The sequence below is a fragment of the Methylomonas sp. Kb3 genome, assembly GCF_002834115.1.
GTDB lineage: Bacteria > Pseudomonadota > Gammaproteobacteria > Methylococcales > Methylomonadaceae > Methylomonas > Methylomonas defluvii.
This window is the reverse complement of record NZ_PIZT01000001.1, coordinates 1-57,472: the sequence shown is the minus strand read 5'-3', so window position 1 is coordinate 57,472 and position 57,472 is coordinate 1. Positions and strand designations below refer to the sequence as shown.

Here is a 57,472-nt window from a genome sequence, read left to right as displayed (position 1 = left end):
CGAGGATTCGAAGACCAACGCCTTTCAATTGTCGATGTTCGTCTGATAACGGTCAGAAGAGCCCCTCGATTCCGCTAACGCTGCATCGAGGCTACGCAAGACCAGCTCAGGTCGTACAGACATAAACGCTATTAGGTGACTATCCATTCCACTGCGGTCACTGAAGCCGAAGTGCGATGTTGAGCTAATGGGCGATTCCGCCCAAACTCTCGGAAAAGTTCTCCCCTCGGACTGTTCCTAAACAACAAAGAGCGTTGTTGATTTCGCACTTCTGTCAGCCTCACATTTTGGTTAGCAACTTATTCTTAGACTGAGCCACCGGGTTCGGTAAAAGAAGGCCAACCTGCTCATTCACCTTAGGCTACACAGCTCTCCGACAATCGGGCTTGACGCAGTTCGGCCATCGCCTGAAACACATAAGCCAATAGCGGCTGGTCGATAAACGTACCAAAGAACAGGTAGGGTTCAGCCTGGTTCGCGGCACGAATTTTGGCGTGGGTTTCCGGATCGTCGCCGGCGTAGGCGCGGAACAATTCCAGCCACGTCCGCGCCAGTTGCTGCATGCGCGAATCGTTCGGCGGTGTGCTGTCTTCCCTGTGTTGGCGTATCGCGGCGATCAGTGGTGGCCACTCGTCGGCGCGCTTGCCGTAGTTTTCGCGCATAAAGCTGAATTCATCGGCTGCGAGGTATTTTTCGTAGATCGTCAATTTGGTCTCGATGAACGCGCGCTGGATGTAAGCGACGACTTCCGGCGTCACGCCGGTTTTGGCTTGCATCGTCGGTTCGCCGACCATCATGGCGTTGAGTTTAACGAGTAGCCGAGGATCGCCTTGGGTGTCGCGTTCCAGCATGCTGATCCATTGCCTTGCCAATTCCTGGGCCTCGGCACTCTCGGGCGCGACCCCGGCCTGCATCGCTTCGTGCACCGCTTGAACCAGTGCCGCCCATTCGCCGGCGGTGGAGGTCTCGTCTATATCCAGTAGCGGCAAGCGCTTTAAGTCGGTGGCGGAAAAATATTTATCGTACATGGTCATCATCTCCAATGTGGTTAGCCAATCGGCAAGCTCCGGTTCTTCTCCGCGCATCAATTGCAGTTGCAGGCCGGACAGGCGGTCACGCAAGGCCTTACTTTGCGCGATCTGCTGGTCCAAGGCTTCAATCTGCCGTTCGACGATAGTCGCTAAATTCAGTCCGGGGTTTGCCAAAATGTCTCCGATGTCGGCCAGCGACAGCCCAAACCGCCGTAAGGCTTGAATTTGATGCAATCTGGAAATGTCCGCCCGGTTATACAGCCGGTAGCCGCTATCGGAACGCGCGGAAGGCTTAAGCAAACCGATGCTATCATAGTGGTGCAAAGTACGGACCGTCAGTCCGCAGCGTTTGGCAAGATCGCCCACTTTAAGCAACATGGTTTGGCTCCTTCGTTATGCGTGCCGCCAGCATAGAGCGTGACGTTGCGTCAGGGTCAAGCACCATGGTTAAGATAAATAGATTGGAACTGGGTTATTAAACTGTTGATGGCAGCGTCCTGGGCCTCAAGCCATCACATCCAGTTTCGGCGGCAAGGCCATGCCGTCGAGACGTTTAACGTTGCTCAACACTTTTTCCAGAAAAGCGGTGTCTTCGTGACGGCTTTTCTGAAATTCGATCTGCGCTTCGATCTGGCCCAAATAATCCACCTTCACGTCGCCGGCATCCCCTGCGCCGGAGGAGTTGATGGTGGCGGTGGGAATATAAGGCACGACATCCAGCAAACCGTCCACGCCGGATTTGATCAAGGCGTTGATTTCATTGAGCGAGACCCGGCGCATATCGACGGTCCGCGGCGCTTGGCTTTGATCGGCTACCTCGGCGGCTTTAGCGATTGCCGGCGACGGCAAAGTTTTTCCGCTGACTGCGCGGCTAGCGGCAAGGTTGGGTCCTATGTTCGAAATATTCATCGCAAACTCCTGGTTTTAGGGTGTGTGTCCATCGCACCCAGCAAAATAAACGCCATTTGTTGAGGCTTGGGATTGTCGAATTGGCGTCTTTTACGAGTAGTTATTGTCGGCCGCCGGCAATAGCCGGCTCAGCAGGGCATGTAACGCCACAGGGTCCAAAGGCTTATGCAGCACCAAGTAACCTTCCTGCTCGGCTTGGGCCAAAGCCGGGGAATTGAATTCGCCGCTGACCATCGCCCCGGCGGCATCCGGGCAGCGTTCCAGCAAGGCTTGCAGCAACTCGAAACCGCTTTCGCCGGAGCGCAGGCGCTGGTCGCAAAAGATGGCCTGCGGTTCAAAGCCGGCATCGAGCAAGGCCAATGCATCGTTGGCGGAGGCGGCGCACGCCGTTTCAACGCCCCACGAATTCAATAAGGCTTGCCAGGCGTTGCGCACTTGCGGTTCGTCGTCGATCACCAGACAGCGGCCGCTCAGCGTTGCGGCTTGCTCGACCGGTGCGACGGGCTGGTCAGCCGCCATAGCCCACCGCTCGTGGCTGGGAGCGGCGGCCGGCAATCGCAACCAGAAGCGTGAACCGCGGCCTTCCCGCGAACTCAAGCCCTGGCTGGCGCCCATCAAATCCGCGCAACGCGCCACTACCGCCAAACCCAAACCGTGTCCGGCGTTGTCGATGCGCCAGGCATGTTCGGGGCGGAAGAACGGCGAATAGATACGCTGTTGATCATCTTCGGCGATGCCGACGCCGGTATCCCAGACCTCGAACTGCCAGCAAGCACTGCGCCACCGCGCCGCCATCAGCACCCCGCCTTGCTGGGTATAGCGCAAGGCATTTTGCATCAGGTTGATCATAGACTGGCGCAACAACATGGCATCCGCGGTGACTAAGGCCCGGCCGCCGCTCAACCGCACTCTAAGATCGATTTGCCGTGAGCGGGCCTCTTCACGAAACAACGTGGCGACATCGTTCATCAGCGGGTCCAGCGCCACGGTTTGCAGATTGACCGGCTGGGCGCCCAGCTCGATCCTGGACAAATCCAGCAACGAATTGAACATCTGTGTAATCGATTGCACGCTTTGTTGCAGATCTTGCAATGCAGGCTGCAAACTCGGTTCCTGATTGCGGCGAGAAATCGATTCTATTAAAAAACCCATGGCATGCACCGGCTGGCGCAAGTCGTGGCTGGCCGTGGTCAGGAATTGGTTTTTGGCGCGTAAGGCGGCTTCGGCTTCCTCCTTGGCGCGCCGATAATTCTCGGCCAACTTGGCGCTATCTTCTTCCAGTTTTATTTGCTGCAGGAAAAAGCCATGGGCAATCGACGAGTGCCGGTGTATCGATAAGACGTAACTGACGCACAGAGGCATGATTAAGTGCCAATGCTCGGGAAACGCCCATGGGGTCAACAGTGTGCAACCGCCCCAAGCGGCACCGAAAAACCGCTGAAACGCACTGAATACCGGTGATTGGTGGGTGGCGTTAGCCGCCATGATTGCCGCCAAACTCATGTAAAGCAGCAAGGTATATTCGAACGGGACCCGACCGGCGATGATAAGCACCAGCGCCGCCAAGCCGAGCCCATGCGCCAAGGCCATGCGCAAAATGATGGGTAGCCAATGGGCGACTGCCGCATGCGGATCAAGGCTGGCCCTGTCACGCAAGTATTGCCGCTGTTGCAGGCGCACGGCAAGCACGACCAGAAAATACGACACCGTCCACGCCAGCAATCCCAAGACGTCTTGATCGAGTTGATGCTTCCAGTACACGAAGGGCAAGCCTACAAACGGGATAATGGTGATCCCGTACACCAGCCGGTTATGCGTCATGTCCAGCAATCGAGCTTGGCCGGCCGGGCTGATGTCGGCAAAGCGCAGCGGCTTGCTGTCCGTTGAATCGGCCAGTGTGGCTTGCATCAGGAGCCTTCCAGTTTTTTGCCGCGCAGCATGGTGATAACCTCGATCCGGTTGCGGGCGCCCAGCCGTTCCAGAATACCGGTGACGTGCTCCTTGACGGTTTGCTCGGACAGCGACAGGTTCAAGGCGATGCGTTTGTTGGGCAAGCCTTTCAGCATCATCGCCAGCACCTGGCCTTGGCGGGCGGTCAAACCCAGCTCGGCAGCAGTGACCGGCAGTTCCTTGAGCGGCTGATTGCTGCCTGTCACGGCAAATGGACCGCTGTGAAACCAAGTGTCACCCCGTAGCAACGCGGCCACGGCACGGCCGAAAATCTCCGGCGCTTCCTGCTTGTGCAGAAAGCCGTCGGCGCCGGCCTCGCGTGCCTTGTCCGACACGGCCGAATTGTCGTCCGCGCTGATTGCCAGCAAACGTGTCGCTGGGTACTGCCGTTTCATTTGCACTAACAACGGCAGCGACGCACCTTCCGGCAGCCAAAAATCCACCACGGCCAACGACGGCGGCTGGGCGGCATCGAGAATCGCCCAAAACTCGGCGATGCTGGATACCGGCCGGGCCTGGCCAAAGCCGCAATGCGATAGCAAAAAATCGGCGATACCGCTCGCCGACAGCGGATGGTCGTCGATAACCAACGCGCTAGCCAAATTTGTCACGCTCAACTCTCCCTCATGGTCGATAGCCTGGTTCGGCATTTTGCGTCGAACCAGGCTATCGCTAAAACATGCAAAATAATTACATCTTAACAAACAGCCGATGCGCCCCAATACCCTACTACGGTAGGGTTACGCCGCCGCACCGCGCTTCCGATAATGCAGCCCAGGCTCGTCGCCGTTCATCAGGGTTCCGGGTATTTTCATCCCTGCAAAACGGCTGTTTGGAGAACGCTTTTTGATCTCACTGATTTATTAATCAATAAAAGCAGCCCATGACGAAGATACGGCAAATGGCGAATTTTATAAGACATTCGATGCCGTTACATCAACCTTAGGTTTATCAATTAAAAAGAGGCGACGCTATGAAAACGTACTTTCCATTGTTACCGGTTATGGTTGTTTTAACCCTTGGTGGGCGTGCTTTACGTTTGCGCGGCAATGACAAGGCGAATCCATGAAAAATGTGATGACCATGATTGCCACGTCCATGCTCTGTTCATGCGGTTTTATGACGCCAGCCAAACAATATGCGGGCGACACGCTTAGCGCTGACGAGATTGCGGTAATCCAAAGTGTTGTGGGCACCCCTTTTGCCGATGCCTATCACGCGACCATCATCGGCTATACGAAGATCGAAGCCAACGGCGCGGGCGAACAAAAGGAATTTGGCTGGCCGGGTTTTACGGACTACCCCAGCGAGATTCATGTCTTGCCTGGAGAGTACGACATTCAAGTCTATTGCTTTAAAGGATTTTCGAGTCATAGACCCAAGAAAACCCTGGTTTTACAAGCAGGCCAAACCTATTTGCTCAAATGCGATGTCCGAAGCGATCAGGCGTTTATCGGGGTGAGCTCGCGAGCCAACTAGCCAGTTAGGGCGGTTGGATTTTACCCGCCATGGTTAACTCGATCTATTGTTTTTGTCCAGTCGAAACCCATCCTCCGAGACCAACACGCCGCTTAGCAACACATTACAAGAATGGCAATAGCTGATGCCAATGATCAAATCGGCGCCACGCAGGTTTGCCTTATGCCTGATCGTCTCTCTGTCGATACATCTTGGGATAGTGTTGACGTTGACCGATATAGACCGGCCGAGAAAATCGGCGGACCGTTTGACAGCGCTATCGGTGGAATTCAAGATCCTACGCTTAGCGGAACAAGGCAGGCAAAATCAGTTGCCGCTAAGCCCGCCGCCCAAGGTGGCTGGAGGCAGATCAAGGACGCCACCAAAGCCGGCACCGATTTTGCCTGATCATGGCGACTCTTCGCCGCGACAAACGAACAACGCCGCGCCGCGGACCGACGGGTCTGCGAATCCCGCAAACCCCGAGCCTGCCAAACTCGACCTATCCAAGGTACTGGACGATATGCGCCAAGTCGCCCGAGAATCGGCCGAACTTGCAGGGGGGAATAAGTTCGATCGCCGCAAATTGGCGGTTGCCCCGGAAAATCTTAAGGCGCCGGATAGCAGGCCCGTACAAGAATCGGAAACCTATACGCTTCCCAACGGTTACCAGCGCCGATGCGTCGTCAACGCGGATGGCAAAAAGCAATGTATGAGTAAAGAGGCGGATGATGGCAGTATTTGGAACGCTAAGATTTATTTACCGGACTCGCTGCCGGCCGACGGTAAATCCATCGAATTCGCTCGACGTCTACAGCAGGCTGTCGGCAAACATTAGCGCAGCCGGTAATCGGCTTTGAAAATATTTTCGTGGTTCAATTGAGAGCCGCTTGATTCCGCTAGGCCAAATGTCGGTTGCATCGCTTGCTTTATCGACCGCCTGACGCGGGACTTTTTTCCGCTTGGTAGCTTTACGAAAAAAGCCTGGCTAGAATCAAGGTCGTGTAACGTTTAATACCACTTGCGCCTTTTATTCGGTTACCTTGCGATTGCAATGGGGTCAATCTAGAGGCGGGCCAATTGCACAGCACTCGCTAACGTCAACCAGCCGAACAACACGCTTTCGGCAATGCGTTGAATCAGGCCCCTGTAGTCCGCCAGAAAAGGGATGGCCAGCAACACCAGAACCGTCAGTACCAGCACGCCGGAAATTTTCAAAGGGATGGCGATGCGGGAGCCGGGAATACGCCCAGACAGCAGCAAGCCATAACCGCCTCCCAGATATTCAAGCGCACCGAACAGGTTATGAATTTGCTGACGCCAGGAACCCATCAGCGGAGAGCCGGGATCGCACGGGAATAGCGCGCAAAAGACATAAGCCGTTCCCACCCAGGAAAACGCCAGTAAGCCCCGGCGTAGCGTGCGGTTCTGCTTGAGCATGCGGTACTGGCAAGCCAGTGCCAGCCATTGCATCAAGCCCACCGGCAGGAAAAGGCCGTAATTGATTGGGTCCGCCAATGGCGTTCCGAAAGCAGCCAATTCGCTAATGGTCTGGCGCATGGCGTCGTAGTTGGGGAGCGTTTGGGCGTAGTGCCAGTTACCCCAAGCCAACAGACCCGAGGAAGCCAGCCCCAGCCATCCGGCAAGACTACTACTAGGCAATTGCATTTTTCTTGGTTATCCCTGTTAGCGGATTGGATGGCAATAGCCGGCTCAGCACGGCGTACAAGGCCTCCGGGTCCAAGGGCTTATGCAGTATCAGGTAACCTTCCTGCTCGGCTTGCGCCAGGGCCGGCGAATTGAATTCGCCGCTGATCATTGCCCCGGCGGCGTCCGGGCAGCGTTCCAGCAAGGCTTGCAACAACTCGAAGCCGCTTTCGCCGGCGCGCAGGCGCTGGTCGCAAAAAATGGCCTGCGGTTCGAAGCCGGCATCGAGCAGGGCCAAGGCGTCGTTGGCGGACGCGGCGCAAGCCGTTTCCACGCCCCACGAGTTCAACAAGGCTTGCCAGGCGTTACGCACTTGCGGCTCGTCGTCGATCACCAGGCAACGGCCGCTCAGCATTTCGCCACGGCCGGCCGGCGCAAAATCCCGGTCGCGCGCCACCGCGCGCCGCTCCTCGATCCGCGCGGACGGCAGCCGCAGCCAAAACCGCGAGCCCCTGCCTTCCTGCGAACTCAAACCCTGGCTGGCGCCCATCAAATCGGCGCAACGCGCCACCACCGCCAAGCCCAAGCCGTGACCGGCGTTGTCGATGCGCCAGGCATGCTCGGGACGAAAGAATGGCGAGTAAATCCGCTGTTGGTCATCTTCCGCGATGCCGACGCCGGTATCCCATACCTCAAACTGCCAGCTGTCGTTCCGCCGCCTCGCAGCCATCAACACGCCGCCGCTTTGGGTATAGCGCAAGGCATTTTGCATCAGGTTGATCATCGACTGGCGCAGCAATAGCGGGTCGGCGCGCACCAAGGCTTTACCGGCGCTGGCGCGCACGCGCAGCTCGATTTGGCGGACGCGGGCTTCTTCCCTGAACAGCGTCGCGACGTCGTTCATCAACGGGTCCAAGGCCACGGTTTGTAGATTGACCGGCTGGGCGCCCAGCTCGATCCTGGACAAATCCAACAGCGAGTTGAACATCTGCGTCACCGACTGCACGCTTTGCCGCAAATCCTGCAAGGCGGGACCCAACAGTAAATCCCGGTTGCGGCGGGAAATGGATTCGATCAAAAAGCCCATGGCATGCACCGGCTGGCGCAAGTCGTGGCTGGCCGTGGTCAGGAACTGGTTCTTGGCGCGCAATGCGGCTTCGGCTAGATCCTTGGCGGCGCGGTAGCCTTCTTCCAGGAATATCTGTTGTAAAAAAAACCGGTGCACGAGCACCGCGTGTTTGTAAATCGACAGAATGTAGAGCGCGGACAACAGCATTACGTAGGGCCATTGTGCGGGGAATACCCACGGCAATAGCAGTGTCGAGGCGCCCCAACTGGCAGCGAAGAAACGTTGGAAAGCACTCAGGATAGGCGACTGGTGGGTTGCGTTGCCCGCCACTATCGACGCGCAGGTGACCAGAAACAGTAGCGCAAATTCGAAGGGATAGTCGCCGCTGCACATGATCATCACCGGTACCGACAGGCTGAATCCGTAAAGCAGCGCCAGCGCATGCACCTTGGGCAGCCAATGGTGCATGGCCCGTTCGGCGCCCAGTTGTGCGCAGTCGCGCCGATAGCGGCGGAACAACAGACGGACGGCCAGCGCCACCAATGTAAAAATACTGGCCCAAGCCCAAAAGGCGCGAGCGTCCCTGTCGATTTGATGCAGCCAGACAGTAAACGGTGCGGCGACCACGGGGATCAAGCCAAAACCGAAGGCGATACGCCCGAAACTCAAGTCCAGTAGGCGTAGTTGACCGTCTGGACTGATGTCCGAGAAGCAAGCCGTCCCGTCTTGGCGGGGATTAGAAAAAGGTTTTTCCATTTTGCTATTCCGATTATGTTGCCGCCCAGACTTGGCGCGGTTAGTCAGGTTTTCGTGTCCGGATACTCCTTCGTTAACATGCGGTTTTATAACCTTCCACTAGCCATCGGTGCTGCGGCAGAGGAGCACGGAGCGTCGCCTTGAGCTCCGTGTCGAGTATTACTTCAGCATTTGCCCGCCGCCTGCAGCAAAGCGTTGCAACTTGCCTTGTTGGTTTTGCCTACGTCGCTCGATCCTTTGGTGAAATCGGTGCACATGGCGTCCGCTCCGCTTGCCATGCCCCAGGTCGCGAATTTACCAAACCCCGACGGCTCTAAAATCTCACATTTAAAGGTCGCGCCATCGTCAGTTTTAACGGTGTACTGCATGCCGTTATAACCGGCGGGGGCTTCGGTTGCCTGTGAATGGGTGATTTTGAAGTTGCCCATTTCACGGCCAATGGCCATTGATATTTTGCCTTCCGCTTTGTTGCTTCCCTGGGCGGGAGGGTTGCTTGCCGTTGTGGCACAGCCGGAAAGGATCAAGAAGAAAGTTACCGTTACAAATTTTTGCAGCATTTTGATTCTCCAGCGCTCCGATTGATAGAAGCGCTGGGCACAGGAGCGAAAAATATGCCTAACGCAGGTAAGCAAAGGCGCTTTGGTGGCTTCCAGAGGCCAAAGCGCTCAAGATTAACGCGGTGTTATGGGTTGTTTTTTGCAGGCGCAGCCAATTGTCGCGTCTTCAGAATCCCGGCAACCTTGCTACATCCGGGTAACGAGCTGCTTGTCCAAGTGGCAGCTAAGCGTTAGCTCCACAACCGCCATGCGCTTTCAGATTCGAGCCCGCAGGCGCAGCGGAACGAAACCGAGTAAAGCAGAACCAAACAACCAGATGGCGGCGGGTATGGGCACAGCAGCAATCGGATTTAATAGAAAGGCCCGTTGCACGCCATTCGCGGCAATCCCCACCCCAACGATTTGTCCACTATTGTTGACATCGTAAGCAGTCATCAGCGTCCAACCGATATTGGCTGCAATCAGTGTGTTCAAGTCTGTCATGACGCCATTGAGTGTAACGAACGCACGTTTGGATCCACCAAAATTGTCGCCGAAATATCCCACGGCTTGTCCGGCATTATTGATACCGAATGCCTCACTGCTATAGCCGGACAAACCTATATCAACCATGTGGTCATCAAGCGTTGTAATGAAAGCGTGCTTTTCATTGTTGGTGACATAGGATGTGCCGGCCACCTGACCGAGGTCGTTGATGGCATAACCTCTGCTGACACCCCAGGCAAAAGCGCCCAGATCCACCATTTGACCATTACGGGTAATAAAAGCGTGACCTCCATTAGGCGTTTGACTCTCGCCAGTGACCTGACCACTATTGTTGATCGCATTCCCCGCACTCCATTGGCCACCATTCAAGGTTCCCAGATCAGTCAAGCTGCCGTTACCGGCAATAGTGGCTCGTTGATTGCCCTCGGCATTCCACGCACTGCCGACTATTTGCCCGGCGTCATTGATGCCGTAGGCCACACTGGAATAAGGGCTGCCGCTGAAACCCCCGATTATTTGCGTGACACCATTACTGTACACAATCCCGCGCCCGGCAGAATTGCCCACCACCACACCGCTTGAATTAATCCCGGTAGGGTTTGCATATCTGGGTACGGACAGCCAACTCACACTATTGTTTTTGTAAACAAAGCTTTCACCATCCCCCGTAAAACCCAGAACATGCCCGGCATCGCTGATAGCGCGCGCCCCCGAATTGACTAACGGGCTCTCCGGCATGAGATCCACCAACGTATACAAAACACTGGCGTGTGCCGGCAATACCGGCAGCATTAAGCCCAGGGCAAGGCATTTCAGACTGCGTTTCATTGTAAATTCCTCTTGAAATTATCGCTCTAATAGTTGAATTAAAAATACATGTTAACAAAACTTCCTAACGCGCCAACACCCTACTCCGGTAGGGTTCCCTGACTACACGCACCTTCCGATAATGCCCCTTAAGCTCGGTGCCGCTAGGCAGGTTTACGAGTATTTACATGCCTTCGATAACTAACTTTTTGGAAAAAAATGATGAAACATAAAGCTATATGCGCCGGGTTATCCGCGCTTTGCACGCTAGCGACCGGTAGCGCCGAAGCCCAGTTGTTCGACCGCGGCGGCGGCCTGATCTACGATAGCGCGCAAAACGTCACCTGGCTGGCGGACGCCAATTACGCCAAAACCAGCGGCTTCGACGCCGAAGGCAAGATGAGCTGGCAAAACGCCGTGGTCTGGGTGGACGGTCTCAGCTACTCGGACAGTGTGCGCGGCACCACCTACAGCGATTGGCGCTTGCCGACCTTCAACGACCTGGGAGTGCCCGGTTGCGACTATGGATACAGCGGTAGCGATTGCGGATTCAACGTCTCCACGGCCAGTTCGGAGCTCGCGCATCTCTATTACGGCGACTTCGGTAACAAAGGCTCCCTCAATTCGCGTGGCGGGCCGCAGTCCGGCTACGGCATCGTCGACGATCCGGCAACTGCCGACGACGAAAGTCTGTTTAGTCATATTCAATCCTTTGGTTATTGGCTAGGCACCAGTTACGGTGGCGACGCCAGCAAAGCCTGGTACCTGAGCACCGCAACCGGCATGCAAAACTACATCAGCAAAGGCACCAATTATTACGTCTGGGCGGTGCGCGACGGCGATGTCGCGGCGGTACCGCTGCCCGGCGCCGCTTGGCTGTTCGGCGCGGGGCTGGCCGGTTTGCTGGCTCGCGGCAAGCGCCGGCAAAATCATTGCTTCCGGCAATTGACGCAGTAACCATCGAGAAACACACCCAGCGCTAATTCAACTGACAGAGGACGCGGCCGATGAAATTTAGACCATCCATAACGGTCAGTTTTCTGCTATGGCTAAGCGGCTGCTCCGCCACCATCCCCGCCATAACAACGGCAGAAGTCGCCGGCCGCCAGGTGGAATTTGCGCTTAGCAAACACCAGACTGTACCGGTCATCTTCGAAAACGGACTGGGCGGGACTTTAGAAGGGTGGGCAGAAATTTATCCCAAGATAGCGCGCGATAACACGGCCTTGGTTTACAACCGCGCCGGCTACGGGAATAGCGAAGAGGCTGCCACTGCGAGGGACGGCCGGCATATCGTCGAAGAGTTGCGCGGATTGCTTGTCAACCAAGGCCTAACGCCGCCTTATGTGCTGGTGGGGCATTCGCTGGGCGGGTTGTATATGCAATGGTATGCCCGGCATCATCCAGATGAAGTGGCGGCCTTGATTCTGGTTGATTCCACTCATCCTGCTCAACTCAAAGGCGCCGGGGCAATCGAAAACTGGCCGCTCTGGGTGCGCTGGCTGTTCGATTTGATGACATCGGCAACTGCCGAGCAAGAGCTGGCCGCCCTGGACCTGACCGGTGACGAAGTATTGGCCGCCCCGCCCTATAGCGGCGGACCGATCATAGTGCTGAGCGCTGCGCAACCTCTGGAGGATACCTCTGCGCTGGCGCTCGACGCCAATCAAAAACGCAAGGATATTGCGCGGCTATACCCGGGGTCAATTCAACGCTGGGTAGATAGCGGTCACGTCATTCCGCTGGAGAAGCCGGAGTCCGTCATTTCCGTAATCCACGAAGTCTTGTTGAGCACACAGCCGAATGACACCAAGCCCAATGCGATACCCTAAGCGGGATTATGCTCAGTAGTCACTCAGCATAGCTTTTGTTTTTTGAATCAATTTGTGCGCCTGTGAGGGGCGCGAACCGGAAGGTTAACCAGACAAAGCATGCTTGAATGGGTTAAGACACCTGAAGGCTGCGAAAATATGCTGCAACCTTCAGGTTTAGAAAACGGCTTGCCTACCAAACACAGAATGCTCGTTTTCTAAAACAGCCTATTGTCTAAGCTTATTTACGCAGGCGCTTATAAGCGTTGATCAAGCCGTTGGTGGAGCTGTCGTGGTCTGTGACCATCTCGTCGTTTTTCAGCTGCGGCAGAATCGCCCGCGCTAACACTTTTCCCAATTCCACACCCATTTGATCAAAGGAATTGATATTCCAGATCACGCCTTGTACGAAGATTTTGTGTTCGTAAAACGCGATTAAGGTACCCAAGGTTCTGGGGGTCAGCTTTTTGAATAAAAACGAGTTGGACGGTTTGTTGCCTTCGAAGATTTTGGAGGCAATCAGGGCGTCATCCAGATTGGGTTCATGGCTTAAATCCTCCCTAACCTCCGCCTCGGTTTTACCGCGCATCAGCGCTTCGGCTTGGGCCAGAAAGTTGGAAATCAGAATATCGTGGTGGTCGGGTAAGTCGTATTGGCTTTGCGCGGCCGCCAAGAAATCGCCGGGAATCAGCTTGGTGCCCTGATGGATCAATTGGAAAAAGGCATGCTGACCATTTGTACCGGGTTGGCCCCAGATAATCGGACCGGTGTTGTAATCGACTTTTTCACCGTTGATGGTAGCGCTTTTGCCGTTACTTTCCATGTCGCCCTGCTGGAAATAATCGGCAAAATATTTCAAGGACTGCGCGTACGGCAGAATCGCGTAGGTTTCCGCTTCGAAGAAGTTGTTGTACCAGATGCCCAGCAAGCCCATGATGACCGGGATGTTTTTTTCGAATGGCGCACTGCGGAAATGTTCGTCGGCGATATGCGCGCCCATCAGCAATTCTTCGAAATTGTCCATGCCTATGTATAGGGCAATGGACATGCCGATCACGGACCACAGGGAATAACGGCCACCGACCCAATCCCAAAACTCGAACATGTTCTCCGGGTCTATGCCGAACTCCTTAACCTTTTCGACATTAGTCGAGATCGCCACGAAATGTTTGGAAATATTGGCCGGGTCAACCGCCGCTTTTAAAAACCAGTTACGCGCCGACCGGGCGTTGGTCATCGTTTCCTGAGTCGTAAATGTTTTTGACGAGATCAAAAATAAGGTAGTCTCGGGGTTGAGCGGTTTCAGAGTTTCCACGATGTCGGTTTGATCAACATTCGAAACGAAGTGGGCTTTCAAACCGTCTTTACCGTAAGGCGCCAATGCAGTATCGACCATTTTGGGCCCCAAATCGGAACCGCCGATGCCGATGTTGACGATGTCGGTAATAGTCTTGCCGGTGTAGCCGGTCCAGGCGCCGGAACGGACTTGTTCCGTAAATACCCGCATTTTCGCCAACACTTTATTAATTTCCGGCATCACGTCCTTACCGCGAAACAATACCGGCTTGTTGCTGCGATTACGCAAAGCGGTATGCAAGACAGCGCGTTTTTCCGTGGTATTAATAATGGAACCGGAAAACATGGCTTCGGTCTTGGAGGAAAGCTCCGCGCGGCTTGCCAATTCAATCAACAAAGGCAAAGTTTCTTCGGTAATTAGATTTTTAGAGAAATCGAACAGCAAATCGCCAAATGTCACGGAAAACTTGTCGAAGCGTTGCGGATCTTTATCGAACGCATCCTTCATGCAAAATTTGCCGGCAATCTCGCGGTGATGTTGCTTAACGGCATTCCATTCGGCAGAGTTTATTAATTTGGACATATTGTTGTTATTTAATTAACCGGATAGGGGGATATTTCAGTAGACCTGAACAGGCAGAGGCAATTTAAAGGGATGATTCATAACCCCATTATAAGGATTGTCTTTGATTGCTGACAAAAAAAATTACAGCTTGAATCGATCATCTCAACTACGGCACGATAGCCTTTCTTTGGCTAGGGCGATGTGCTAGAGTTAAGCGCTGTTTTGATCGAAATCAGGCAGTTACGTTCGCCAATGATTTAAACATGTTCATGTATAACCACATGAAAAATAATAAAAACTACAGCATTTATTAACACGGGAAGGGTATTTATGAGAAGCTCTCGCATATTAAGAAACGGTTTACTGGGCTTGTTGGGCCTGATTTTTTCATCAACAGTATTGGCACACGGTGGCGCCGCGGGTACTGATACTGACCAATGTAAGTTCGAACTGGAAAAAGATCACTGGATCCATTACACCGCCTACCAGCCAAACGCATACCCGGCTGAAGAGTTCTGCGGCAATATTCCCGATATCAACACATTGACTCAATTGGTCTTCGACTATCAAGACCAACGCTATCGCGGCATGGCTATCGAATTTGAAGTGACCAAAGAGCCTGAAGGCAAACGGGTTTTCTTCCAAGCAGCCGAAAAACATAAATCAGGCACCGTCATTCTGAACCTGCCACAAGGCGTGCCAGAAGCCGGCAAACATTTGATTCACATCACGCTACTGCAAGATAATGGCGAAAGATTGGATGCACACATGAGCTTTAAAGCCGGTGCGGGTCAACCGACCAGCAAAGGTAGTTATGCCTTGTATGCATTGGTGTTGTTCGCTGGCTTGTACGTCCTTTATCTGTCTAACGCCGGTTTCAAACGCAAAGTTGACGGCATAATTGGTAAAGCGAAAGAAATCTAAGAATTACGCCGCAAGAACCGTTATTCCGCCGATGCTGCGCGGCGGAATAACGTCATTTCCGGCAGCCTTGTCAATCAGAACTATCGCGGCATAATCCACGCTATACACAAAGCCCCTTTGAGGTAATGCAATAATGTTCAAATTCGTATCACTTGCCACACTGGTCTGCGCCTTATCTGTGACTGCTGCGTCCGCAAAAGAAATGCAGGATCACAATCAGATGATGAACCACGGCGACGGTCATTTGATGGATATGGATGGCGGCATGGTTATGGGCCAGAACACCGACACCTTGCCCGGCGGCTGCGACAAAATTGCCGCAACCAAGGAAATTACCGTGCATGCCGGGCACAAATATTCCGAGAAATTCCCCGGCACCATGTTTGCGTTCGATCAGCAGGAGTTTCAATTCGAACCTTGCACCAAACTGACTGTACATTTCGTCAATGAAGATGAAATCCGTCATCAATGGATGATGCACGGATTACCCAAATATTTGTACCCCAAAGGTATGTTCCATTTGGAAGTCAGCGGTCCCGGCAAAGTATCCGGCACGCTAATCCTACCGCCGGGCGACAAAACCTACTTAGTGCATTGCGACATCGCGCAGCACATGGAAAAAGGTATGAAAGCCCAATTGAAGGTCGGCAAAGGCAGCGAGGACTTGCCCAGCATTCCTGGGGTAACCGCGGCGATTTTCCCAGATGATTACAGCGGCAGACCCTACGATCCTAAACTCGACGCGCCAGCCCCCAGCACACCCGTGGCAGCCCCAGTAGTGGCAGCGGCACCTGTGCCTGTTGCCGCAGTCGATGATTCGATTGTTTCCGGCACCACCGTAGTCGGTTTGGCTATCGGTTTTATTGCCGCACCTTGGCTGGCAAAACGCTTTAAAGGCATGAGCGCCGGCGAAATTGTTGCTACCGTACTGGAGCAAGTCGCTCACGCTGTTGGCTATGTCATGCAACTGATCGGCAAGCTGATCAAAATGGTATCCGGCAAAAACGTCATCGCCTTACCGGACAAATAAAGACTAAGTAAAAAGCCCCTGAAACAGCTGTTTCAGGGGCTTTTTTATGGGCTAAACAAATGCAGTTAGAATCGCTCGGCCCTCTGGGATTATTTATCAGTGCTTTCATTTCGTCCACCGTCGCACCCGGCGGTTCGGAAGCGGTACTGGCCTACCTGGTTAACAGCCAACAACATTCCGTCAGCCAGTTGGTGGCTATCGCCAGCATCGGCAACACCTTGGGCGCCATGACCACCTGGTGGTTGGGCCTGTGGGCCGCCAAAAAATATCCCGCCGAAGCTTTAGCCAAGCAACATCAAAAATCGCTAAATACCGTGCGCCGCTGGGGCAGTTGGGCCTTGCTGTTTTCCTGGCTACCGCTGGTCGGGGACGGCCTGTGTTTTGCCGGCGGCTGGCTACGCCTTTCCATCCTATCCTCGCTGTTGGCGATTTTTTTAGGTAAAGTGTTGCGTTATATCGCCGTTGCCTACGCCTTTGTCTAAGCCATGAGTTTCTTTTCCTTACCGCACTTCCCCGCCGTCAATACAGTCGCTGAGCACAATAAACGCGATTATCAGATTGCCGCGTTTACCTTTGTCACCACCACCATCTGTTTGACGATGGACGGCTTCGCGCCGCAATTCATGCAATACGTTCTGGCGTTTTTCGGCTGGCTGTTTTTGATAGCCTGGCTGCGCGGCGAATGCAAGTATGTGCGCACCCAGGTGGCGGTGGCGGTAACCTTTGCGGTGATCGGCGAATACTTCGCATCCGTGTACATGAAAGGCTATATCTACCGCTTCGGCAATGTTCCGGCTTACGTACCCGCCGGTCACGGACTAGTGTATCTCACCGCCGTCGCACTGGGTCGCTCCGGACTATTTCAGCAACACGCACGCCGCATTGCCGTTTTGGTTGTGACGGCTTGCGGCACCTGGGTGGCGTGGGGGCTGAGCGGCCTCGGACGATTGGACATCATCGGCGCGGTGCTGTTTGTGGTGTTCTTGGGCTACTTGTTCAAAGGCCGCTCGCCGATGGTTTATCTGGGTGCGTTCTTCATCACCTCCTGGCTGGAAATCGTCGGCACCAGCGCCGGGACTTGGGCTTGGGCCGAGATTGATCCCGCCTCGCACCTGCCGCAAGGCAACCCGCCTAGCGGTGTAGCGGCTTGGTATTGCTTAGTCGATGCGGTGGCTATTGCCGGGGCGGGGCCGGTATTGCAAGCCTTCACCAAAACAGCTTTGGTGTTGCAGCGGCAAAGGGCGTGACCGTTGCCGGCTGAGTCGAGCGAAACAATACCCCGCAAAACGCCTTCAATGCTGGGTTTCGCGCTGCTCAACCCAGCCTACAGTATTCCACATGCCGGATCGCGTCCAAGCGCACCCGGTGACCTACTCGAATCGCGCCACCCGCCAAAATTCGCGCCGTCATCCCACCATGTCCGCGTAGCGCGTTATAACTCCCCATCCCCAATTCGGCAGCCATTTTCGAGCACGGATCGCAAGGCCCGGTGACTTGAATAATCACTTCATCCCCAATCGCCCATTCCAACACCAAATCTGGAAACGGCGAGCGCATACCGATAAGGTTGAGTCCCGAAACCACGAGATTGCGCCGTAACCGACTCGGTTCCAATTCCCCGAGTCCACACCAATTGGCGACAATAGGTAAATGCTCGGCCTGGAACAAAGTCAGTTCGCGTTTTGACGATTGTCTGCCGGAACGAGCGGCATTTGCCCGCCGGTCGCCCAGTAGTCCCCGACCCGGCTCCGCGCGGGCCTCATCAACAACAACCGCCGGCTCATTGCGCGCCGGACGCAAAATGATCGCTTCGATCCGGCCTTCCGAAGCGTATTGTTGAGTTAGGTCGTGGAGAGTCATGGTTAGGTGGCGATGTGGTAGGTGCGACTAGTGAAGCGTAATCGCACGAATTCGAAACATTTCATTCCCCCGATTTCGCTTCGCTTATCGGGGCTACGAGTTCTGAGTTAATCCGAGTTATGAATATTTGAGTGATTGGTTAATTGTTAAAGGCATTTCCCTTGCCGAGATTACATTGCTTACACTTGCTTTCAAGATTGTCATCGGTTGTCTCACCGCCTTTTGACCACGGCAAAATGTGATCAACATGCAATTCAACACCTGGCTGCGTAATGGGGCTTACACCACAAGCTTTGCAACGAAAACCATCCCTGACTAAGATTCGGAATCTTTGGCGATCAGATATTTCCCGGCGAGTACGGCGCTTTGCTTTGTGTGGCTGCATGGCTATGTCCGCTGTAATTTGCTCTTCTACAATCTTATGAGGCTGATCTATGGCGTCTGAGTTGACCCATTCAACAAACCTCCCAAGAGCCTTCAACCATGAACCGAATCGTTTTTCATAGGTTCCAGCTGAGAACGTAGAGCTAGGCGCTTTTACCTCGCCATATCTTGGTTGACGTCCAAGGTTTATCCATAACGTCTTAATGTTTTCGAAAAGTTCATCATCGGAAATTCCTATTTTTGATCTGCTAGGTTCGAGCCCAGCCAACTTCAATGCTTTAGGCCATGAGCCGAACCTCCTTTGAATTGTGCTTGGGTGAGCTTTTCCGACTTCTGCGTATTCGGCCATTGTGATAGTTTCTCGGCAGAGAGCTTTTGCGCTGCGACGTAAATCGTCCAACAATTCTTCGTCGGCAGAGCCTCTAAGACTTACTTCTAATTCAAACTTCATGCCGCCTCATCTTGCCCAACATACAATTACATGGTTCCGTATATTTCGCCAGCCTATGTGAAATAGGCTTCCCTTCTTTTAGCTTTCCACCCAAACCCCTACCCCCCAACCGTTTTACGGTTAAAATATCATATTAGTTTTCACCACAAGCTCATCCAACAAAAACATGGAAAAAACCTATTCCCCGCACGCAATCGAACAACGCTGGTATCAACTTTGGGAAGATAGCGGCTACTTCGCCGCCAAACAAGAGGGCGAGTCGTATTGCATTATGATTCCGCCGCCCAACGTTACCGGCAGCTTGCACATGGGGCATGCGTTTCAAGACACCATCATGGATGCGCTTACCCGTTATCACCGGATGAAAGGTTACAACACGCTGTGGCAACCGGGCACCGATCATGCCGGTATCGCCACGCAAATGGTGGTGGAACGCATCATCAACGCCGACGGTAAAACCCGCCACGATTTGGGCCGCGAGGCGTTTATCGAGAAAGTCTGGGAATGGAAAGAAGAATCCGGCGGCACCATCACCCGCCAGCTACGCCGTATGGGTTCGTCGCTGGATTGGGAAAAAGAACGCTTCACCATGGACGACGGCATGTCCGATGCGGTGCAGGAAGTGTTCATCAAATTGTACGAAGAAGGCCTGATTTATCGCGGCAAACGTCTGGTGAACTGGGATCCGGTGCTGCACACCGCTGTTTCCGACCTGGAAGTGCTGTCGGAAGAAGAAAACGGCTCGATGTGGTATATGCGCTACCCCTTGACCAACGGCACCGGTTATTTGCTGGTAGCGACAACCCGTCCGGAAACCCTGCTCGGCGACGCGGCCGTGGCGATTCATCCCGACGACGAGCGTTACAAACATCTGCTCGGCGAATTCGTCGAATTGCCGTTAACCGGCCGCCGCATTCCCATTATTGCCGACGAGTATGTCGATCCGGAATTCGGTACCGGCTGCGTGAAAATCACGCCGGCCCACGATTTCAACGACTACGAAGTCTGGTCGCGACACAAACAAATATCCGCCATCGCCGACCTACCGCATGGCGGCTTGATCAACATCTTTACCGTCGATGCGGCGATACGCGGCAACGATGATGGCTTTACCATTATTCCTGACGCCTATATTGGCCTGGACCGCTTCGAAGCGCGCAAGAAAATCGTTGCCGATTTGGACGCACAAGGCCTACTGGAAAAAATCGCCGACCATAAATTGATGGTGCCGCGCGGCGACCGTACCGGCGCGGTGATCGAACCGTTATTGACCAATCAGTGGTACGTAAAAATCGCCCCGCTGGCCAAGCCAGCCATCGAAGCCGTCGAAACCGGGGCGATTAAATTCGTGCCGGACAATTGGAAAAACACTTATTTTGAATGGATGCGCAACATCCAGGACTGGTGTATCTCCCGGCAAATCTGGTGGGGTCACCGTATCCCGGCCTGGTACGACGACCAGGGCAACACCTACGTCGGCCATAATGAAGCCGAAATCCGCGCCACGCATGGCTTGGCCGCCGATTATCCGCTCAAGCAAGACGAAGACGTGCTGGATACCTGGTTTTCGTCGGCGCTGTGGCCGTTCTCTACGCTCGGCTGGCCGGAACAAACCCCGGAACTGGCGAAACATTATCCCACCAGCGTACTGGTCACTGGCTTCGACATCATCTTCTTCTGGGTCGCCCGAATGATCATGATGGGCCTGAAATTTCAGGGTGAAGTGCCGTTCAAGGAAGTGTATATCCACGGCCTGGTGCGCGACGCCGAAGGCCAGAAAATGTCCAAATCCAAGGGCAACGTGTTGGACCCTATCGACATCATCGACGGCATTGATTTGGAAGCCTTGGTAGCCAAACGGGTGTCCGGCATGATGCAGCCGCATCTGGCCAAAAAAATCGAGCAAGCCACCCGCAAGCAATTCCCGGACGGCATTCAATCGTTTGGTACAGACGCGCTGCGCTTTACCTTTGCTTCGTTGGCATCCACCGGGCGCGACATCCGTTTTGATTTGCAACGCACCGAAGGCTACCGCAACTTCTGCAATAAATTGTGGAACGCGGCCCGTTACGTGTTGATGAATACCGAAGATCAAGATAACGGCATCGATTGCGCCGAGTGCACCTATAGCCATGCCGACTTGTGGATTCTGTCGCGTTTGAATCGCACTATCGGGACGACCACAGACGCCATCAACAGCTACCGCTTCGACTTGGCCGCGCAAGCCATTTACGAATTCACCTGGAACGAATACTGCGATTGGTATCTGGAACTGGCAAAAATCTCGCTGCAAAGCGACGACGAAACCTTGCAACGCGGCACGCGCCAAACTTTATTAAAAGTACTGGAAACCGTGTTGCGTTTGGCGCATCCCATCATGCCCTTCATCACCGAGGAAATCTGGCAGCAGGTTGGGCCTCTAGCTGGGGTGACTGCCGCAACCATCATGCTGCAGCCCTACCCAGAAAGTGATGGCGCCGCCATCAACACCGACGCGGAAACCAAAATCCAATGGACGATGGACTTCATCCTTGGCATCCGCCGCATTCGTGGCGAGATGAATATCGCCCCCGGTAAGCCGCTGAATGTGTTACTGCAAAACGGCAGCGACACCGATCAAGCTTATTTGAAAGACAGCGAAAGTTATCTGCTGAAACTGGGCCGCCTGGAAAGTATTACTTGGCTGGCGGCGAACGACGACGCGCCGGAATCGGCGATTGCGCTGGTCGGCGACATGAAAATCCTGATCCCGATGGCCGGCTTGATCGATAAAGACGCCGAATTGGCCCGGCTGGAAAAGGAAATTCAGCGCATCGAAAAAGAACTGCCGCGCATCGAAGGCAAATTGAGCAATGCCGCCTTCGTCGACAAAGCTCCGCCGGAAGTCATCGACAAAGAGCGCGAGAAACTGGCCGGTTTACAATCATCATTGACGAATCTGAAGGAACAGTACGCCAAGATCAAAGCCCTGTAGTGTAAGCCATGAATCCGGCTCCCCCACAAAAGCCACCGCAAACTCTGGACGAATGGACAGAGCTGCTGCGCGTGCAGGAAATGCCGATTTTCTCCAACACCGCGCATAATATCTACGCGGCGTTGGACGACAGGCACAAGGGGGCCATCGAGCTGGCGACGGTAATTCTGCAAGACCCCAACCTCACCGCCAAGCTGCTTAAGGTGGGCAGCAGCCCTTACTACAATCCATCGAAACAAAAGATGAGCACCGTATCGCGCGCCATCGTGGTATTGGGCGCGGAGGTGATCAGAGAGCTGACGCTGGCTTGCTCGTTTTTCGAAGCGATGCTGTCGTCCACCAACAAGGACAGGGCTAATCGAGAAATTGCGTTAGCCTTGCATGCCGCCGTGCAGGCCAAGGATTTGGCGCTCAGCATGGGAGATACCTCGCCCGAGGAAGTGTTTGTCGCGGCGCTACTGCACAATATCGGCCACATTGCCTTCTGGTGCTCCGGCAATCCGCAATCCAAAAAAGTCCATGAGCAAATCGAAAAAAGCGGGCTGAACAATCGCGAAGCCGAGAAAAAGGTGCTGGGCTTTACCTTGCAGGACTTAGGCAAAAAACTCAGCAAATCCTGGAGCCTGGGCGGCCTGATAGAAGACGCCATCGCCAAGCCGGATTCCGCGGAAAAACGGGTGCAAATGGTGCAACTAGGGCATCAGATTTGCTTGGCTCTAAAAGCCGGCCGCGACTCCGATGCCATGCGGACTTGTCTGCAGAAAGTCGCGGCATTCACCGGCCTGCCAACGGAAACCCTGAAAACAAAGATCGACAAAAACACCTCGGAAGCCGTACATATCGCCCGCCAGTTTGGCGCCAACGATGCCTCCAAATTCATCAGCACCGAAGCCATCATCGCCAAATTCGAAGACGCTGAAGAGGAAAAGGCCGACAAGAAACAGCTGCAATTTCAAATTTTGCAAGACATCAGTAGCCACATCAGCGGGCAAATCGATCTAAACGGCCTGTTTGAAATGGTACTGGAAGGCATACATCGCGGCGTGGAAATGGACAGAACTTTGTTCATGCTGCTCAGTCCGGATAAGCAGACGCTAAACGAAAAATTTTCCTTAGGCTGGCATAAAATCGGGCTTGACCAAAAAATTCGCATTTACAATTCCGAAGCCTCCGCGAACTTACTGTTTCACGCCTTGCAACAGCAAGAAGGCGTCTGGCTGTTTCCCCAGCAGCATCGCGAGCTTTACACGCCGCAAATCCGCCAGCATATCGGCGAATACGAGTGCTTTGTTTTCCCGGTTTATGCGGAGAAAAAGACCGTGGGCCTCATTTATTGCGACCATTCTATTCATGGACTACCCTTAACGCGCGAGGACTTCACCGCAGCCAAGCACTTTGCCAAACAAGCGCATATCGGCTTAACCCTATACTGCATGAAAAACCACTAATCCATGACAGACTATCAGCTTGCCAATCTTCAGGTTTTTCTCGTCGAACCGTCACATACTCAGCAGCAAATCATCTCCCATTTTTTACATGCTTGCGACATCAACGACATTACCTGCCTAAATACCGGCGCGGAGTTGTTCGAGCGTTTACAGCACTCCCGGCCCGATCTGATTATCAGCTCGATGTATTTGCCCGACATGACCGGCGTGGAGTTGGTAACCTCGCTTCGCAAACACGACGAATCCTACGAAATGGCCTTTTTGCTGATTTCCAGCGAGACCAATATCAAATATCTGGAACCGATCCGCCAGGCCGGCGCCATCGCCATATTACCCAAGCCGTTTACCCGTCAGGCCCTGGAAACCGCCCTGCATTCCACGCTGGAATATGTTCGTCCGGAAAAACTTAACCTCACCCATCTGGACATAGAGGACCTGAGCGTGCTGCTGGTAGACGACAGCGAATTCTCGTTGAAATACTTGACCCGGGTTTTCGAAAATATTGGCGTTGGGCAAATTGTGACCGCTCATGACGGCAAACAAGGGCTGCAAATGTTCAATCAGCAGTATTTCGATCTGGTAGTCACCGACTACAACATGCCGCAGATGGATGGCCTACAACTGGTCGATCACATTCGCAACCATTCCGAACGCGGCTCGGTACCTATTTTGATGGTCACCAGCGAGCAAAATGAAAGCCGCCTGGCGGCCATCGAAAAATCCGAAGTCTCCGCCATACTAGACAAGCCCTTCGAAGCCACTTCAATCAAGCGCCTTCTGATTAATTTGCTCAATTGAGCTAATCTTGTGTGGCGAGCGAATACCCCACAATATGCACGGCTATGAGAATCCCGGATCGAACCAATGTCCGATGCGGCCACGATCAAGCTCATCCGGTTTTCGCGCAAAATATGCCAGGACTGACCACCAATAGCCCCAAATTAAGGTACGGAATATGAAGCCGACTATCACGCCTAACAATAACGAAAAAAAACTCGCGGACGATGATTTTATCGTTTCCAAGACCGACACCTCTGGGCGGATCACTTACGCTAATCGCATTTTTATGGAAATCGCCGGCTATCCGGAACACCAATTGCTGGGCATACAACACAACATCATCAGACACCCGGATATGCCGCGCGGCGTGTTTAGATTTATGTGGAATACATTAAAAGCCGGTGATGAGTTTTTCGGGTTTGCCAAAAATCTATGCCGGGATGGCGGATATTATTGGGTATTTGCCAACATTACGCCGGATTATGACAAGGACGGTAAATTGCAGGGTTACTATTCGGTGCGCCGTAATCCGCCCCGTAACGCACTGGGGGTCATCATACCGATTTATCAGGAAATGTTGGCCATCGAGAAACGCCATTCAGTCAAAGATGCCCCGGATAAATCGCTGGAATACCTATTTGACGTGGTTCAGCAATCCGGCGCTAAAAATTACAACAGCCTGGTGCTAAGCCTTTACAAGCCCAACGGAGTGTAAGCCATGAATTCAAATGCCAATATTCCGTTTTTAAGAACCAAGCTGAATTATGCGGTGGCAGCCGTTATATTTTTTACTGTTGCGGCATTCGTCTACACGCTTATAACGCATGGCTTTTCCTGGCTCATGCTTGGCTTGCTGCTGCCGTTGCCGGTGATAGCTCTGGATGCCTGGCACGCCGGCAAACAATGCCTGCTGGTATTAGAGCGTATAGAAGAAGTGCTGAGACACACAAATCAAGGCCAACTCTATCATCGCGTCACCAAAACGCGAGGCATGGGCGAAGTCGGCAAAATAGCCTGGGAGCTCAATGAGACCTTGGACATCATGGAGTCTTACTTCAAAGAAATGAACTCCTGTTTCCAGCACGCAGCCGAAGGCAATTATGACCGTTATGCCTTGGTTGACGGCTTTCCGGGCATACTGAAAAAGTCGGCGAAGAATATGAACGACGCCATCAAATTAATGGATGAAAACGACAAATTGACGATCAAGCGGCGTTTATCGGCCGGTCTGCATGCGCTCAACACCAACAATCTGCTCAACAATCTGAAAGGTAATCAGAGCGACTTGCTCAATATCACCGAGCAAATGCAGAAAGTAGAAAATATTGCTGTGGAAACGGGTGAAAACGCCAACGCCAGCCTATCGGCAGTGGAAACCATCAGCAACTCCCTGTCCGACATCAATGCCAATGTACATTCGGTGTCGGATGTGATCGGTGCGCTGATTAACGACAGCAAAAAAATTACTGAATCCTTATCGATGATTACCGGAATTGCCGATCAAACCAACCTGCTGGCCTTAAACGCCTCCATAGAAGCGGCACGCGCCGGCGAGCATGGACGGGGCTTCGCGGTAGTCGCGGACGAAGTCAAAAATCTCTCCGAGCATACCAAGAACGCCGCTTTGGAAGTCTCCAGAACATTAAAATCGTTTAATAAACGGGTCGAACAAATGCAAATCGAGGCAGAAAGTTCGTCATCGCTGTCGCAAGAGATACTGGCTCAGGTCAACTCGTTCCGCCAGCAGTTTTCCAATCTCTCGCAGTCGGCAAAAATTTCGGTCGATTACATTTCTTATGCAAAAGACAAATCCTTCGGCGTCCTGGCCAAACTGGATCATGTGGTTTACAAACAAAACGGCTATGTGGCGATAGAAACCTTCAGCGAGTGTCCGCATCACCAAGCCATCATGGTAGACAACCATAATTGCCGGTTAGGAAAGTGGTATTACGAAGGACTGGGCTATGAAAAATTCCGCTCGACCAGCGCTTACGCCAAATTGAATCAGCCGCATGCCGAGGTGCATAGGACGACGCAAAAGGCTTATGAAGTCTCTCGATCCAAATGGGTGGATGATCCAGGCATGCTTGATGAGATCATTCGGCAAATGCAACTGGCCGAGGCCGCCAGCGCCGAGGTGATGCAGTATATCGACGCGATGGTGGAAGAAAGGCATAAAAACATATAGTCCACCGCTTTACAGAATCGCCATAGCGCAAGTCGCTTCGGTGCAAAGCGCAGCAACATGCACTGAGCTGCCTAACTTCCCAAATATTCCACCGTCACTTCCGCTAATCCGTGCATACCGATCTGTTCCGCCGCGCCCTGGGACAGATCGATAAGTCGATTAGCCTTGAATGGCCCCCTGTCGTTGATTACCACATCCACAAAACGGCCGTTACGCAGATTGGTAACCCGAACTTTAGAGGGAATCGGCAGCGTTTTATGCGCCGCCGTCATGCCGCGCGGATCGAAGCGGTCGCCGTTGGCAGTAAAGTTACCGGATTCTGCGCCATACCAGGAAGCCAATCCCTGTGCTTTGTACCCTAGCGCGCTCTGCAGCGGGGAATAAGTTTTACCTTTGACTTTATAAGATTTGGTGTAAGTGGTCTTAGTCGTACCGGTCAGCACGGCTTGATCGTCAGTGCGTTGCAACGTCGGCACACTGGAACAGGCACTAAGTAGACTAATAAACATCAGCGGCATAACTGTATGCCATCGCCGCACGTTGAGGCTAAATCGGCTTGAAAAACCCGATACCGTGTTTAAGAACATAACTGTTTCTCCGCGTGGAAGACTGCTTAAACAAGCAGTCTTCAATGGATAGAGTTGAAAAATTCAGACGAGATTGCCGAGCCGGTTTATCCTGACGGAATTGCTCAGTTAACTACTCGATGGCCGCGTTGGCGTAAGCAGTTGTTGTAGGCGTTTTTATAGCGGTCTTCGGATTGAATACCTTGTTTGGACGCACCACCGATACCGCCGGCAGCTGCACCGATAGCCGCGCCTTTTCCAGGGCTGCCGAGCACTGCGCCCAAAGCGGCGCCGCCGGCCGCGCCAATCAGGCCGCCAACGCCGGCGCCTATCGCGGCTTCCTTCGCAGTACCTCCGGACGCTTGCGATGCCAATTGCTGGCACTCATGCATATCCTGATTCAAGCGGTAAGAATTTGGGTTATTGTAAGCATCGACGGTTGGCGTCCAGCCGGTTTGCGAAGCGCAAGCCGATACCAAAAGACAAGCGACAGTAACTGAACAGACTGTTAGCTTCGTCATTATCTATTCATCCCATTGCCAATCCACGAACCGGCCGCAGCACCAATACCGGCCGCCAATGGGTCACCGCGACCCATTTCATAACCCATCGCACTACCGACCAAACCACCGACCAGACCTTGCGGAGAACGCTGGTCGTAACCGCCATATCTAACTGGCGGGGGTGGCGGCGGCGCGTAATAGCGCTGTTGCATGGGCACATATTCCACTACTCGCTCGGGCACATACACCCGCTCCACAGGGTAAGCAGGGTAATACTCGCGTCCATAACCGTGACCGTGATGGTGGTGCCGATGATGGCGATGCTCGCCCCAATCGTCATCGGCCAAAGCCGCTGAAGAAAACAACAAACCGATCAACATGATTTTTGTCACTCTGAACATATATGACTCCTTGTTGGGAAATTATTCAGTTGCGGCAAATTCTAGGGAGACTGGCTTAAAACAGAATTAAGGGCAGATTATGATCGGATTAAGAATCTCGCCGCGCCGATTAGCCCGTTAAGCAACGAAATCAGCAATTATCTGGGCATATCCTTGACCGACATTGACAGCCCTGATTCGTCATTAAACAGAACGGGCGATAACTGCATTCGCGGTGGGTTGTAAAATACTTCGCGTTGTTTTTGGACCGTTTCAACTTACGTTTGAAGTTGAAAGTCTACCGAACGTACCTTTGGGTTTCTCGTCAGAACAGCGAAGCCTACTCCTCCGACACCACCATCTTCCTGAACCCAAACCACTCATCCAAAACCTGGTGCACATCGTCAATGCCGACTTTGTTCAATGCGGAAAACAATTGCAAAGTCACCACAATATCAGCCTGACTCAAATCCCGTTGCACCTGCAATAACGTAGTCTTGGCCGCGCCGAATTTCAGCTTGTCGGATTTAGTCAACAGAATGTGCAAGGGCAGTTTGCGATGTTCGCACCATTCAACCATTTGCCAATCGAAATCGGTGAGCGGGTGACGAATGTCCATGACCTGGACGATGCCGCACAGGGCTTGGCGGTCGTGTAAGTAGCTTTCCATCATCTGCCGCCAATCTTTTTTGATGGCCTCCGGCACTTTGGCGTAGCCATAACCGGGCAGGTCGACCAGTTTGCGTTGGGCGTCTATTTCAAAAAAATTCAGCAATTGGGTACGGCCCGGGGTTTTACTGACGCGGGCCAAGGCATTTTGTTGCACCAGCGTATTGATTGCACTGGATTTACCGGCGTTGGAGCGGCCGGCGAAAGCGATTTCCATGCCTTGGTCGGGCGGCGCGTCCTTCAGTTTGGGAGCGCTGTTGATGAACTTGGCTTGGTGGTAGATGGGATTCATCACAGTCTCGCTTAGTGTTTATAAATCGGTTAGAATCCGGGCATTATAACGTCCGGCGGCTGCCATCAGCTTGCTTAATGTCGATCAACCTTCCTGAGCAGGGGCCCATAATGATAAAAAAATTGCTGACTGTTTCCATCTCTTTGTTGTTGGCAACTGCTGCCGGCCATGTAAACGCGCAAGGTAATGCCAGCGCCAGCGCCGGAAAAACCAAAGCCGCCAGTTGCGCGGGCTGCCACGGCGAAGACGGTAACAGCACGATGCCGGCGTTTCCAAAATTGGCAGGCCAGCACCAAACTTATTTGGTCAAACAGTTACAAGCCTTCAAGAGTGGCGCACGCTTGGCCCCGATGATGGCGCCATTGGCGGCGGGCCTTGACGAGCAAACAATTCAAGAGCTTGCCAGTTATTATGCCGGCAACAAAATTTCCACCAATCCGGCGCCCAAACTGCCGGCGAATGATGACGACGATGCGCCCGCAAAAACCCCTGAGCAAGAAAAAGCCGCACTGGATGCCTTAATTACGCAAGGTAGCGACTTATACCGTAACGGCAATATCAGTCGCGAAGTGTCGGCATGCGTGGCATGCCACGGCCCTTATGCTGAAGGCAATAAACCGGCCTCATTCCCGTCCCTGCATTCGCAGCACGCCGATTATCTGATTAAAAGTCTGACTGATTTCAAAACCGGTGCCCGCAGCAACAACCGGGAGAACATGATGCACATGATCGCCACCAAAATGACTGACGAGGATATTAAAGCGGTTGCTTATTACATCTCCACGATGAAATAAGCCTTCGTTATCCGGCGGAGTTGCTGCTCTGCCGGATTTGATCCAGTCCTTGATTCACAAGGATTAAATTCTCTTCCTCGTTCTTGTCGCAACCTGCCTTCCTCGTTCTGAAAGCTCTCTTCCTGAAGGCCGGCGCGGAAGCGTTGCCTTGAAAACTGGATAAGGTCAGCTCCACAACAGATTGAGTTAGATTACAGAACCGCGCTTGCTTGAATGTTACGGAGTGAGGGCTGACGAGGTGCGGACCAGTCATTGACTGGGCGAATACGTTCGATTTTTTGTCAAATTGTTTACGCATCTGCGTGTAAACATGGTTTTTTATCGGGAATACATTATTACGGAGAACGTTGATGTTAAAAATAATCGCATTGTTGGGACTGTTGGGCTTTTCTTCGCTGGTAAATGCAGAAGGCGGTTACGAAGCCATAACGCCGGCACAGCCGGTACAAAATCCGGACAAGATCGAAGTGATCGAGTTTTTTTGGTACGGCTGCCCGCATTGCTATAGCCTGGAGCCGTCTATGGTGGAATGGCTGAAAACCAAACCCGCCAATGTTGAGTTTATCCGTCAGCCGGCGGTATTCAGCGATCTGTGGGGCAAGCATGCCAAGGCCTATTTTACGGCCGAAGCTTTAGGCATTTTGGATAAAGTCCACGCCGATCTGTTCGATGCGATTCAGAACAAGAAGCAAAAATTAGTCAGCGAAGACGAACTGGCTAAGTTTTTTGCAGATCATGGCGTTAAGGACGAGGATTTTCGCAGTGCTTTTAACTCATTTTTGGTCGATGCCAAGCTGCGTCAAGCCGAATCTACCGGTCCTCGTTACGGTATCAGTGGCGTACCTGCGCTGATTGTCAACGGCAAATACAAAGTCACCGCTCAATCGGCCAAATCTCAAGCCAACATGTTGACCGTAGTCAACCAATTGATCGCACAAGAGAGCCAGAAAAAATAAACACCCCACTAATGAATTGCCGCACAAGGACGTGAGGGGCGAATGCTGATTGTAGGATATTCTTCACAAATTCAACGATAGTCTATAATCAAGCGACTAAGAATTTAAGAATTAGGGCACGTTTCATGGTTTTTTTTAAAAACAAGGATGAGGGGCCGGACAGATGGAAGGAAAAATACCTCAAGCTGTTGGACGACCAGGAACACACTGAAAAACAATACAAAGCCAACGAAGAGTTGTTATGCAAAACCATCGTCCGTTTTGCGCTGGCCGTAAAAGGCCTGAATCGGCAACTTGATCCTCACTTAAACCGTATTCGCAATTTATTAAAAAGCGGCCTGCAAAGTCAGCAATTGCAGAAAGAGCTATCGGCTTTTTCTAATGCGCTGATAATGCTGGAAGAATCGCCTGAGCCTTCGCTCATGGACGCTTCATTGCTGTTCGAGTTTCTTGGCAAACAATATCCCCAACACTCGGATCAGCTTGATGAGATTCGCGAAAAATACGAAAACCGCCTGTTCAGTAACAATCAGGCCTTTTATCTGGCATTGTTGGAGCTTATAGAGGGCAACAAGCCGCTTGCCAACATGGACTTGGCTTTGGAGCTAACCGGAGCGGATGCTAAAGCCATCAATATTCAACTGGTTCGTCTGTTGGACAATGCGGAAATTCCGTTGGTTTTTGCCGAAGACGCCGAAAAGATCAAAAACCGGCTGCATGCCGATCAAGCCTTAGGGCCTATTTTTGACGATACGGTTGCATTGCTGTTGGCAATAAAAAAACATTTGGAATCCGAACAGCAGGAGATGGCGGCATTTTTGTCGAAATTGACCGAGCAATTAACCGAGTTAGGTGTAAAAGCGACCGGCGTTAACGCCGCCAACGAAATAAGGGTTAAAAAGCGCAATCTGCTGGATCAAGCGGTATCCGAGCAAATTATGGAGCTACGCGAAAAGTCTGAGAACGCGACGCAGCTTGAGCCGCTGAAGCAAATTGTCAGCAGTCGATTAACCACTATCACGCAACAGATCCAAGCACACAATCTCCAGGAACAGCAGGAACGCGATAAAACCCAACGGGACATGCAGATCCTGTCGCAAAGGTTGCGGGAAATGGAGTCCGAGTCCTCTGAGTTGCGCTCGAAACTGGATCTGGCCCAACATCGCGCGACCCGCGATCCGTTGACTAATCTGCCCAATCGGTTGGCGTTCGAGGATCGATTGGCAGATGAGATGGCGCGTTGCCGACGGCATAAATCGCCGATGACACTAATGGTTTGGGACGTGGATCTGTTTAAGAGCATCAACGACACTTACGGCCATAAAAGCGGGGATAAGGCCCTGATTGTGATAGCCGAATTATTACTCAAACACTGCCGGGAAACCGATTTCGTGGCGCGTTTCGGCGGCGAGGAGTTTGTGATGATATTACCCGGCGCTGATGCCAAATCCGCCTTGGTGATCGCGGAAAAGCTTCGAAAAACCCTGGAAAACAGTAGCTTCAATGCCAATGGCAACAAAGTGTCGATCACCTTATCCTGCGGAATGAGCCAATTTATCGATGGCGACACTAACGAATCGATTTTCAATCGAGCCGACTCAGGTTTGTACCGCGCCAAACAAACCGGCCGTAACCGCTGCGTTGTCGTGTAACCAAGTCTGATTCATGGCAACTGCTAACCCTTATTCCGCGCCACTCGATAACGAAAAGTTTTTATACAAGCTCGTTATTCAGCTGCTGATTTTTTGCCAAGGCAGCCACAAGTTGTTGGAGCCCCATCTTCTGGCAATAGGTGCAAAATTGCGCAGCGGCGCGAATGCGCAGGAACTACTGCCTGAGTTGCAAGCGGTTTCTAAAACTTTGTTACACATTTCCAAGCAAGCCAAGCAGAATGTGAGCGTCGGGGAAGACGATGCTACTGAGTCACAACACAACTATTTGCTGGAGCGTTTGGATGAACTGCTTGGCGAAACTGAGGTGCCTTTACGTTTTCAGCAGCAGACGTCGCTATTAAAGCAACGGGTCAGAGCTAATCTCAGCGAGGATTCGTATAAGAAAGTCATCGACTCAGCGATTACATTGTTGCTGAACATCAAGGATTACAGCGCCTCCGAGCAGAAAGGTATCGATGTATTTCTCGGCGATTTAAGCGAGAGACTGGACGAGCTCGGCCAAGACGTAGAAACCGCCGGGCAAGCTAATCGCGCGTTGATTGATGATCGCGAGATTATGAACACCGAAATTCACAGGCAAGTCGGTAATCTAAAGGACTCGACACAGGCGGCTGAAGAACTCGATTTGCTGAAGAACCAGACAGCCGAGCATCTTGATCGTTTGCTGGAGCGGTTACTTGAGCATAAACAAATAGAGGATGAAAGGCAGCGGGATGCGCAAGAAAAAATTGACTCAATGACGCAAAAATTACAGGAGCTGGAAACTGAGACCGAGACCCTGCGCGTTAAACTTAAAATAGAGCACGACAAAGCCCTAAGCGATTCCTTGACCGGATTACCGAATCGTCTGGCATATAACAATCGTGCGGAAATGGAATTGAAACGTTGGAAGCGTTATAAAGCGCCGCTAGCGCTGATCATTTGGGATATTGATTTTTTCAAGCAAATCAATGACACCTACGGCCACAAGTCCGGCGATAAAACCCTGGCTTTGGTGGCTCAGCTATTGTTGAACAACTGCCGGGAAACGGACTTCGTTGCCCGTTACGGCGGCGAGGAATTTGTCATGCTGATGCCCAACACTAGTGCACTTCAGGCGCTGGAAATGGCGGAAAACACCCGCAAGATGATTAAAAGCTGCGGATTTAATTCTAACGGCGAAAATATCAATCTAACTCTGAGCTGCGGTATCAGTGAGTTTATAGACGGCGACATGCATGACGATGTGTTCGTGCGAGCCGATCAGGCGCTCTATCAGTCCAAACAAGGTGGGCGCAATCGCTGTACGGTGTTCGAACGATAATCTTTACGAGTCCCCACTTTTTTGGCGGCTCTTTTAGAACACTTACTATCTAGCGCAAAAAGTTAGTCTTTTAGCATCGCCTCTACAAACGCACTCCCCACAACGGAGCAATCTGTTCGCTTACTCTCAGCCAAATAAAAATGGATAGCTAACCGATCTGAACGGTGTATTGGCTGTCAGGCAACGGTCGAATATGCCTATTGCCTCATCGCAGGAGATGATTTCCTGCTGACTGTCCAGGATATAGTGGGCTAAATTAAGGATACATTTCCAGTGGCGGCGATTGTCGATAAAGCGAAAAGCCTGAAGCAACAATTCCTGCATTTTCTCTTCCCGCTGACTTTTTGACGCGATGAAGTGATCCAGGTAACTGAGCGCCTTTTCCAGATCGCTGCAGCCGCCGTAGTTATGTAAGGCATTGAAACTTATTAGATTGATATTAAAAACTTCGTCATCGCGAATGGACACGTATTTGGCTTCCGCCAAAGGCCCAACCAATAAGTTGACAACATCCGCTTCGTAAGCGCGTTGACAGGCGTGCTGCTGATTATCGTCGGATAAGTCGTTAAAGCTTTCCACGACAGCAATCGGCAAGTTTTGGATTAAGTTACCGTCTACGACTTTCGCAAAAAAATCGTCGTAAGCGTTAACGGGCCGTTTGACATGTATTTCAAAAAATACCGGAGGTAATTGTTTTTGGCGATTGCCAAGATGGATAGCCGCGGCATGACCGGCTTCATGAAAAGCTGTGCGCCAATTGAGTTCGTTAGGGTGCACGAAAGTTGACGTAGTTGAATAGTAGTTTCGTTCCATAGACAGCAACCTCATCCAGAAAAAAGATGCGGCCCAAGGGCCGCATTGAGGAAGGATATTAAAACTCTTTACCCTTTAGGAGAGGGAGCGCATACATAAGAGTTGCATACAGTTTAATGCTGGAAGCGCGTTTTGAAAATGTGACAAATTGACGCGCGGCAAACTGTCACTCAATATAACAACGACTTTTCGGGTTGAAAAACAGGTATTACGGCGTCATACCCGTTAACGTAAAACTTAAGCGTCCTGTTTACTGCGATGCTTAGTCCAGAACGGCAAGGACAGCATAAGCAAACAAGCCAGCCAGCCAAGCAATTGTTGGTTGTACAAGGTGTAGCTCAGCGCAAAGGGTAGGCCTTCTGAAAAGCCAGGGTGAGCTTGAATGAAATCCCGGCCATCCATAAAGGCTTTGGCTTCCCCGAATATCAGCGCGATAGCGCCAAAACTCAGTAAATAAGCCAAGAATCGATCACGGCGGCTTTGCAAGTTCCCACCAATTAGACTGTCAAACGCCAAAACTCGGCCATTGAATTTACGCTCCTTTAGCCATAGGCAAGCAATCAAACCGAACACCCCAAAAGCCGGAATGGCAAACTGCTCGATCGGAAAGCTCAAATAGCGCCCATTCATGGCTAGTCCGTAGGTTTTATAAAGCGCCAGCAATATAAAGATTAGATAACCGGCTCTCAAGCTATTGGCCAACTTAATGCTGCCTGGTTTATCGATCAAAATATCGCTACCACGTTCAAGCAGCAGCGCGCCGAGAATCGTATTCGCGATCACCAGGGCTACGGTATAAAGCCTTTGCCAAGTGCTGTAACTGGTGTACCAGAGAAAATCGGCCAATGTCACCAGGCAAACGCTGAAGACTTGCGCCAGGGTGAAAAACGCCAACATGCGGATCAGCGAGGCTTGCTCCAGCTTTTTGGAATACCTCGCGATTGCCAACAGCCAGATCAGCGTGGCGACGGCAAAGCGGATCGGCCAATTGGGTGCTTCGTTGACCGGGCCGGTCAACGGAAATACCGGTTCGCGGTCCGCAGAAAACAAGCCCCAGTTGGCCCCCACCACGCCTTCCAGTTCACTTTTCCAAGGTTGGTTAAAGGCTTCGACGATGTTGTAATCAAAGCCGTGGCGATTGGCGACCTGGATCATGCCGCGAATGAATTTGGCTTCGTTGACGACGCCGGGAATGGCCATGCCGCGCTGTCTGCCGGCGCTGGGCCAACCGGACTCTCCTATCAATATAGGTTTGCCGGGCGCGATGCCACGGGCTTCGTCTTCCACCTGTTTGACAATTTTTTCCAGATGCTGCGAGGCATTCTCCACCGAAATGGGTTCATCTTCCCAATACGGCAGGATGTGAATGGTGATGAAGTCCACTTCGTTGATCAGTTTGGGGTACTTCATATACATCGACCACACGTCGGCATAAGACACGGGTTGCTTGACCGCTTTCTTCACCTCGCGGATGTAGCCGATTAGCCTGTCGACATCCATATCGCCGCGCAATAGCACTTCGTTGCCGACGATCACTCGTTTCACCACGTCGGGGTTTTCATTGGCCGATTTGATCAACGCATTAACTTCATTACTGTTGTCTTTGTAACCGTAACCCAGCCAGGCGCCCTGGATCATCTTCAATCCGTGTTTGCGAGCTAACGCCGGAGTGGGTTGCTGGCCGCCAAGGCTGGAGTAAGTGCGGATGCATTCCGTTTTGTCTGCCAGCAGACGCAAGTCTTCATCGATATGTTCCGGCAACGGGAATTTTTCTTCCAGCGGACTAAAGCCCTCCCGAAACGGCGCAAAGGACAGGCTCATCAACTTGCCGGAGGGCACGTCCGTGCCAGCGTCTTGTGGCTGATTGTTCAACCAGGCGAAACTGCCGTGAACTAAAAAAATGAAAATCAAACAAAGCAATACTCTGATGCTGGGCATAATCTGACTGAGTGGTCTGTTGCAAAAATGAGGCTGATTGACTGGCAATAATCGCTCGTCATGGAATTATAAGGCATTAGCCGCCTTCCAGAATTACATCGTTTGGCAGCTAAGTAATAACGGTCAGGATTGTCGCGAGTTCATTAAATATTTACTGTACTTTACCCATGGGTTCTGGTTACAGTATCTGGCTTTTCTGATATTCGGAAACCTTATTAAGGCTTCCGTCAATTCGTCTGTTTTATGAGGTTTTGTATGCATAAAAAGGTTATCCCCATTCTGTGTGGCGCCATGCTGCTTCCGGCGTCGCAATGGGCTGTGGCGGCGGTAGACAAACTACCGGCGACCAATAGCGTCAAGATGGGTGCGGCAGAGGAAGTTTGTTCCGAATTTACCGATGCCAAGTGGCGTGATGCGCAAGTGATCGACGGAGTCGAAATACAAGAATCACGGATGTGTAACCCCGATAATCCTGCTGAAATCGCTGCTTTTGTTAAAGGCACCAATAATATTTCAATGTCTACCTTAATGGAGACACAACTCGCTGCCGATGCCATTACGCTCGGCGAAGATATGGACGGCGACGGCGACCCCGACCACTATATTATCAAGCTGGAAATTGCCGAATTGAACGGCCATTCTCCGGACATGAAAGACCCCACCACCACCTTTGACATTGCCCCCGGCATTCAACCGACTTTCTGGGTATACGCACCGAAAACTCGGGATATGTCTACCTTGAGCTTGTACGAGCCGGTGGCCAATCCTTTATTGCGCGCGCCATCGCCAACTATCCGGGTCGAACAAGGCGATATTGTGTGGTTGGTGCTGGAAAACAGCCATTACTTTCCACACTCAATCCACTTGCATGGAGTGGATCATCCTTACATGGATCATAGCGGCGAAGGCAACGATGGTGTCGGTCAAACCGGCCAGATGGATGTGTTGCCCGGCCAGAGCAAAACCTATGTGATCAAACCGCGCCAACCCGGCACCATGTATTACCACTGCCACGTACAGCCACACACTCATATTCCGATGGGTTTGCAAGGTATGTTTGTGGTCGAGGAAAATCGCCCCAACAACTGGGTACAGGTTTTCAACGTCGGCAACGGACAGGTTCGCCATCCATCGGTGGCGGTCAAAGAAAAATATGCGGCCGAGTACGATCTGCACTATCAATCGGTAGATAAGGAATTGCATGAAATGGTGCGATCCGCCAATGATCCGCGGATCGTTGCCAGGCGCATGAACCAGGAATACGACATTACCGACGCTAGTCCCGATTATTTCATGCTGAATGGTCGTTCATTCCCTTACACATTGCGGGAATCACTGATCCTGATGGAAGAAAATAAAAAGGTGAAGCTGCGGATATTGAACGGTCACGAGGAAGCCTTTGCGATGCATATTCATGGCCACAAGCCTATGGTGACGCATTACGATGGTGTCGATAACGGCCCGAACTCCTATATCAAACGCGACGTACATGGCATGGTACCCGCCCAGCGTATCGATCTGGAATTAAGCGGTGTTGACGATGGCTTGAACAGTTTTGGTCAAGGCGTCTGGATGTTTCACGACCACGTCGAAAAATCCTTCACTACTAACGGTATCGGCGAGGGTGGTGACATCAGCTTAGTGGTTTACAAAGGTTTTTCCGACGAGAAAGGCATCCCCAAAGTCCATGGCATGAGCCTGGCGCCTTACTTCACCAGAGAATTCTGGCAAGGTAAATACCCGGCCTGGCAAGATTACGATGCCTGGAAGAGCTTAGGTTTGCCGGATATCAGTAATAAAAAGCAAGTAGCTTTTGTGCCGCCACCGCCTCCCCCGCTGAATACGGGCGACGCCGCTGCGAAAGCGGAAGCAGCCGGAAATCAGCCGTCTTTTATTGGGCAATTGCTGTATGGCTTGATACTAGGCGGCTTGAGTTATGTCGGCTTTGCCAATCGCCAGCGGATCATGGCGATGTTCAAAAAGTAAGCGCTAACTGCTCTGCATCAGACCAACGCCGCTGTCGTGCTAAAGCCTCGACAGCGGCGTTTTGCTATAGGCTCGCGTGAAACTGCCGCATCGTGTCTTGAGTTATGACGGTGATGCAAAGCAATCTTATATTGTTATGACCAAAGCGAATTGCGCACAATCCTGCGCCATCTAAAATCCGGCAAAATTTGCGACCTACTGTCGTTGATCTCAGTTGGCACGTCTCCCCTTCCTGTCATTTGACCGGGACCATCAGCTATTTAGTATCGGATTGATCTTGCCATTTTCCCCACGGCAAACAACTCGGCAACCCAGCCAACAACCGGACAATCACAATCCGGATTTGGGTGTTAGAATGCTCAGCCATTGATGTTAAGGGGACATTGCCGACCATAGTTTGGCGGCGTGTTCCGCAAGTAGGCGCTCGGATATCTAAGTAAAGAGGAAATTATGCGTAACTGGAAACTGTTGCCGGCGATCACTTTAGCGACCCTCGCAACTGCTATTGTGCTATATGTCGCGTTCTACTTCGTGTTTCTCGATTTTTTCGTGGATTTATGGTGGTTCCGTTCGCTGGAATTCGAAGCTTACTTTTGGTTGAAATTACTCTACCGATTTATTTTCTCCGGTGCGGTTACTGCGTTTTTCTTTGCTGTTTTTTTATTTCACTTCTGGATTGCCTCTCGCTACCTGGGCCTGAACCCGCCCGATGAAATATTGATGGACGATTCCAAGCGTCGGCGTTTTCAACGCTTTGCCGATGTGTTTATGAGTGGTTCGGCTCGTATCTATACTCCCATTTCACTGCTACTCGCCGTAGTTATTGCTGTGCCGTTCTATTTGCAATGGGAGCAGGCGCTGCTGTTTTTCTTCGGCAGCGCATCGGGCATCGTCGATCCGGTATATGGTAACGACGTCAGCTTCTACATGTTTTCCTATCCGATTTACATGCTGATTCAGAAGGAGTTGTTAACCACAGCGGTTATTGTGTTTTTGGCGACCGGCGTGCTGTATTGGATGGAGCATGAATTTGTCCCCAATCAAAGCAAGGAATTTCCACTGGGTGCGAAGATCCATTTGACGGTGCTGTTTGCATTTGTGGTGTTGTTTGTGGTCTGGGGTTTTTTACTGGAACGCTTCGCCTTGTTATATTCAGGGGGTAACGAACCGGTGTTTTTTGGCCCCGGTTTTGTCGAATTGCGTTACAAGTTGCCAATGATTTGGCTTGAGGTCTTGTTCTTTTTGGCCATTGCCATATCGGTAGTTTTTTACGCGCTGTCGGAGAGGCATCGCAGTAAAACGCCGATTATCGTTGCCTCATTGGGGTTTTTAGCCGTTTGGGGCCTGCAAGGCTCTCACACCCTACCTGAGTTGATTGAAAAATTTATCGTCAAACCTAATTTTACCCGCACCGAAGGTGATTCGATTCGGCATAACATTGATGCCACCATGGCGGCATTCGATTTAAACAATATTAAAACCGTCGATTTCCAGGTCAATCTGGACGCCACCAAAGATATAGAAGCTTGGTCAACCAAAAAACATTTCGAAAATATTCCGGTATGGGATCGCGAATTTCTGATTGACAGCTATATGCAGTTACAAGGCATTCGGCCTTATTATGGCTTTCCGACTGTCGATGAAGACCGTTATTTTATTAACGGACATCATCAACAGGTCAATCTGGCAGCCCGTGAAGTCAATATCGATAAATTACCCAAGGAGGCGCAAAACTGGGAAAACACCCATTTGCGCTATACCCATGGCTACGGCGCGGTCATCTCGCCGGCCGCTCAGGATGCCGGCATTCCTATCGTTTGGTACTTGCGCGATTTGAACATGACTTCGGATGTTGGGTTTTCCGTGAAGTACCCCGACATTTATTACGGTCAGGAAAAATATCGCTACGCGATAGTACCGAACAACTTGGCTGTGACCGACATTTCCGGCTCTGCGCCAGGCGAATCGCTGGATTATCAGGGTATCTCCGGCATACCGATCCCGTCGCTGTTCAGAAAAATGTTGTTCGCGTTTTACCTGAAAGACGAAAAAATATTCTTCTCGCCAAACATATCCGCGCAAAGCAAGTTATTGTTGCGTCGTAATATCGACGAGCGAATCACCGCGCTGACACCGTTTTTACACCTGGATAAAGATCCGTATTTGGTTGTTGACAAGGATCGCTTCTATTGGATACAGGACGCCTATACCTTATCCAATTATTACCCTGTCTCCAAACCGGCAGCTGACGATTATCTGGACGGCCAGCACAAGTTCAATTACATCCGTAATTCGGTCAAAATTGTGGTCGATGCCTATGACGGCAGCGTCGATTACTATATTTCCGACCCAAAAGATCCGATCATCAACGCTTACAACCGCGCGTATCCCGGCGTTTTCAAAAATTTGCGGGAAATGCCCGACGAGCTAATGCAGCATCTGCGTTATCCGCGCGACTTGTACTATATGCAAATGAAAATTTACGCTAAATATCATCAAAACAGCCCGGAGTTGTTTTATGAGCAGGCGGAAACCTGGCAGTTCGCTTCCGTGGATGGCCAGCCGGTATTACCGTATTTCATTACGATGGACTTTGATCGTTGTAACGATTTGGAGGAGTTTGTGATGATTAATCCGATGACCCCGATCCATAGGGACAATTTAAGCATGGTGGGAATTGCCGGCACAGTTGACGAAAAAAGCTGCGACCACAGTTACAAGCCGGGTATCACTATTTTCAAATTCCCGAAGGCTGTACAGGTTAACGGACCGTCGCAGGTCAATGCGCTGATCGATCAAAACCCGGAAATTGCCTCGCAGTTTACCCTATGGAATCAACAAGGCTCGGAAGTTAAAAAAGGCCGGATGGTGATATTGACCATGGGTAATTCGATTTTATATGTACAGCCTATTTATATGCTGGCGACCAAAACCAAGATGCCTGAACTGGCACGAGTAATTGTTTCGATAGGCAATCAGGTGGTGATGGACAAAACCCTGCAGGCGGCCTTCAGTCGTTTGAAGGATTTGTTTATTAAAGGCGCAGCTGGGCCTGTTTCAGGCGTTTCGGCAGCTGAAAGCAAATAGGCTATCGGAGCTTTTCAGGGGCAATATCTGCGCATCAATGCAGCAGCATGGAGCACAGCCGGTCTTCCAGCTCCATGCGTTCCGCCAGCCGTTCGCCAAGCATGGATAAATCCTGAGCCAAATTCGCGGTATTAAATTTACGCCTGCCATCGTCGTAAGTGTCGCTGAAAGTAACGGCCGACGCGGTAATGCTGGAGAATGCCGGATATATCTTTTCCGCGTGAGACAACGCTGAAGTTTGATGCTGCTTTTCGGCTATTAGATGTTCGTAGATGCTGAAGTGACCAAAGGATATGTAATCTATCAGCAGTTGCGAAAACTCAGACAACATTGGCCTGATTGCGTTCTCGCTGGAGAATGGCTTCATTTCGGCGAGTTGACAATACAAAGCCCAGACGGCAGAGCGCTCCTCCTGCAATGCTGTCACCAGGTGTAAGTTATTTGAACTGGTGTTGTTAGCTACGGAATTCATTTCAGTCACGGCACGTCTCCCTTTGAAAATTGACGAATCTTAAATTTATGTGAATTATCATGAATATTCAACAATTGATTAAAATATAAGGGAATTTTCTTAAAAACTGTGATTGACTTTGCACCATCAACTTTTATCTTTGTCGCTTTGCCCTGTGAAGCCAAACCGTTAATTCAGGCATGGCGACTAAAAAAACTACCACAAAAGCAGCCCTTTGCGATTTACAAAAACGCCGACATCGTTTTGGTGATTAGCGGTGTTGGCAAAATAGCGATGGCTGGCGCGGTGGCTTATACGCTGGCGCAATTTCCCGAGGCAACCCAACCTATCCTGCTCAATTTCGGCATCGCCGGACATCGCCACCAGGCGCTAGGCAGTTGCTTTTTGGCCGATAAAATCACCGACGCCGAAACCCAACGCCGTTTTTATCCGCAACTGGCTTTCGATGCCCTTTGCCCCACCACCCTGCCGCTAATTACCTTATCCAGCGCCGATGTCGAGTACAACGACGAGAATCTGCGCGATATGGAGGCTGCGGCGTTTTACGAAATAGCCGTTAAATTCAGTTCCAGCGAATTGATTCACTGTTTAAAAGTGGTTTCGGATAATGCCGAATCGGCACTGGAGAAAATCAATGAGGAGTTGGTGATGGCTTGGGTGCAGGCGCGTATTGCTGACGTCGAAGGTATGATCGCCGTGCTGACTACACTCAGAGGATCGCTGCCAACATCGGAAAGTGCGTTATACAAACAGCTGCTTGAACAGTTTCATTTCACGGCGACCAACGCCGCTAAACTGCACACACTGGTGAATCGTTGGCAAGCATTAAATCACTCGGCCACGCTCGATTTAGCTGGGACAAAGTTTGAAAATGCGAGGGCGTTATTAGCTTGGTTGGAAACCCAGCTAGAGAAGCATCAGTATTATTTGTAGCTATTGCCGGAGATGGCAATGAACGGGGAGGAATGAAAAAATACGGGGTGCCCCGAAAGACACCCCGGGACAGAATTAAAGCATTTTTTTCAAAGCTTCAACGCCTTCTTTGCCGGCAGCTAAATGTTGTTTGGCTTCTTGCAAGTTAGCGGCTTTAGCGGCAGTAATGGCTGCTTTCAAATGGCCTCTAGCTTTATCGGCATATCTGGCAACCTTGTCGTTTGCGTTCAGTTCTTTGATAAAACCAGCCGCTTTTTGGATCAAATCGACAACGGCAGCATCTTCAGCACCATTGTTGATTGCTGCCTCGGCAGCTGTAATACGCGCTACAACTTCATTGATTACATCGGTAGGTTTGTAAGCAGTTCTACCTGGATCAGATTCAGCAACGGCAGCTGTTGAAAAAGAACCCATGGCAGCAGCTAAAGAGAACGCGATAACAGCACTTTTTAAAATTTTCATGTATTGAACCTCACAGTTATTTTTATAAGAACATATAGCTGCTAACCCAACCGCTTTAACCACTACATGTTGGGCCGGGATAATAGCACAGTTCATTCTGTTTGCTAGCCTGTTTATAGCGGTTTTTATGGTTTTTTCGGTGACGAAAAAATGCCGCTGCGGCCTTATTCGACGCTGACTAGCAGCTTGTCCAGCCATGCGCTGGGCAGCAGCCGTTTCAACCAGGCAAACAAATGCGTGGGCACCGTCACCCGGTAGCGAATTTTCGGCCGATTCGACTCCAATGCATGCGCCACTTTTTCAGCGACTGCACTAGCCGGTAACGTGAAAGGTGCCGCCGGGCCGGGCTTTTGCAGCCGGGCTTCCATGGCTTTGTAGGTGTCTTTATGAAAACTATGCTCGGCATCGATATGTTTTTGATACAAAGCAAAGGCATTTTCCCGGAAACGGCTTGCTATCGGTCCCGGTTCGATCAACACGATATGAATGCCGGTGCCGCGCAATTCCAAGCGCAAGGTGTCCGCCAAGCCTTCCAACGCGAATTTGCTGGCGTTATAGGCGCCGCGAAACTTCATCGCCACGAACCCTAGTACCGAGCTGTTATAGATCACCCGGCCATGACCCTGTTTGCGCATCAGCGGTAATAGCAGGTTGGTTAATTCGTGGGTGCCGAACAGATTGGTTTCGAATTGGTGACGCAGCACATCCCTGCTCAAATCTTCCACGGCGCCGGGCTGGCCGAAGGCACCGTTGTTGAACAGTGCATCGATCTTGCCGTCGGTCAGCGCGATTAATTCGTTTACCGCGCGTTGAATGCTCGGCGAATCCGCCAAATCAAGTTGCAGACATTCGAAGCCGTCACCACGCAAACGCTCTACATCCTCAGGCTTACGCGCGGAGCAAATCACCCGATGGCCGCGCTGTTTCAAAAACAGAGCGGTGTGATAACCGATGCCGGAAGAGCAGCCGGTGATAAACAGCGTTTTGCCGACCATCATGGTTGAACGAGATCAGCCTCGTTGAACAAAAAGGTTTTGCCGCTGCTGCAATTTATCAGAAAATTTAGCTGGTCCGGTTTGCTCTTCCCAGTGAGTTCATCGGTTTCGATGCGTTGACACTCGCCGCTGGCTAAAGCTTTTTGTGCGGCCAGCCTGCGGAATTTTTCGACATCCGGCAGGCGCGTTTCGAAGGGTTTGACTTGCGCGGGTAGTTTTTCCGGGTCGTAAGGTGGAATGGCGAATGCGGAAAATTGCATGGGGTTTTGCTTGATCAGAGTCTGTGTCATTTCACTCTGAACTCGGGCATCTTGTTTATTTTTTGCGATGGCGTCGAGTTTGGCCTGGTGCTCGGCTTGTTCCTGCGCAGACTGCTGCTTTTTCAATTCGGCTTCTGCGGCTTGCTGCCTTTCCAGCGCATTTAAATCAACACTGCTGCCGGTTTTGGTATTCATTTGCACCGCTTTGTGCTCCACCGTGCAGGGTGACGATTGATAATTCGTGTGGCCGCTGGCATCAGTGCATTTAAATACCCCTGCCCAACTATCCGCGGACAGACACAGGGCAAAAACGAAGAACAGATTTTTCATTGGATTCCTGTTGATTAATCGCCGAAACAAAACTATTACTCAGCTCGCGATCAGTGTAAATAAATTTTTTCTATTGCCCAGTGCCAGCCTGGCATCGCGCAAAAAATCGGTGGTTTTTGCCGGCTATTAATTTCCGGAAGTGAGCTCGACGGCGAAGTGTATCAGTCTTTTCAGCAATATCCAGCCGCTTAAAACGCAGATGCAGCCATGTTCGCCGCGAAAGCACTTGAGCGAAATACACGCTGCTTTTTCTCGGAATCCTTGGGCGATAAAGCCACCCCTTATCTCAAACTGAACACGCAGATGGCTAAAGGCATACAGCGCCGGGAGCTTATCCGGCATGTACAAAACCGTGTAGCTGGCTGGTAGCCGCGCAACTCTTCTCATGGTGATCGACCAGCCATTTTGCCGCACCTCTAAAGCTCTCGGCTGCCTCCATCACGACTCATGAAACACAGCCATGACAGTCGTATTCATCAAGCCGGCAAGTTATACTGCCCGCCAATTTTCGACCTAAGAGCGCTATGCAACCTTATCTGGATCTTCTCGCCGACATCATGAGTAACGGCATCGACAAAAGTGACCGCACCGGCACCGGTACTCGCTCAGTGTTCGGTCGGCAGATGCGTTACAACTTGGCGGACGGTTTTCCGTTGCTTACGACTAAGAAGTTACATTTCAAATCCATTGCGTATGAATTGTTGTGGTTTTTACGCGGCGATACCAATATCCAATATTTGAACGATCACGGCGTAACGATTTGGGATGAGTGGGCCACGCCAGACGGCGAGTTGGGGCCTGTCTATGGTGCGCAATGGCGTAACTGGCTGGGGCCGGATGGCGAGAGCTACGATCAGATGCAAATTTTGTTGGACGGTTTAAAAAATAAACCGGATTCGCGCCGACACATCGTCAGCGGCTGGAATGTGGCATTTTTGCCGGATGAAACCGTCGGTCCGCGCGAGAATGCCGCAGCCGGGCGAATGGCCCTGCCACCGTGCCATGTGTTGTATCAGTTCTATGTCGCTAACGGCAAATTGTCCTGCATGATGACGCAGCGCAGTGCCGATTGCTTTTTAGGGGTGCCTTACAATCAAGCTAGTGTGGCCTTGTTAACGCATATGCTGGCACAGCAATGCGACTTAGAAGTCGGTGAGTTAATCATGTCGTTCGGTGACGTGCATATCTATCGCAACCATTTTGAGCAAGTTGCATTGCAACTTAGCCGGCAACCCTTGACACCGCCGCGGCTGCAATTAAAACGCCGGCCGGAATCGTTATTCTCCTATGAATTTGCCGACTTTGAACTGCTGGATTATCAGGCACATCGACATATCGCCGGTGCGGTTTCAGTTTAGGGAAGTAGATAGAGACGCTGAATTTTGCGTCTCTACCTATTTGATCGCAAATGGATCTATTGATTAGCGGTTAAGAATCTACTTGTTGCCCGCCTTGATATGGTCAACGGCTTCTTCTGCCGCTTTGGTAGCGACATCGGCATGTCCCATTTTGCCGTGTTCAATTGCGCCTTCCAGGGATTTTACCCCGGCATCGAGATGCGTTTTAGATTCGCCCTTGGCGACTTCAGCACCTTTCTTGGCATGGGTTAAGGCCGCTTCGGCATGCTCCACCAAGACGGGGCTATGGCCGGCTTTGCCGTGGGTGACAGCCTGTTCGGCATGCTTCAAGGCTTCGGTAGCATGTTCTTCGGCGAATACACCGGCACTCGAGAGCAGTAATGCACTAATGGTAATGGCAGTAAATGTTTTCATAATTCCCCCGAATTGAATTGTTGTGGTTTTCCGCACCCATTCTGAGTGCTAGCTAGTGACTTGATGCGCGCGAGTTTGGTTCCAAACTAAATGCGACAATTTAGTTGACTCCTTACTTAGTTCCTTTAGTGAACAAGTAACGACGCCACCAATATTTGCCTTGCAAGCCGGGAGAATCCTGGAAAGCTTGGCTTTGAATCCTTTTTTGAGCATGAATAACGAAAAACGCCTACTGATATTCCAGCGCTTGGCCGAAGCCACTCCGAATCCGACCACCGAACTGAATTTCACTACACCGTTCGAATTATTGGTGGCGGTGGTGTTGTCAGCGCAAGCGACCGACAAGGGTGTCAACAAGGCGACTGCCAAATTGTTTCCGGTGGCGAATACACCGCAAGCGATCCTGGCTTTGGGTGAAGACGGTTTGAAGGAGCACATAAAAACCATCGGCTTATTCAACAGCAAGGCGGCAAATGTCATAAAACTTTGTCAGACTCTACTGGAACAGCATGGCGGAGAAGTGCCGCGTCAGCGGGAAGCACTAGAGGCGCTGGCCGGGGTGGGCCGCAAAACGGCGAATGTGATTTTAAACACCGCATTTGGGGAGTCGACCATCGCCGTAGATACGCATATTTTCCGGGTCGCCAATCGCATCGGCCTGGCGCCGGGCAAAAATGTCCTGGAAGTGGAGCGCGAATTGGAAAAAACCGTGCCCAAGCAATACAAGAAAGACGCGCACCATCTGCTGATTCTACACGGCCGATATATTTGTGTGGCCAGGAAGCCGCGTTGCGGCGCTTGCTGCATCGCCGATATCTGTGAATTTAAGGCAAAGAATTTAGACTGAATATGCAATAATCGGAGTAGAGTCATAAATATTTCGCGTCAGTCGTAAGCCCCGGCAGTTGCATGCTGGAGCAACATAATTAAAAAATCACACGAGAGGATAATCGCATGAAAAAATTTAATAAATCTCCGCTGGCCGCCGCGATGGGCGGTGCGCTTTTGTCCGGCATGGCTGTCAACGCGCAGGCCGATGCCAACCCATTCGCCGTTTCCGAGTTGTCTAGCGGCTATATGCAAGTTGCGACGTCGCATGCAGAGCATTCAAACGGCAAAATCAGTCAGGGCGCGTGTGGCTCTAATGCAATGGACGGCAATGGCATCAAAAAAAGTGAGACCAAAAAAGCTGAAGCGAAAAAAACCGAAGGCTCATGCGGCGAAGGCATGTGCGGCGGCATGATGAGCGGTGGCAAAATGAAAAAAGGCATGGAAAGCGCTTGCGGCGCGATGATGAAGGGTAAAGAAGGCGCTTGCGGCATGGGCATGATGACCGGCGGCGGCATGATGAGTATGGGCAGCATGGGCGGCATGGATCACGGCGCCGACAAGCCTAAGAAAGCCGAAGAAGGCAGTTGCGGTGCCATGATGGGTGGTGACAAAAAAGCCGGCGAACATAGCTGCGGCGCCATGATGAAAAACGAAGAAGGTAGTTGCGGGAGCAAAATGGATGCAGACAAAGCAGCCAGCCATTAATTTCGACTCATCGCCAATAGACCGACACTATGGATTTTAATGATTTACAGCAGCTGGTTATCGATTACGGCTATCTAGCCTTGTTTATCGGTACTTATCTGGAAGGTGAAACCATTCTGGTCATCGCAGGCTTTTTAGCGCACGGCGGCTATTTGCAATTGGAATGGGTGATGCTGACGGCGTTTTTGGGTACCTTTGCCGGCGACCAGACCTTTTTCTATCTGGGCCGTTGGAAAGGCATCGCCTTTCTGGAGAAACGTCCGCTTTGGCATAGCAAAACCGACAAGGTTTTCGATTTGCTGCACAAACATCAGATCCCGGTAATTTTGGGATTTCGCTTTCTCTACGGTGTACGTAACGTCACGCCGTTTGTGATCGGGGCCAGCAAGATTCATCCCTTGAAGTTTTTCTTGCTGAATTTTCTCGGCGCCGGGATTTGGGCAATAGCGGTCGGTTATCTGGGCTACACCTTCGGCCAATTTGCCGAGTCCATCATGGGTCAGGTCAAAAAATACGAAATGTATATCCTGGGCGTATTGGTGGCGATTGGTTTAGCCTTGTTCTGGCGCTCTACCCACAAACCGGAAACACCGGACGCACCGGAAGAGTAAGTCATGGATAGCGTTCGCAATCTCGTTCACGGTGCCGGCTTAGGCTTGCGGCGTTCATTTTTGAGCGAGATTGTCGAGTCGCCGCTGGCCCATGTCGGCTTTTACGAAGTGGCGCCGGAAAACTGGATGACCATCGGTGGCAAGTTCGGCAAACAGTTTCGCGCCATGACCGAGCGTTTTGATTTTGTCTGTCATGGCCTGTCGCTGTCGATAGGCAGCAGCGATCCTCTCGACGAGCAATTCGTGCACGATTTGAAAGTGTTCATGCGCGAGCACGGGATCAAATTCTACAGCGAACACCTTAGCTATTGCAGCCATGGCGGGCATTTATACGACTTGATGCCGATGCCATTCACCGAAGATGCTGTCAAGCATGTTGCCGCGCGTATTCGCAGGGTGCAGGACATTCTGGAACAGCGCATGGCCATCGAAAACATTTCTTATTACGCCTCGCCGGGACAGGAAATGGCAGAAATCGATTTTTTCAACGCGGTAGTTACCGAAGCTGACTGCGATGTGCTGATCGACATCAACAATATCTACGTGAATAGTGTCAATCACGGCTACGATGCCGAAACCTTTCTGCGAGCCATGCCTGCCAAACGCATCGCATACGCGCACATTGCTGGCCATTATATGGAAGCAGAGGATTTTCTGGTCGATACCCACGGCGCGCCGGTGATCGATCCGGTCTGGACTTTGTTGGGCAAGGCTTACGAGCTGTTCGGCGTGTTCCCTACCCTGCTGGAGCGGGATTTCAACATTCCCTCCTTGCTTGAATTAAGCCAGGAAGTCGATACCATCCAAGCCATTCAGCAGCACTATGCGGCTGGTCGGCAAAAACAGGTAGCCTAATGGCTGCCGATTTTCAGGCTACCCAAGACCAGTTTGCCGCGTATATTCGCGATCCGCAAAACAATCCGCCGCCGGCAGATGTCGAGCCGCGGCGTATGGCCATGTATCGGGATTTGTTTTTCAACAATATCGACAGCTTTATTGCCAGCAATTTTCCGGTATTGCGAGCCATCCTGAATGATGCGCAATGGCAGGAAATCACTCAGGATTTTTTTACCCGGCATCGCTGCGAAACACCCTATTTCTCGGAAATTGCCGAAGAGTTTTTAGCGTATTTACAAAACGAACGAAATAATCCGGACGATTATCCATTTCTGTTGGAATTGGCACATTACGAATGGGTGGAAATGGCTTTGTCGATTGCCAAGGACACACCAATATTGGGTGACAGCGATTTTCTGGATAAGTTGTTGCCGCGCAGCATCGCGTTATCGCCCTTGGCCTGGCCGTTGCTTTACCGTTATCCGGTACAGGCAATAGGCCCCGGCTTTTTGCCGCTAGAACCGCCGGAGCAAACCACTTGCTTGATCGTTTACCGCGACAATCTCGACTGCGTGCATTTTCTGAAAACCACCGGTTTGACCATACGCTTGCTGCAAATTTTGCAGGATGAAGGGCCGATGACCGGCGAGCAGTGCTTGCAAGCGGTTGCCACGGAATTCCCGCAACTGGATAGCCAAGCCTTAATGGCCGCCGGCCCGCCGATGCTGCGGGAGCTGGCCGAGAAAGGTATTCTTATTCCGGCTGTTGCCGCTTAAAGCTATGCACCCAGACTAGTCCGTCCTCGTTCCACTCCATGCCGCTGTGCATTTTCAATATTAAATCCTTATACATTGCCAAGTTCGGATAACCCTCCGCCCGGGCGTCCGCGTCGCTCATATCGCCTATTCTTTGGCGCTCCACGCTAGTTACTTCAAATACGACGTCTTCCAATACAAAGGTTTCGCCGGGGTAGGCATATAAACCGTCGCGGCGTTGCTGGGTTTTGTCGCCGGCCAGCGTTGCCGCCACTAATTTGGGGTGTCGGACCAAACGGTCGATGCTGCAAGATTTTTCGGGATATTCAGTCATGAAAGCGGATGTCCTTGTAGTACGGGATAAAACAGCTTGGCACTTTAAAAGCCTTAAACACGCATTGCAAGCGACTTCCGTTAGCAGTTTCGCAAATTAATCATAAGTTGTGGGACTAACCCTACAATTTGTCGGTAGCTTTCTAGATAAACCGAATTTTCCTGCCTATACTTTTTTCCACATTGAATTTCCAGGCCACTGAACCGAAATGATCGGCGGCAGAGGGCTGCGAAATCATAAAAAAACCAGGGAGATTACGCCAAAATGTCTATATTCCAATTTGCGGTAATGATTTGCGTTGCATTGATGTCGGCAGGAATAGCCGCTTGGGTGACCAAAAAACGCTGTGTTGCCGCTACGCAAAATACCTTGACTGACAAGGCCCCCGCCTTATCGGTAGCCGAAATAGAAAACTATATTTCCGGTCTGGATCGGTTTGCCGAGCAAGTCACGCCGGTATGGGCAGCACAAATCGATTCGACCCGGCAACAAATCGAGCAGGCGATTACGTTGTTGACTCAACGCTTTGCCGGGATTACCAATAATCTGGAAGCGGCTTTAAGATCCTCCCATTCCACTCTCGGTGGCAACGGCGAAGAAGTATTCGTAAACAGCAACACCAATTTGCAAAAAGTGGTGAGCTCCATGGATGCGGCATTGCAGGAAAATTTGGCGGTTTTGCAGAAAATTCGCTCCTTGGCGGGCTTTATTGATGAACTTAAGCAGATGGCCAAGGAAGTGGCGCGGATTGCCGAACAAACCAATCTGATTGCCTTAAACGCCGCTATCGAAGCGGCTCGGGCCGGCGAAGCAGGCCGCGGTTTTGCCGTGGTGGCGGACGAGGTTAGAAAGCTATCCAACTTGTCCGGTGAAACCGGTAAGCAGATCGGCTCCAAAGTCGAGCAAGTTAGCTCTGCTATTCAAACCGCCTTGCTAGCGGTGGAAAAAAGCGCGCAAAACGAGGCCGAAGCGGTCTCCGCTTGTAACGGCAATATTCAATCGGTAATGGATAACCTGCATGACGTGTTTACCAAATTGCAGGGCTATTCAAGCAACTTAAGCCATTCGGCGCAGGCCATAAAAGGTGAGATAGACGAATCCTTGGTGCATTTTCAATTTCAAGACCGGATCGGCCAAATTCTGGAACACGTCAAAGACAGCATTGCCGATTTCCCCAAACAGCTCAACCGCAGTCATGCCGGCGGTGTATTTGCGTTGCGGCCGATAGATGCGGACCACATTTTAAGCGGCTTGACCAGCACCTACACCATGGAATCCGAACACCACGCCCATGGTCATGGCAGTCGAGCCGTTGAACCTCAATCACAAGACATCACTTTTTTCTAGGATATTAAGCATATGGCAAAAACGATATTGGTAGTAGACGATGCGGCGTCGGTCCGTCAGGTAGTAGGTATTGCGCTGAAAGGCGCCGGTTATGAAGTAATAGAAGCGTGCGACGGCAAGGATGGGCTAAGTAAGCTCAACGGCCAGAAAATTCACCTCATCATATCCGATGTCAATATGCCGAATATGGACGGCATTACCTTCGTGAAGGAACTTAAACAGTTACCGGCCTATAAATTTACCCCGGTCATTATGCTGACCACCGAATCCCAGGAAGGCAAAAAGCAGGAGGGCCAAGCTGCGGGCGCCAAAGCCTGGGTGGTCAAACCGTTTCAGCCGGCGCAAATGTTAGCGGCCGTTTCCAAGTTAATTTTGCCTTGATCGAAGTATGAACAGCGGTCGTTCATCCCGTTTCCGCCGATTCATATAAGTACCTCTGTCTATGTCTAGCGAGATCGTCCATGCCCAGCCTAACCATTAAAGACGAATTAACCATCTACAACGCGGCAGATCAGAAATCCAATCTGCTGATGTTTCTAACGGCTGGGGATGATTTGGAGATCAATCTTGCCAATGTCACCGAAATCGATACTGCCGGCCTACAGTTGTTGATTCTAATTAAACGCGAAGCCGCGCATTTGGGTAAGAGCTTGCGTTTCGTGATGCACAGCAAAGCCGTGTTGGATGTGCTGGAACTAGCGAATCTGACGGGTACTTTTGGCGATCAGGTCGTGCTGACCCAAAACTAAGGAGTATGCGAAATGAGTTTTGATGATCAAATGCGGGATGCTCTGAAGACTTTTGTGATTGAAAGTCTGGAGTTATTGCAAGACATGGAAGACGGCTTACTCGGGCTGGAAGACGATCAGGAGCCATCCGAACGGATTAACGCCATTTTCCGAGCCGCACATACCATTAAGGGGTCGGCGGGATTGTTCGGTCTGGATCATATCGTTGCCTTCACCCACGTGGTGGAAAGCGTGCTTGATACCTTGCGCGACGGAAAGTTGAGCGTTTCGCCGGAACTGGTCGCCATTCTGCTACCTTGCTGCGACCATATGATTGAGCTGATTCAAGCAGTGGCCGACGGTGAAGTAAACGCCAACCCGGCGATGACCAATGCCGAACGACAATTACTGGATGGCTTGGAGTCTTTTTTGAAGCCTGAGCCCAAGCAGGCGATGACTACCGTGCAACAAGCTGGCGAACCGCTCGAAGCCAGCGGTGGCGGCGTAATCGACAGCGGCAATTGGCATTTGTTTATTCAATTCGGCGAAAACTGTCTACGCGACGGTATGGATCCCTTGTCTTTCATCCGCTATTTGGCAACGCTAGGCGAGATTATGTCGCTGACTACTTTCAGTCATGCAATGCCGGACGCCGAGAGCATGGACCCCGAGAGCAGTTATCTGGGTTTTGAAATTGTCCTAAAAAGCGACGCAGACTAAGCCGCTATCGAAAGCGTGTTCGATTTTGTTCGCGAAGGCAGTTACATCCACATTTTGCCGCTGGAAGACAAAATTCCCTACTACGTCGAACTGATCAATTCGCTGGGCGAAGACAATGCCCAACTCGGCGAGCTGTTGCTGAAAAGCGGGGTCATTACCCAACGTGAACTACAAGAAGGCCTCAACGCGCAGCAGGCGCAAGTCCCGCAACCGAATACCCGCCTTGGCGAAATCTTGGTCGATCAACAAGTGGTGCAACAGCCGCTGGTGAATGCGGCGTTGGAAAAACAGCAGCAGATTAAAGACAACAAAGCCCGAGAAAACCAAACCATACGGGTAGACGCCGAGCGCTTGGACAAACTCATCGATGTGATAGGCGAACTGGTTATTTCGGGTGCGGGTGTCAATCTGCGTGCCTTACAGACCAGCGATTCCGCGCTATTGGAAGCCACCAGCGAAATGATGCGCTTGGTCGAAGAAGTGCGCGACGGTGCATTGCAACTGCGAATGGTGGCGATAGGTGCCACATTCAGCCGCTTCCAGCGAGTGGTGCGCGATGTCGGCAAAGAACTGGGCAAAGATATTGCCTTGGTCATTACCGGCGGCGACACCGAAGTGGATAAATCGGTTGTCGAAAAAATCGGCGATCCGCTGATGCACTTAGTCCGCAACGCCATGGACCACGGTATCGAGTCTGCCGAAGTCCGCGCCGCGCGCGGCAAACCCAGTCGCGGCGAACTCAGATTAAACGCCTACCACGAGTCGGGCAGCATCGCCATAGAAGTTAGCGATGATGGCGGTGGTCTGGATCGTGATCGAATTTTGGCAAAAGCCATCGAAAAAGGTTTGGTGCAAGCCGACGCCAAACTAAGCGACCATGAAATTTATAGCTTGATTTTCGAACCCGGCTTTTCAACCGCCAGCCAAATTTCCAATCTGTCCGGGCGCGGTGTAGGCATGGATGTGGTCAAACGGAACGTGACCGATTTACGCGGCGACATCGAAGTTGAAAGCAGGCCGGGCCAAGGTTCTACCATCCGAATTCGTTTACCACTGACATTAGCCATCATTGATGGATTTTTGGTGGGTGTAGGTAAATCGTCATACGTGATTCCTCTTGACCGGGTTGTCGAGTGTCTGGAGTTGTCCGGCGATTTGAATGATAGAGATTACATGGATTTGCGCGGCGAAGTGTTGCCCTTTATCCGCTTGCGCGATCTTTTCAACATCAGCGGAGACCAACCGCGTAGACCTAATGTCGTCGTTGTGCATTCGGCGGGTGTCAAAACCGGGCTGGTCGTTGATCGCTTAATCGGCGAGTTTCAGACGGTTATCAAGCCGCTTGGCAAATTATTCGGCCATGTAGAGGGGCTGGGTGGATCCACGATCTTGGGCAGTGGCGAAGTGGCGTTAATTTTGGATGTACCCGTATTGGTTAGCGCCTTTGAGCACAAGCTTCAGGGCAATATGCACGTGGCACAGGCTTGAGCCAAATTGGAAAAAAGCCAATTACACACTAAGGAAAATAGTCATGAGAAATAATCAACCCGTTACTGACGTCGAATTACATTTTTCCGAAGAAGACATTCTCACCTCTACCACCGATTTGAGTGGCTATATCACCAGTGTCAGCCCGGCTTTCATCAAACTGAGTGGCTTCACGGAATCGGAACTGCTGGGGCAGCCGCACAACATTGTGCGCCACCCGGATATGCCGGAAGAGGCCTATGAATGGATGTGGCGAACCATTTCCGCCGGTTGCACTTGGCGCGGATTGGTAAAAAACCGTTCCAAAAATGGCGATTTCTATTGGGTGGAAGCCAATGTCGCGCCAATTTACAACGAAGGCCAGATGATTGGTTACCGATCTATCCGCTTCAAGCCAGCACGCAGCGAAGTTGATACGGCGGCCGCGCTATATGCCGATATCAAAGCCGGTCGCGTTAAAAACCCCTTTAAAGAGGGAAAGATTTCTAGCGTATTCAGCAAAATTAAGCTTTGGCAAAAGTTTGTTGCCTTAGTGGTTCTGGCTATTGCTATGTTCGCAGTGCCAACCTACTTTTTGATAAATGACAATATCGCAGACAAGGATTTCGCATTAAAGGAAAAACAAGGTGTCGATTACTCTACGGAGACCATCAAACTGATGCAACTGGTGGTAGAGCACCGTGGCTTGAACGCGATGGTAATCGCCGGCAACACACAGGAAGCGAGCCGCTGGGACGCGAAACGCAACGAAGTCAATCAGCAAATCGCCGGTATCTCCGCATTGGACGGACGGTTGGCAGAATTAAAGCTGACTTTGGCCTGGCAAGCGCTTAGGGAAAAATGGCAAGAGCTGGCGGCTTCGGCTAGCAAATTTGATGCACAAACCAATCTTGCAAAGCATGGCGAATTCATTAGTCAATTGCACGCTTTTAACCGCAAAGTGGCTGATGCATCGGGACTAGGATTGGATCCGGAAGCCGATACCTATTACGCCCAAGTGTTGGCAATCAGTTTATTTCCTGAGCTGTCCGAACAATTGGGTATGCTCAGAGGCGTGGGATCTCCGATTTTGCAGCGAAAAGCCGTGACTGTTGCAGAAGCCGCTTACCTGCGAGCATTAATCGCGAATGCTGAAGAAACCCTAGCGATGATCGACGAGAATATTCCCAAAATCGGCAGCATGAACCCCGCACTCCGCACGGATTTGCAAAAAGCCACCGCCTTAGCCAAGCAAGCACTGACCTTGACTGAAACGGAAATTTTACAACGCGGGCAACTTGAGCTTGCCGGCAGCGATTATTTCAACAGCTTGACTCAGGCTATCCAACAAAACTTCTCGTTAGCAGGCGGATTTAGCAAGTTGCTATATGCCGGTTTGGATGCCCGTTTGGCGCGATTAGGCGGCACTATCAATACTACGATGATAGTCGTGTCCTTGTTCTTGTTGGGTTTCCTGGCGATGAGTTGGTACATCGTCATGGGGGTGCTCCGCCCTGTCAATGCCATGATTCATGCCATGACCTTGTTCGGGCGCGGCCAAATGCCGCAAAACGATAGCCATAACTACGGCTTAGAATTCAATCAACTGAATGAGGGTGTCAAAGCCACAGTATTCTCGGTGCAATCCTTGATTGCCGATGCCGTCATGCTGTCCCACTCAGCCGTAGAAGGACAGCTGTCTACCCGTGCAGATGCGACTAAACATCAGGGTGATTATCGGAAAATCGTCGTAGGTGTTAACGACACGCTTGAAGCCGTGATCGGCCCTTTGAACGTCGCCGCCGAGTACGTCGATAACATCTCTAAAGGCGCCATCCCGGCGAAAATCACCGACACCTACAACGGCGATTTCAACAACATCAAGAACAACCTGAACAACTGTATCGACGCGATCAGCAGCATGGTGGCCGAAGCCGCTGCGTTGGAAAAAGCCGCCATCGAAGGCCGCTTAGCCACCCGTGCCGACGCCAGCCAATACCAAGGCGATTACCGCAAGATTGTCGAAGGCGTCAATAANGGCGACTTCCGCAAGATTGTCGAAGGCGTCAACAACACCCTGGATGCGGTGATCGGACCTTTGAACGTGGCGGCCGACTACGTGGACAACATCTCTAAAGGCGCGATCCCCACCAAAATCACCGACACCTACAATGGCGATTTCAACACCATCAAAAACAATCTGAACAACTGCATCGACGCGATCTCCAACATGGTGGCCGAAGCCGCTGCGCTGGAAAAAGCCGCCATCGAAGGCCGCTTAGCCACCCGTGCCGACGCCAGCCAATACCAAGGCGATTACCGCAAGATTGTCGAAGGCGTCAATAACACCCTGGATGCGGTGATCGGGCCCTTGAACGTCGCCGCCGAGTACGTGGACAACATCTCTCGCGGGGCGATTCCGGCGAAAATCACCGACCACTACAACGGCGATTTCAACACCATCAAAAACAACCTGAACAACTGTATCGACGCCATTAGTAGCATGGTGGCGGAAGCCGCTGCGCTGGAAAAAGCGGCCATCGAAGGCCGCTTAGCCACTCGCGCCGACGCC

The 57,472-nt window shown here is 51.7% G+C and carries 56 protein-coding genes; 32 read left to right on the top strand and 24 right to left on the bottom strand.

Going from position 1 to position 57,472, the window contains the following annotated elements; genetic code table 11:
- Positions 1-356: 356 nt before the first annotated feature.
- From CWO84_RS00285 to CWO84_RS00270, 4 genes are all read right to left on the bottom strand, one after another.
- Positions 357-1,409, bottom strand: a complete 1,053-nt coding sequence (locus CWO84_RS00285) for a MerR family transcriptional regulator (RefSeq protein ID WP_033158529.1) — start codon at positions 1,407-1,409, stop codon at positions 357-359.
- Positions 1,410-1,535: 126 nt separating this feature from the next.
- Positions 1,536-1,940 carry a hypothetical protein gene (locus tag CWO84_RS00280; protein WP_033158528.1) on the bottom strand — a complete coding sequence of 135 codons (405 nt, stop codon included), beginning with the start codon at positions 1,938-1,940 and terminating at the stop codon, positions 1,536-1,538.
- A 90-nt stretch (positions 1,941-2,030) separates the two neighbouring features.
- Positions 2,031-3,848, bottom strand: a complete 1,818-nt coding sequence (locus CWO84_RS00275) for a hybrid sensor histidine kinase/response regulator (protein WP_033158527.1) — start codon at positions 3,846-3,848, stop codon at positions 2,031-2,033.
- Positions 3,848-4,501, bottom strand: a complete 654-nt coding sequence (locus tag CWO84_RS00270) for a response regulator transcription factor (RefSeq protein WP_101051504.1) — start codon at positions 4,499-4,501, stop codon at positions 3,848-3,850. Before CWO84_RS00270 ends, CWO84_RS00275 begins: the two co-directional genes overlap by 1 nt.
- 454 nt (positions 4,502-4,955) lie before the next feature.
- Between CWO84_RS00270 and CWO84_RS00265 the strand changes: the two genes are divergently transcribed.
- Positions 4,956-5,369 (top strand): hypothetical protein, encoded by a 414-nt coding sequence (locus tag CWO84_RS00265; RefSeq protein ID WP_033158525.1) that lies wholly within the window; start codon positions 4,956-4,958, stop codon positions 5,367-5,369.
- Between the two features lie 124 nt (positions 5,370-5,493).
- On the top strand, positions 5,494-6,186 hold the full coding sequence (locus CWO84_RS24075; RefSeq protein WP_133120627.1) for a hypothetical protein: 693 nt from the start codon (positions 5,494-5,496) through the stop codon (positions 6,184-6,186).
- A 227-nt stretch (positions 6,187-6,413) separates the two neighbouring features.
- Here CWO84_RS24075 and CWO84_RS00250 read toward each other — a convergent pair whose 3' ends face one another.
- The 4 genes from CWO84_RS00250 to CWO84_RS00235 form a co-directional block, all read right to left on the bottom strand.
- A complete protein-coding gene (locus CWO84_RS00250; protein ID WP_101051464.1) occupies positions 6,414-7,016 on the bottom strand; it encodes a DUF998 domain-containing protein in 603 nt (200 codons plus the stop codon).
- Positions 7,003-8,820 (bottom strand): hybrid sensor histidine kinase/response regulator, encoded by a 1,818-nt coding sequence (locus tag CWO84_RS00245; RefSeq protein ID WP_101051463.1) that lies wholly within the window; start codon positions 8,818-8,820, stop codon positions 7,003-7,005. Before CWO84_RS00245 ends, CWO84_RS00250 begins: the two co-directional genes overlap by 14 nt.
- A 164-nt stretch (positions 8,821-8,984) precedes the next feature.
- A complete protein-coding gene (locus tag CWO84_RS00240) occupies positions 8,985-9,377 on the bottom strand; it encodes a hypothetical protein (RefSeq protein WP_051670333.1) in 393 nt (130 codons plus the stop codon).
- Positions 9,378-9,632: 255 nt separating this feature from the next.
- The gene (locus CWO84_RS00235; RefSeq protein ID WP_101051462.1) at positions 9,633-10,691 is read right to left on the bottom strand and encodes a hypothetical protein; all 1,059 of its coding nucleotides are present in this window, start codon (positions 10,689-10,691) and stop codon (positions 9,633-9,635) included.
- Positions 10,692-10,892: 201 nt separating this feature from the next.
- Between CWO84_RS00235 and CWO84_RS00230 the strand changes: the two genes are divergently transcribed.
- Together CWO84_RS00230 and CWO84_RS00225 are read left to right on the top strand one after the other, a co-directional pair.
- Positions 10,893-11,627 carry a DUF1566 domain-containing protein gene (locus CWO84_RS00230; RefSeq protein ID WP_165786247.1) on the top strand — a complete coding sequence of 245 codons (735 nt, stop codon included), beginning with the start codon at positions 10,893-10,895 and terminating at the stop codon, positions 11,625-11,627.
- A gap of 50 nt (positions 11,628-11,677) precedes the next feature.
- Positions 11,678-12,502, top strand: a complete 825-nt coding sequence (locus tag CWO84_RS00225) for an alpha/beta hydrolase (protein WP_101051460.1) — start codon at positions 11,678-11,680, stop codon at positions 12,500-12,502.
- Between the two features lie 220 nt (positions 12,503-12,722).
- Here CWO84_RS00225 and pgi read toward each other — a convergent pair whose 3' ends face one another.
- Positions 12,723-14,360, bottom strand: a complete 1,638-nt coding sequence (gene pgi, locus CWO84_RS00220) for a glucose-6-phosphate isomerase (protein WP_033158521.1) — start codon at positions 14,358-14,360, stop codon at positions 12,723-12,725.
- A gap of 312 nt (positions 14,361-14,672) precedes the next feature.
- On the opposite strand from pgi, the gene CWO84_RS00215 reads away from it, so the two are divergent.
- The 4 genes from CWO84_RS00215 to CWO84_RS00200 all read left to right on the top strand — a co-directional run bounded on the left by CWO84_RS00215 (position 14,673) and on the right by CWO84_RS00200 (position 17,543).
- A complete protein-coding gene (locus CWO84_RS00215) occupies positions 14,673-15,266 on the top strand; it encodes a hypothetical protein (RefSeq protein WP_033158520.1) in 594 nt (197 codons plus the stop codon).
- A gap of 133 nt (positions 15,267-15,399) precedes the next feature.
- On the top strand, positions 15,400-16,296 hold the full coding sequence (locus CWO84_RS00210; protein ID WP_033158519.1) for a multicopper oxidase: 897 nt from the start codon (positions 15,400-15,402) through the stop codon (positions 16,294-16,296).
- 59 nt (positions 16,297-16,355) lie between these two features.
- Positions 16,356-16,778, top strand: coding sequence for a YqaA family protein (locus CWO84_RS00205; RefSeq protein WP_033158518.1), 423 nt, complete (start codon positions 16,356-16,358; stop codon positions 16,776-16,778).
- Positions 16,779-16,781: 3 nt separating this feature from the next.
- Entirely contained in the window at positions 16,782-17,543 is a 762-nt protein-coding gene (locus CWO84_RS00200; protein ID WP_033158517.1) for a hypothetical protein, read from the top strand.
- Between the two features lie 67 nt (positions 17,544-17,610).
- Here CWO84_RS00200 and CWO84_RS00195 read toward each other — a convergent pair whose 3' ends face one another.
- Positions 17,611-18,156, bottom strand: a complete 546-nt coding sequence (locus tag CWO84_RS00195; protein WP_101051459.1) for an MOSC domain-containing protein — start codon at positions 18,154-18,156, stop codon at positions 17,611-17,613.
- A gap of 139 nt (positions 18,157-18,295) precedes the next feature.
- On the bottom strand, positions 18,296-18,991 hold the full coding sequence (locus CWO84_RS00190) for an HNH endonuclease (RefSeq protein WP_033158515.1): 696 nt from the start codon (positions 18,989-18,991) through the stop codon (positions 18,296-18,298).
- Positions 18,992-19,157: 166 nt separating this feature from the next.
- Here CWO84_RS00190 and CWO84_RS00185 point away from each other — a divergent pair, with 166 nt between their 5' ends.
- The 5 genes from CWO84_RS00185 to CWO84_RS00165 all read left to right on the top strand — a co-directional run bounded on the left by CWO84_RS00185 (position 19,158) and on the right by CWO84_RS00165 (position 26,381).
- Positions 19,158-21,965, top strand: a complete 2,808-nt coding sequence (locus tag CWO84_RS00185; protein ID WP_101051458.1) for a valine--tRNA ligase — start codon at positions 19,158-19,160, stop codon at positions 21,963-21,965.
- A gap of 8 nt (positions 21,966-21,973) precedes the next feature.
- The gene (locus CWO84_RS00180; protein WP_033158513.1) at positions 21,974-23,413 is read left to right on the top strand and encodes an HDOD domain-containing protein; all 1,440 of its coding nucleotides are present in this window, start codon (positions 21,974-21,976) and stop codon (positions 23,411-23,413) included.
- A 3-nt stretch (positions 23,414-23,416) separates the two neighbouring features.
- Positions 23,417-24,211 carry a response regulator gene (locus CWO84_RS00175; protein ID WP_033158512.1) on the top strand — a complete coding sequence of 265 codons (795 nt, stop codon included), beginning with the start codon at positions 23,417-23,419 and terminating at the stop codon, positions 24,209-24,211.
- A 157-nt stretch (positions 24,212-24,368) separates the two neighbouring features.
- Complete coding sequence (locus tag CWO84_RS00170; protein WP_033158511.1) at positions 24,369-24,908, top strand: PAS domain-containing protein; 540 nt, start codon at positions 24,369-24,371, stop codon at positions 24,906-24,908.
- A 3-nt stretch (positions 24,909-24,911) separates the two neighbouring features.
- Complete coding sequence (locus tag CWO84_RS00165; RefSeq protein ID WP_033158510.1) at positions 24,912-26,381, top strand: methyl-accepting chemotaxis protein; 1,470 nt, start codon at positions 24,912-24,914, stop codon at positions 26,379-26,381.
- 71 nt (positions 26,382-26,452) lie between these two features.
- On the opposite strand, the gene CWO84_RS00160 is transcribed toward CWO84_RS00165, so the two are convergent.
- From CWO84_RS00160 to yihA, 4 genes are all read right to left on the bottom strand, one after another.
- On the bottom strand, positions 26,453-26,968 hold the full coding sequence (locus CWO84_RS00160; protein WP_033158509.1) for a septal ring lytic transglycosylase RlpA family protein: 516 nt from the start codon (positions 26,966-26,968) through the stop codon (positions 26,453-26,455).
- Between the two features lie 104 nt (positions 26,969-27,072).
- Complete coding sequence (locus CWO84_RS00155; protein WP_033158508.1) at positions 27,073-27,468, bottom strand: glycine zipper family protein; 396 nt, start codon at positions 27,466-27,468, stop codon at positions 27,073-27,075.
- Positions 27,468-27,851, bottom strand: coding sequence for a hypothetical protein (locus CWO84_RS00150; RefSeq protein ID WP_033158507.1), 384 nt, complete (start codon positions 27,849-27,851; stop codon positions 27,468-27,470). The genes CWO84_RS00155 and CWO84_RS00150 overlap by 1 nt, the downstream gene beginning before the upstream one ends.
- A gap of 319 nt (positions 27,852-28,170) precedes the next feature.
- Positions 28,171-28,791: a ribosome biogenesis GTP-binding protein YihA/YsxC gene (yihA, locus tag CWO84_RS00145; protein ID WP_033158506.1), complete on the bottom strand. Its 621-nt coding sequence runs from the start codon at positions 28,789-28,791 to the stop codon at positions 28,171-28,173.
- A gap of 110 nt (positions 28,792-28,901) precedes the next feature.
- On the opposite strand from yihA, the gene CWO84_RS00140 reads away from it, so the two are divergent.
- The 4 genes from CWO84_RS00140 (at position 28,902) to CWO84_RS00120 (ending at position 33,517) form a co-directional block, all read left to right on the top strand.
- Positions 28,902-29,585, top strand: a complete 684-nt coding sequence (locus CWO84_RS00140; protein WP_033158505.1) for a c-type cytochrome — start codon at positions 28,902-28,904, stop codon at positions 29,583-29,585.
- 350 nt (positions 29,586-29,935) lie between these two features.
- Positions 29,936-30,541, top strand: coding sequence for a thiol:disulfide interchange protein DsbA/DsbL (locus CWO84_RS00130; protein ID WP_033158503.1), 606 nt, complete (start codon positions 29,936-29,938; stop codon positions 30,539-30,541).
- 125 nt (positions 30,542-30,666) lie between these two features.
- Complete coding sequence (locus CWO84_RS00125) at positions 30,667-32,193, top strand: GGDEF domain-containing protein (RefSeq protein WP_033158502.1); 1,527 nt, start codon at positions 30,667-30,669, stop codon at positions 32,191-32,193.
- 13 nt (positions 32,194-32,206) lie between these two features.
- A complete protein-coding gene (locus CWO84_RS00120) occupies positions 32,207-33,517 on the top strand; it encodes a GGDEF domain-containing protein (RefSeq protein WP_033158501.1) in 1,311 nt (436 codons plus the stop codon).
- Between the two features lie 126 nt (positions 33,518-33,643).
- On the opposite strand, the gene CWO84_RS00115 is transcribed toward CWO84_RS00120, so the two are convergent.
- Positions 33,644-34,330 (bottom strand): hypothetical protein, encoded by a 687-nt coding sequence (locus tag CWO84_RS00115; RefSeq protein ID WP_033158500.1) that lies wholly within the window; start codon positions 34,328-34,330, stop codon positions 33,644-33,646.
- Between the two features lie 237 nt (positions 34,331-34,567).
- The gene (locus CWO84_RS00110; RefSeq protein WP_033158499.1) at positions 34,568-36,268 is read right to left on the bottom strand and encodes an exo-beta-1,3-glucanase; all 1,701 of its coding nucleotides are present in this window, start codon (positions 36,266-36,268) and stop codon (positions 34,568-34,570) included.
- Between the two features lie 255 nt (positions 36,269-36,523).
- On the opposite strand from CWO84_RS00110, the gene CWO84_RS00105 reads away from it, so the two are divergent.
- On the top strand, positions 36,524-38,254 hold the full coding sequence (locus tag CWO84_RS00105) for a multicopper oxidase domain-containing protein (RefSeq protein ID WP_033158601.1): 1,731 nt from the start codon (positions 36,524-36,526) through the stop codon (positions 38,252-38,254).
- Positions 38,255-38,704: 450 nt separating this feature from the next.
- Complete coding sequence (locus CWO84_RS00100; protein WP_101051457.1) at positions 38,705-41,341, top strand: UPF0182 family protein; 2,637 nt, start codon at positions 38,705-38,707, stop codon at positions 41,339-41,341.
- A gap of 34 nt (positions 41,342-41,375) precedes the next feature.
- Here CWO84_RS00100 and CWO84_RS00095 read toward each other — a convergent pair whose 3' ends face one another.
- Entirely contained in the window at positions 41,376-41,813 is a 438-nt protein-coding gene (locus CWO84_RS00095) for an Rsd/AlgQ family anti-sigma factor (protein WP_033158497.1), read from the bottom strand.
- Between the two features lie 108 nt (positions 41,814-41,921).
- On the opposite strand from CWO84_RS00095, the gene CWO84_RS00090 reads away from it, so the two are divergent.
- Positions 41,922-42,746, top strand: a complete 825-nt coding sequence (locus CWO84_RS00090; protein ID WP_033158496.1) for a hypothetical protein — start codon at positions 41,922-41,924, stop codon at positions 42,744-42,746.
- A 75-nt stretch (positions 42,747-42,821) separates the two neighbouring features.
- Here CWO84_RS00090 and CWO84_RS00085 read toward each other — a convergent pair whose 3' ends face one another.
- The 4 genes from CWO84_RS00085 to CWO84_RS00070 all read right to left on the bottom strand — a co-directional run bounded on the left by CWO84_RS00085 (position 42,822) and on the right by CWO84_RS00070 (position 45,180).
- Positions 42,822-43,208 carry a hypothetical protein gene (locus CWO84_RS00085; protein WP_033158495.1) on the bottom strand — a complete coding sequence of 129 codons (387 nt, stop codon included), beginning with the start codon at positions 43,206-43,208 and terminating at the stop codon, positions 42,822-42,824.
- 164 nt (positions 43,209-43,372) lie between these two features.
- A complete protein-coding gene (locus tag CWO84_RS00080) occupies positions 43,373-44,206 on the bottom strand; it encodes an SDR family oxidoreductase (protein ID WP_033158494.1) in 834 nt (277 codons plus the stop codon).
- Entirely contained in the window at positions 44,203-44,793 is a 591-nt protein-coding gene (locus tag CWO84_RS00075) for a DUF4124 domain-containing protein (RefSeq protein ID WP_033158493.1), read from the bottom strand. Before CWO84_RS00075 ends, CWO84_RS00080 begins: the two co-directional genes overlap by 4 nt.
- Positions 44,794-44,919: 126 nt before the next feature.
- On the bottom strand, positions 44,920-45,180 hold the full coding sequence (locus CWO84_RS00070) for a hypothetical protein (RefSeq protein ID WP_033158492.1): 261 nt from the start codon (positions 45,178-45,180) through the stop codon (positions 44,920-44,922).
- A 137-nt stretch (positions 45,181-45,317) separates the two neighbouring features.
- On the opposite strand from CWO84_RS00070, the gene CWO84_RS00065 reads away from it, so the two are divergent.
- Positions 45,318-46,151, top strand: coding sequence for a thymidylate synthase (locus tag CWO84_RS00065; protein WP_033158491.1), 834 nt, complete (start codon positions 45,318-45,320; stop codon positions 46,149-46,151).
- A gap of 78 nt (positions 46,152-46,229) precedes the next feature.
- On the opposite strand, the gene smbP is transcribed toward CWO84_RS00065, so the two are convergent.
- Positions 46,230-46,565: a small metal-binding protein SmbP gene (gene smbP / locus CWO84_RS00060; protein ID WP_101051456.1), complete on the bottom strand. Its 336-nt coding sequence runs from the start codon at positions 46,563-46,565 to the stop codon at positions 46,230-46,232.
- A 211-nt stretch (positions 46,566-46,776) separates the two neighbouring features.
- On the opposite strand from smbP, the gene nth reads away from it, so the two are divergent.
- The 5 genes from nth to CWO84_RS00035 all read left to right on the top strand — a co-directional run bounded on the left by nth (position 46,777) and on the right by CWO84_RS00035 (position 50,325).
- Complete coding sequence (nth, locus tag CWO84_RS00055; RefSeq protein WP_101051503.1) at positions 46,777-47,412, top strand: endonuclease III; 636 nt, start codon at positions 46,777-46,779, stop codon at positions 47,410-47,412.
- Positions 47,413-47,519: 107 nt separating this feature from the next.
- The gene (locus CWO84_RS00050; RefSeq protein ID WP_033158488.1) at positions 47,520-48,101 is read left to right on the top strand and encodes a hypothetical protein; all 582 of its coding nucleotides are present in this window, start codon (positions 47,520-47,522) and stop codon (positions 48,099-48,101) included.
- Positions 48,102-48,130: 29 nt separating this feature from the next.
- Positions 48,131-48,712: a DedA family protein gene (locus tag CWO84_RS00045; RefSeq protein ID WP_101051455.1), complete on the top strand. Its 582-nt coding sequence runs from the start codon at positions 48,131-48,133 to the stop codon at positions 48,710-48,712.
- Between the two features lie 3 nt (positions 48,713-48,715).
- Positions 48,716-49,567: a DUF692 domain-containing protein gene (locus tag CWO84_RS00040; protein WP_101051454.1), complete on the top strand. Its 852-nt coding sequence runs from the start codon at positions 48,716-48,718 to the stop codon at positions 49,565-49,567.
- The gene (locus CWO84_RS00035; RefSeq protein ID WP_101051453.1) at positions 49,567-50,325 is read left to right on the top strand and encodes a putative DNA-binding domain-containing protein; all 759 of its coding nucleotides are present in this window, start codon (positions 49,567-49,569) and stop codon (positions 50,323-50,325) included. Before CWO84_RS00040 ends, CWO84_RS00035 begins: the two co-directional genes overlap by 1 nt.
- Here CWO84_RS00035 and CWO84_RS00030 read toward each other — a convergent pair.
- Positions 50,303-50,638 carry an ASCH domain-containing protein gene (locus tag CWO84_RS00030; RefSeq protein WP_033158484.1) on the bottom strand — a complete coding sequence of 112 codons (336 nt, stop codon included), beginning with the start codon at positions 50,636-50,638 and terminating at the stop codon, positions 50,303-50,305. The genes CWO84_RS00035 and CWO84_RS00030 overlap by 23 nt on opposite strands.
- Positions 50,639-50,902: 264 nt before the next feature.
- Here CWO84_RS00030 and CWO84_RS25110 point away from each other — a divergent pair, with 264 nt between their 5' ends.
- From CWO84_RS25110 to CWO84_RS00005, 6 genes are all read left to right on the top strand, one after another.
- Positions 50,903-51,985 carry a methyl-accepting chemotaxis protein gene (locus tag CWO84_RS25110; RefSeq protein WP_276308135.1) on the top strand — a complete coding sequence of 361 codons (1,083 nt, stop codon included), beginning with the start codon at positions 50,903-50,905 and terminating at the stop codon, positions 51,983-51,985.
- 12 nt (positions 51,986-51,997) lie between these two features.
- The gene (locus tag CWO84_RS00020) at positions 51,998-52,366 is read left to right on the top strand and encodes a response regulator (protein WP_020484376.1); all 369 of its coding nucleotides are present in this window, start codon (positions 51,998-52,000) and stop codon (positions 52,364-52,366) included.
- A gap of 80 nt (positions 52,367-52,446) precedes the next feature.
- The gene (locus CWO84_RS00015) at positions 52,447-52,734 is read left to right on the top strand and encodes an STAS domain-containing protein (protein WP_033158482.1); all 288 of its coding nucleotides are present in this window, start codon (positions 52,447-52,449) and stop codon (positions 52,732-52,734) included.
- 12 nt (positions 52,735-52,746) lie between these two features.
- Positions 52,747-53,433, top strand: coding sequence for an Hpt domain-containing protein (locus CWO84_RS25210; protein WP_346426954.1), 687 nt, complete (start codon positions 52,747-52,749; stop codon positions 53,431-53,433).
- Between the two features lie 15 nt (positions 53,434-53,448).
- Positions 53,449-54,921 carry a chemotaxis protein CheW gene (locus CWO84_RS00010; RefSeq protein ID WP_346426953.1) on the top strand — a complete coding sequence of 491 codons (1,473 nt, stop codon included), beginning with the start codon at positions 53,449-53,451 and terminating at the stop codon, positions 54,919-54,921.
- Positions 54,922-54,964: 43 nt separating this feature from the next.
- Positions 54,965-57,472: PAS domain S-box protein (locus CWO84_RS00005; protein WP_117433610.1), on the top strand; the 2,508-nt coding region annotated here is incomplete at its 3' end.

Coding starts and splice junctions, on each gene's coding strand:
- CWO84_RS00285 (WP_033158529.1), bottom strand. CDS start 1,409: ATGTTGCTTAAAGTGGGCGATCTTGCCAAACGCTGCGGACTGACGGTC.
- CWO84_RS00280 (WP_033158528.1), bottom strand. CDS start 1,940: ATGAATATTTCGAACATAGGACCCAACCTTGCCGCTAGCCGCGCAGTC.
- CWO84_RS00275 (WP_033158527.1), bottom strand. CDS start 3,848: ATGCAAGCCACACTGGCCGATTCAACGGACAGCAAGCCGCTGCGCTTT.
- CWO84_RS00265 (WP_033158525.1), top strand. CDS start 4,956: ATGAAAAATGTGATGACCATGATTGCCACGTCCATGCTCTGTTCATGC.
- CWO84_RS24075 (WP_133120627.1), top strand. CDS start 5,494: ATGCCAATGATCAAATCGGCGCCACGCAGGTTTGCCTTATGCCTGATC.
- CWO84_RS00250 (WP_101051464.1), bottom strand. CDS start 7,016: ATGCAATTGCCTAGTAGTAGTCTTGCCGGATGGCTGGGGCTGGCTTCC.
- CWO84_RS00245 (WP_101051463.1), bottom strand. CDS start 8,820: ATGGAAAAACCTTTTTCTAATCCCCGCCAAGACGGGACGGCTTGCTTC.
- CWO84_RS00240 (WP_051670333.1), bottom strand. CDS start 9,377: ATGCTGCAAAAATTTGTAACGGTAACTTTCTTCTTGATCCTTTCCGGC.
- CWO84_RS00235 (WP_101051462.1), bottom strand. CDS start 10,691: ATGAAACGCAGTCTGAAATGCCTTGCCCTGGGCTTAATGCTGCCGGTA.
- CWO84_RS00230 (WP_165786247.1), top strand. CDS start 10,893: ATGAAACATAAAGCTATATGCGCCGGGTTATCCGCGCTTTGCACGCTA.
- CWO84_RS00225 (WP_101051460.1), top strand. CDS start 11,678: ATGAAATTTAGACCATCCATAACGGTCAGTTTTCTGCTATGGCTAAGC.
- pgi (WP_033158521.1), bottom strand. CDS start 14,360: ATGTCCAAATTAATAAACTCTGCCGAATGGAATGCCGTTAAGCAACAT.
- CWO84_RS00215 (WP_033158520.1), top strand. CDS start 14,673: ATGAGAAGCTCTCGCATATTAAGAAACGGTTTACTGGGCTTGTTGGGC.
- CWO84_RS00210 (WP_033158519.1), top strand. CDS start 15,400: ATGTTCAAATTCGTATCACTTGCCACACTGGTCTGCGCCTTATCTGTG.
- CWO84_RS00205 (WP_033158518.1), top strand. CDS start 16,356: ATGCAGTTAGAATCGCTCGGCCCTCTGGGATTATTTATCAGTGCTTTC.
- CWO84_RS00200 (WP_033158517.1), top strand. CDS start 16,782: ATGAGTTTCTTTTCCTTACCGCACTTCCCCGCCGTCAATACAGTCGCT.
- CWO84_RS00195 (WP_101051459.1), bottom strand. CDS start 18,156: ATGACTCTCCACGACCTAACTCAACAATACGCTTCGGAAGGCCGGATC.
- CWO84_RS00190 (WP_033158515.1), bottom strand. CDS start 18,991: ATGAAGTTTGAATTAGAAGTAAGTCTTAGAGGCTCTGCCGACGAAGAA.
- CWO84_RS00185 (WP_101051458.1), top strand. CDS start 19,158: ATGGAAAAAACCTATTCCCCGCACGCAATCGAACAACGCTGGTATCAA.
- CWO84_RS00180 (WP_033158513.1), top strand. CDS start 21,974: ATGAATCCGGCTCCCCCACAAAAGCCACCGCAAACTCTGGACGAATGG.
- CWO84_RS00175 (WP_033158512.1), top strand. CDS start 23,417: ATGACAGACTATCAGCTTGCCAATCTTCAGGTTTTTCTCGTCGAACCG.
- CWO84_RS00170 (WP_033158511.1), top strand. CDS start 24,369: ATGAAGCCGACTATCACGCCTAACAATAACGAAAAAAAACTCGCGGAC.
- CWO84_RS00165 (WP_033158510.1), top strand. CDS start 24,912: ATGAATTCAAATGCCAATATTCCGTTTTTAAGAACCAAGCTGAATTAT.
- CWO84_RS00160 (WP_033158509.1), bottom strand. CDS start 26,968: ATGTTCTTAAACACGGTATCGGGTTTTTCAAGCCGATTTAGCCTCAAC.
- CWO84_RS00155 (WP_033158508.1), bottom strand. CDS start 27,468: ATGACGAAGCTAACAGTCTGTTCAGTTACTGTCGCTTGTCTTTTGGTA.
- CWO84_RS00150 (WP_033158507.1), bottom strand. CDS start 27,851: ATGTTCAGAGTGACAAAAATCATGTTGATCGGTTTGTTGTTTTCTTCA.
- yihA (WP_033158506.1), bottom strand. CDS start 28,791: ATGAATCCCATCTACCACCAAGCCAAGTTCATCAACAGCGCTCCCAAA.
- CWO84_RS00140 (WP_033158505.1), top strand. CDS start 28,902: ATGATAAAAAAATTGCTGACTGTTTCCATCTCTTTGTTGTTGGCAACT.
- CWO84_RS00130 (WP_033158503.1), top strand. CDS start 29,936: ATGTTAAAAATAATCGCATTGTTGGGACTGTTGGGCTTTTCTTCGCTG.
- CWO84_RS00125 (WP_033158502.1), top strand. CDS start 30,667: ATGGTTTTTTTTAAAAACAAGGATGAGGGGCCGGACAGATGGAAGGAA.
- CWO84_RS00120 (WP_033158501.1), top strand. CDS start 32,207: ATGGCAACTGCTAACCCTTATTCCGCGCCACTCGATAACGAAAAGTTT.
- CWO84_RS00115 (WP_033158500.1), bottom strand. CDS start 34,330: ATGGAACGAAACTACTATTCAACTACGTCAACTTTCGTGCACCCTAAC.
- CWO84_RS00110 (WP_033158499.1), bottom strand. CDS start 36,268: ATGCCCAGCATCAGAGTATTGCTTTGTTTGATTTTCATTTTTTTAGTT.
- CWO84_RS00105 (WP_033158601.1), top strand. CDS start 36,524: ATGCATAAAAAGGTTATCCCCATTCTGTGTGGCGCCATGCTGCTTCCG.
- CWO84_RS00100 (WP_101051457.1), top strand. CDS start 38,705: ATGCGTAACTGGAAACTGTTGCCGGCGATCACTTTAGCGACCCTCGCA.
- CWO84_RS00095 (WP_033158497.1), bottom strand. CDS start 41,813: ATGAATTCCGTAGCTAACAACACCAGTTCAAATAACTTACACCTGGTG.
- CWO84_RS00085 (WP_033158495.1), bottom strand. CDS start 43,208: ATGAAAATTTTAAAAAGTGCTGTTATCGCGTTCTCTTTAGCTGCTGCC.
- CWO84_RS00080 (WP_033158494.1), bottom strand. CDS start 44,206: ATGATGGTCGGCAAAACGCTGTTTATCACCGGCTGCTCTTCCGGCATC.
- CWO84_RS00075 (WP_033158493.1), bottom strand. CDS start 44,793: ATGAAAAATCTGTTCTTCGTTTTTGCCCTGTGTCTGTCCGCGGATAGT.
- CWO84_RS00070 (WP_033158492.1), bottom strand. CDS start 45,180: ATGAGAAGAGTTGCGCGGCTACCAGCCAGCTACACGGTTTTGTACATG.
- CWO84_RS00065 (WP_033158491.1), top strand. CDS start 45,318: ATGCAACCTTATCTGGATCTTCTCGCCGACATCATGAGTAACGGCATC.
- smbP (WP_101051456.1), bottom strand. CDS start 46,565: ATGAAAACATTTACTGCCATTACCATTAGTGCATTACTGCTCTCGAGT.
- nth (WP_101051503.1), top strand. CDS start 46,777: ATGAATAACGAAAAACGCCTACTGATATTCCAGCGCTTGGCCGAAGCC.
- CWO84_RS00050 (WP_033158488.1), top strand. CDS start 47,520: ATGAAAAAATTTAATAAATCTCCGCTGGCCGCCGCGATGGGCGGTGCG.
- CWO84_RS00045 (WP_101051455.1), top strand. CDS start 48,131: ATGGATTTTAATGATTTACAGCAGCTGGTTATCGATTACGGCTATCTA.
- CWO84_RS00040 (WP_101051454.1), top strand. CDS start 48,716: ATGGATAGCGTTCGCAATCTCGTTCACGGTGCCGGCTTAGGCTTGCGG.
- CWO84_RS00035 (WP_101051453.1), top strand. CDS start 49,567: ATGGCTGCCGATTTTCAGGCTACCCAAGACCAGTTTGCCGCGTATATT.
- CWO84_RS00030 (WP_033158484.1), bottom strand. CDS start 50,638: ATGACTGAATATCCCGAAAAATCTTGCAGCATCGACCGTTTGGTCCGA.
- CWO84_RS25110 (WP_276308135.1), top strand. CDS start 50,903: ATGTCTATATTCCAATTTGCGGTAATGATTTGCGTTGCATTGATGTCG.
- CWO84_RS00020 (WP_020484376.1), top strand. CDS start 51,998: ATGGCAAAAACGATATTGGTAGTAGACGATGCGGCGTCGGTCCGTCAG.
- CWO84_RS00015 (WP_033158482.1), top strand. CDS start 52,447: ATGCCCAGCCTAACCATTAAAGACGAATTAACCATCTACAACGCGGCA.
- CWO84_RS25210 (WP_346426954.1), top strand. CDS start 52,747: ATGAGTTTTGATGATCAAATGCGGGATGCTCTGAAGACTTTTGTGATT.